Genomic DNA, 57,671 nt, shown 5'->3' on the forward strand with positions numbered 1-57,671 from the left:
GCAAGACCGGTGCCGGCCCGCTGTACAACGGCGATTGGCTTGCCTCGCAGACGGACACGTCGTCAAACGGGCAGATGCAGATTTACGGTCGCGCCATGGCGCAGATTCCTCTGGCGCCGGCGAAGAAAGCTTTCAGTTCCGCCGACGAATTCGTCAACACCATGCTGCCGATGGCCAAAGAAGCCGCCGCTCGCATCGGTGTCGATCCGCGTTACCTGGTGGCCCAGGCCGCCCTGGAAACCGGTTGGGGCAAATCGGTCATGCGCGCCCAGGATGGCAGCAGCAGTCACAACTTGTTTGGCATCAAGACCGGCAGCAGTTGGACCGGCGATTCGGCGCGGGCAATCACCAGCGAGTTCAAGGATGGCGCAATGGTCAAGGAGACGGCTGAGTTCCGTTCCTATGCCTCTTACAAGGACAGCTTCCACGACCTTGTAACTTTGCTGCAAACCAATAATCGCTATCAAGATGTGGTGAAGTCGGCCGATAACCCAGAACAGTTTGTACGCGAGTTGCAAAAGGCCGGTTATGCAACCGACCCGAACTACGCGAACAAGATTTCGCAAATAGCCAAGCAGATGACGAGTTACCAAAACTACGCTGCGGCGGGCGTTTCCACCACGCCTCTATAGGCACAAGGCATAAGGTCTGAACCATGAGTTTGCTCAATATCGGGATGTCGGGGCTAGCGGCTAGCTCATCCTCTTTGGCTGTGACGGGCAACAACATTGCCAACGTCGACACCGCCGGTTATTCACGTCAGCAAACGGTGCAGACCACCAACTCCTCACAGCAGGTCGGTAACGTGTTTATCGGCACCGGGACGACCCTGGCCGATGTGCGCCGGGTGTACAACTCCTACCTCGATGCACAGTTGCGCACCGCCACTTCGCTTGACAGTGAAGCTTCGTCGTACCTGGCTCAGGCTACGCCGCTTGACGCTACGCTGTCCGACACCAACACCGGTTTGACCGGCGTGTTGCAGAAATTTTTCACCTCGATGCAGGGCGTTTCGACCTCGGCAACTGACGACACTTCGCGTCAAGGAGTGCTGACCGGTGCCCAGGCGCTGACCAGCCGCTTCAACACCATCGCCCAGCAGTTGAACGATCAGAACACCACGCTCAACGGCAGCCTTGGCGACATGGCGTCCCAGGTGAATAAACTGGCCACCACGATTGCCAACCTCAACCAGAAAATTGGTGAGGTCTCCACCAGCGGTGGCCAACCAAACGACATGCTCGACTCCCGTAACGAAGCGGTGCGTCAGTTGTCCCAACTGGTCGGCGCTCAAGTGGTCGAGCGCGGCTCCAGCTATGACATCTACGTCGGCAGCGGCCAGCCGTTGGTGATCGGCAACACCACCAACACCCTGGGCACTGTGCCGAGCAAAGACGATCCGTCGCGCATGGCGCTGCAGTTGGATCGTGGCTCCAGCACTATCGACATTACCTCGGTGGTCAGCGGCGGCTCGATCGGTGGTTTGCTGAACTATCGCAAAGATGTGCTCGACCCTTCGCTCAATGAGCTGGGGCGTGTGGCGCTGGTCATGGCTGACCAAGTGAACAGCCAACAGGCCCAGGGCATCGACAAGAACGGTGATTTCGGCGCGGCGATTTTCAACAACATCAACAGTGCCGCCCTGATCAGTCAGCGCAGCATTGCCAACGCGGGCAACAGCACCGGTTCCGGCAACCTGAACGTCACCATCAAGGACACAGGCCAGCTGACCACCAGTGATTATCAGGTGACGTTCACCAGCCCGACCGACTACAGCGTCAAGCGCTCCGACGGCACCGACATGGGGTCGTTCAGCACCACCACGACGCCACCGCCGGTGATCGATGGTTTCACCATGGCGCTGGATGGCAGCGGCCCGATGAGCGCTGGCGACAGCTTCAAGGTGACGCCGACCCGTGGCGCGGCGGCGAGCATTCAGACCGTGCTCACCGACCCGAAAAAATCGCGGCGGCAGCGCCGTTGACCGGCGTGACCAGTGCCAACAACACCGGCACCTACACCCAGCCAACGCTGACCAGCACCATCGACATCTACAACCCGGCTTCCCAGGCGCAAATGCAGACCGGGCTCAAGTACTCGACGCCGGTCAAGATCATTTTCGGTGACGCAGCCGGTGGCAGCCAGCCCTATACCCTGGTTGATGCCAAGGGTGGTCTGCTGAGTTCGGGCAATATCGTGCCGGGTCAGAGCAATACCCTGAACCTGACAGTGCCGATGGTCGATGCCAGTGGTAACCCGATCACCGACGGCGGCACCCCGCCAGTCCAGCAATCGTTCACGATGCAGACCACGGTCGGTGGCTCTCCGGCCAAGAACGAAAGCTTCAGCATTTCGCTGACGGGTGCCGCGTCTTCGGATAACCGTAACGCACAAGCGCTGACGGCGCTGCAAACCAAGCAGACAGTGGATACCGGCACGGCGAGCAAGGGCATCAGCCTGGTCGACGCTTACGGCACACTGGTGACCAATGTCGGCGCGAAGGCTGCGCAGGGCAAATCGGACAGCGACGCCACCACGGCGATCCTGACCCAGGCCACAGGCGCCCGTGATTCGAACTCCGGGGTCAACCTGGATGAAGAAACCGGCAACCTGGTCAAATACCAGCAGTACTACACCGCGTCTTCGCAGATCATCAAGGCTGCGCAGGAAACTTTCACTACGCTGATCAATGCCCTTTAAGGAGTCGTAATTCATGCGCATTTCTACAAGCCAGTATTACGATACAACCGCTGCCAACTATCAGCGTAACTTCAACCAGGCGATCGCAACCAGCGCTGAAGCCAGCAGCATGACGCGCATCAACACCGCCGCCGATGATCCGATCGGTGCCGGGCGTCTGCTCAAGCTCGGCCAGCAGAGTGCGGCGCTTGATCAGTACAGCACCAACATCGACAGCACCAAGAGCTCGTTGAGCCTGCAGGAAACCACGCTGGATTCCATCAACACGGCTTTGCAGCGCGCCAAGGAAATCGCCTTGAGCGCCTCGAGTGGCAATGCCACCGACGCAGACCGTAAAGCTTATGGGGCGGAATTGACTCAGCTCCAGCAGCAGGTCGTTGGACTTATGAATTCCAAGGATTCGAACGGGAGCTATTTGTTTTCCGGTTCGAAAACCGACACTGCGCCCTACTCGCAGAACTCCGATGGTACCTTCACCTACAACGGTGATCAGACCAGCATCAACCTGGCCGTTGGCGATGGTCAGTCGATGGCTACCAACACCACGGGTTGGGATGCCTTTCAGCAGAGCATCAATACCAGCCGCACCCAGGTCAGCATGACGGCTCCGGCAGTGGATGACGGTCGGGTCACCCTGTCAAATGGCGAAGTCTCAAGCAGTACGACTTACAACGCCAAATTTGCCGCAGGCCAACCGTATACCGTGAGTTTCGTTAGCAGCACTCAGCTGAAAATTACCGATTCTTTGGGTAACGACGTGACAGCTGAAGCGAGTCAGGGCGGGGTTGTCAGCAACAGCAACGGTGCAAACCAGTCGGTCAGCTTCCGTGGCATCGACATGAATCTGAACATCAACCTCCAGTCTGGTGATGTCCCGGATACGGTGATTGCCGGTCATAGCTTCCAGTTGACGGCCAAACCGGACACCTTCAACACCGCGCGCAGTCCAGGCAACCCTTCGACAGCGGTGATCACCGGATCGACCGTCACCGATCCGGTGGCCTATAACAATGCATTTCCGGCCGGCGGGGCCGTTCTCAAGTTCACCAGCGCCACCAACTTTGATCTATACGCCGCCCCGATCACTTCGGACAGCAGGCCGGTGTCTTCAGGCACCATGGCTGGCGGCAACGCGACCGCCGCTGGCGTTACATTTGCGGTGGGCGGGACACCGGCAGCCGGCGACCAGTTCACGGCGCAGTCCAACAACCACCAGACCCAGAATGTCCTCGACACGCTGGGCCAGATGGTTAGTGCCATGAACGTGCCGATCGATGCCGATCCGGTGGCCAAACAGAAGTTTCAGGCTGCGATGGATTCCGGGGTCAACAACCTGACCAGTGCCACCGATCAATTGGGCACGGCAATAACCTCAATCGGTGCGCGGGGCAGTTCGCTTGATGATCAGTCCTCCACCAACCAGAGCCTGAGCCTGGCGAACACCACGACCCAGTCGTCGATTCGCGACTCCGATCCTGCCGAGGTAATGACCCGCCTGACGTTGCAGCAAACCATGTTGCAAGCTGCACAACTGGCGTTCAGCAAGATCACGTCGCTGGGCCTGTTCAACAAGATCTGACAGTAGCCGGGCGCCCAGGCGCCCGGTGACTGCTGACCCTCCAATACCTACTGTCTTTTTCCGCGGTTCAAAGGGCTCGCTTTCCTGGGCGAGCTCTCGCCGCCTGCGAGTCCGCCGTGAATTCACTTCCTCTTGTCAGCCTTGTCATTCCCGCCTTCAACCCACGCTTTTTCGACCGGGCGTTGCGCAGTGCCGTGACTCAGGGTTATGGCAATCTCGAGATCATTGTGTGCGACGACAGTCGTGGCACTGAAATCGAAGAAATGGTGGGTTCGCTGGACGGGCAGACCGATGTTGTCGTGCGTTACGTGCGCAACCCGCGGACCCTTGGGCTGGTCGGTAACCTGCAAGCCTGTCTGGAGGAAGCGCAAGGCGAGTTCATCAAGTTTCTTTGTGATGATGACCAATTGTTCGCCACGTGCGTTGAGCGCCAGGCGCAAGTACTCATCGATCGTAAAGACGTCAACCTGGTATTGGCCCAGCGGTTGTTCTGGGATGCCGACGATCTGCCGCTGCCTTCGCGGCTCGAGAACACACCGCTTTCCCCGGTGTGCGGGCTGTTCAAGGGGAGGACCTGCTGGCGATTTTCGAGAATTTTCCGGTCAATATCCTTGGCGGTTTCAGCAATGCGATGTTCCGTCGTGCCGATGTGTTGGAGTTGTTTCCAGCCTTGACCCAACCCGGTCACTGTTTTGTCGCGACCCTCGATTTCGCCTTGTATGTGTGCCTGCTGCGCCGTGGCAACCTGGTGGTGTCCAACCATGTGCTCAGTGTCGAACGTTTGTATCCGGAGCGTTTGAGCGCCCAGCAATCGATGAAGGATGCGGTCGAGGCCGAACGGCAATGGCTGTTGCAGATGCTCAAGGCCCGCAGCGGCGAATCTGCGCCAGCGCCGGGCTGGGTTCGCTACTTGCCGGTGACCCGTGCCGATGAGCTGCCGCGCGTCTGGGAAGAGTTGCCCTTGAGCCGCACCCTGGGCACCAAACAGACCACTCAGCATTGGCACGTCGGTATCGCCAGTGTCAGCTTTGCCGAGCTTTACGCACAGTGGCTCGCGTGCCGCAGCCTCACTGAGGGGCAGCGCGAACTGTTGCCGGACACACTGGAGAGCTGGCCGCGCAGGCCGAAAATCGTTCCCATTGTTATTGATGAACAGGGCAGCCGGTCAGCGCTGGAACTCACGCTGCAAACCCTCGCCGAACAAGATTACGCGCCTGAACTGACGTTGGTGTTGTCCGCATCGTGTCTGGAGGCCGAGCTGGATGAGCGGGTTTTCCGTTTGCCGCTGCAAGATGACTGGCAGCAGCAGGTCAATGACCTGTTGCCACAACTGGACGGGGCTGACTGGTTCTACTTGCTGCAAGCCGGCGATCGACTGGTAGCGCCGGCCTTGCTGGTGATGGCGGAGCGGATTGCCCTCTCGCGCACGCTCAAGTGCCTTTACAGCGACGAAGGTGGCTTGCGCCAGGGCGAGTCAGCCGAGCCCGCGTTCAAGCCAGACTTCAACCTGGACCTGATGCGCAGCTATCCCTACGTGGGACGGGCCTTGGCGTTTGAGCGCGAAGGTTTTCTGGCGCTGGGCGGTTTCGATTCGGTCTATGGAGAGTTGGGCCCTCACGATGTGCTCTGGCGCCTGGTCGAGAGTGATGGCCCCCAAGTGATCGGGCACATCGCCGAGATTTTGCTGGAGTCTACGTTTGACCTGGCCAAGTGGCTGTCCCAGCCAGAGGTGGTGGAGAACAATCCGCTGGTGGTACAGGCGCACTTGCAACGTATGGGCGTTGCCCATGACATCCGCAACGCCGGTTCGACACTGCTCAACCGTGTTGACTATTACCATGAGGATCGTCCATTAGTGTCGATCGTCATCGTCAGCAAGGACCAGACTAACGCCTTGCAGCGCTGCGTCGAAAGCCTGCTGGAAAAAACCGCTTACGGTGAGTATGAGCTGCTGCTTGTCGACAACGGCAGCGAAAGCGCCGAGGCCCGTGCCTGGCTGGCCGGTATGGCAGCGTTGGGCAGCGAGCGGATTCGCGTGTTGACGTATCCGCAACAAGGCAATAGCGCTGCCGTGCGCAACTTCGCGGTGAAGCAGGCCAGCGGCGACTACGTGCTGATGCTCAATCCTTACACCGTCATCACCCAGAGTGACTGGCTGGATGAGTTGCTCAATCACGCGCAACGACCGGAAGTCGGCGTGGTCGGCGCGAAGCTGTTCAACCCGGATGGTCGGGTGCTGCATGCGGGACTTATTCTTGGTTTGCAAGGGCCGGCAGGCGTGCCGTTTTATGGCGAGTCCCTGAATGCTGCGGGCTATATGTACCGGTTGCAGGTGGCTCACGACTTGAGTGCTGTCGGCGCTGATTGCCTGATGGTGCGCAAAGCGGTGTTTGAGGCGGTCGGCGGTCTTGATGAGCAGAACCTGGCCCAGACGCTGAACGAGGTGGACCTGTGCCTGCGCGTTGGCCAGGACGGCTACCTGGTGGTCTGGACGCCTTATGCCAAATTGGCCCTGGGCGCCCAACCGACGGCCGTGATGCAAGCGGCTGAACAGGCCTTGCGCGCGCAGGAACAGGAAGTGTTCTACAAGCGCTGGCTGCCCATCGTTGCCCGTGACCCGGCCTACAACGTCAACTTGTCGCTGCACGGGTTGGGTGGTTCGAGCTTCAGTCTTGAGCCAGGTCTGCGTGCTGGCTGGAGCCCGTTCTCAAAGGCTCAACTGCCGAAAATCCTCGCACTGCCGGTCAATGCCTCGGCCATCGGTCACTACCGTGTGACGCAGCCGTTGATCGAACTGGAGGCCGCGGGCAGGGCCCACGGACGTATTCACTACAACCTGCCGTCGATCATTGAGGTCGAGCGGCAGTCGCCCGACGTTATCGTCCTGCAAGGGCGTTACTCCGAAGGGCCGATCAATGAGATCCCTGGCCTGAAAACCTATTCCAATGCCCGGCGGATTTACGAGCTGGATGACTACGTCATCAACGTCCCCCATCGCAACGCGCATATCCGCAACATGCCGGGCAAGGATGAGATGGAGAAACTGGTGCGGCGTGCGATCGGTATGTGCGATCGCGTGGTGGTCTCCACCGAGGCACTGGGTAACGCCTTGTCAGATATGCACAACGACATTCGCGTGGTGCCGAACATGCTGGCCAAACACCTGTGGAGCGATATGCGCAGCCAGCGCCGCACCTCGAAAAAGCCACGCGTCGGCTGGGGCGGCGGCACCAGTCACCACGGTGACCTGGCGGTGATTGCCGATGTGGTCCGTGAACTAGCCAATGAAGTCGACTGGGTGTTCTTCGGCATGTGCCCGGATGACTTGCGCCCGTACATGCATGAATTCCACGGTGTGATCGGGCTGGACGTCTACCCGGCAAAACTGGCCAGTCTGAACCTGGACCTGGCATTGGCGCCGCTGGAGTTCCACATCTTCAACGACTGCAAAAGTAACCTGCGCCTCCTCGAATACGGGGCTTGCGGCTATCCGGTGATCTGCACCGACACCGAGGCTTATCAGGGTTATTTGCCTGCCACCCGGATCAAGACGAACACCACCGATGAATGGCTGCAAGCCATCCGTATGCACCTTGCCGACCCGGATGCCAGCTACCGCCTGGGCGATGAATTGCGTCAGGTGGTTCTGCGCGATTACGTGTTGCGTGGCGATAACCTGCGTTACTGGGAAAACGGCTGGCTCGCCGACTGATCTTTTTACGCACCCACAAAAACAGGCGTCCTTGAGTCGCCTTTTTTTGCCTTTTGTTTCATGTGTTCTCGATAGTTTTTCGATGCTGCTAAAGCTTCTGGTTTTGTCGGTCGATAGTTGCCCAAGGATTTTGTTTTTTCACAACAAGGCAAGGAAGAAGACATGGCAGTTATTAACGGAACAAACGGCATGGATACGCTGACGGGTACTCGTGAGGATGACGAAATCAATGGCTTGCGCGGCAATGATGTTTTGATGAGCAGCGCCGGCGCGGACAAGTTCGACGGCGGCGCGGGCTTCGATACGGTGGATTACTCCCTTTCCTCGGCCGCGATAAGCGTTGACCTTCGTAGTGGCGTGAGCAAACCAGGGATTGGTGGCGATGCCGAAGGCGATACGCTGAAAAGCATCGAGAAAGTCATCGGCAGCGAATTCGATGACACCTTTACCACTTCGCTGGCTGGCCGGACCTTTGAAGGCGGATGGGGCAACGACACGTACATCATCAATGCCGTGGGTAGCAAAATCATTGAACAGGACGGTTGGGCGGGCGGCTATGACGACCAGGTTCTTACCAGCCTGAGCCACTACAAGCTGGACGAAAACATCGAACGCCTGAGCTATACCGGGACCGGCAAGTTCACCGGTTACGGCAATGCCAGCGGGAATGTGATCACTGGCGGTGCCGGTAATGATGTGCTGCTGGGCGGCGGCGGTGCCGACCATCTGATCGGCGGCGCAGGTTGGGACACGGCGAGCTACACCGACAGCACTGAGGGCCTGACTTTCGATCTCAAGTACGGTTCCAACACTTCCGGCATCGCGGTCGGCGATACCTATACCGATATCGAAGCGATCCGTGGCTCGAACCACGACGACGTGTTTATGAACGTAGGGGGCTTCAAGTCCCTGGACGGTGCCGATGGTTTTGACACGGTGGATTACTCGATGTCGGAACAGGGCATCACCCTCGATATCCGCAACGGCATGGGCAAGCCTGGCATTGGCGGCGATGCCGAGGCGTTACGCTGAAAAACATCGAGCACGTCGTTGGCACCATCTGGGATGACGTCTACGTTATCAACACTCGCGGTATCACGATCTCCGAGCTCAACATCCCTGTGGGCAACGACGAGATCCGCACCAGCCTGGCTTCCTACACCCTGGACGCCAACATCGAAGCGCTGACTTACACCGGGAAAGCCTCGTTCACCGGTTACGGCAATGCTGGCAATAACACCATCACCGGTGGCGCCGGCAACGATGTGTTGATCGGTGGCGAGGGTGCGGACCATTTGATCGGTGGTGCCGGCCTGGACACTGCGAGCTATGCCGACAGCACTGAAGGTGTAACCGTTGACCTGATGACCGGCCAGCGGAGCACGGGCGTAGCGCTGGGCGATAGCTACTCCGGTATCGAGCTTATCCGTGGCTCGAACTACGATGACCATTTCTGGGCCAATGACCTGCCGATCGGTTTCGACGGCGGGGACGGCTTCGATACCGTGGACTATTCCTGGTCCAATGGTGCGGTGAACATCGACATCCGCGAAGGTGTCGGTAAGCCGGGCAGTGGTGCTGATGCTGAAGGCGACACGTTGACCAATGTGGAAAAAGTCATCGGTACGTATGGCGCCGACACCTTCAGCAGCAGCGTCGGTGGCGTGACTTTCGAAGGCGGCCAGGGCGATGACGTTTTTAACGTCAGTGCCGAGGGTGTGACCATCATCGAGTTGGACAACGGTGGCAACGATGAGGTGCGTACCAGTCTGTCGGTGGTCACCCTGGACCCGTTCGTCGAGAAGCTGACGTACACCGGCACCGGTGATTTCATCGGTTATGGCAATGACACGTACAACACCATTACCGGCGGTGCCGGCAACGACTTGCTGTTCGGCGGCGATGGCGCGGATGTCTTCATTGGTGGTGATGGCATCGATGTTGTGAGTTATGGCGACAGCAGCGTCGGCGTCACCATCAATCCGTTTGCGTGGGACAGTTCCGGGATCGCCATGGGGGACCAATATCAGGGCATTGAAATCGTGCGGGGCAGTCATTTCAACGACACGCTCACAGGCAATATCGGCGACGACTACTTTGAGGGTGGTCTGGGGGATGACGTGCTTTACGGTAGTTGGGGCGCCGATCACCTCTACGGCGGGTTGGGACCATCGAACGGGCGCACCACTGAGGTCGATACCGGCAGTGTTCCTCAAGCTGACCTGTTGTATGGCGGCGAGGGGGACGACGTTATTGTCACCGCCGTCGATGATCGGGGCAGCTTCGCCTATGGCGAAGGTGGCAATGACACCATCACGGTGGCCAGCGGTACGGCCGATGGCGGTGGAGGCGAAGATGTCTTGACGGGCACGGGCAGTAATTACGTGTTACTGGGCGGTGAGAGCAATGATCAGTTGTTCTTGAACGCCGGTGGTTTCGCCAACGGCGGAGAGGGCGACGACACCTATACCGTCAACACCAGCAATCTGGTAACGATCCGTGATGACGGCCAGGGTATTTTCACCAATGACACACTGATACTGAACAACGTCGCTTCCGCCGCCGACTTGAATCTCATGCGGGTTGGCGATGATCTTTATCTCTACAGTCGCTTTGATAAGCAGGCCGTGGTGCCCGACCACGGGGTGAAACTGCAGGATTGGTACGCAGGCGCCAACACCATCGAAAGTTTCAAGGCTGCCAATGGAGACATCCTGCCGGTTAGCGCGGATGCGTTCAGTATGTTTGGCTAACATCCTCGGCCATTCACCTTCAATGCTTCGTGCTGTTGTAGGTATTTGAGCCGTTACAAGGGGGAATCCGGTCGTGACTGATCCGGGTTCCCCTTTTTCGTTTTGGCCTGAGTGCCAGGCTGTTTCTTGTCATGGGTTTGCCTTGTACCTGCGCAGTCCTTGGACTCGTGGAGCTGGCGCGTTTCCTGCAAGTCCCCCTTCATATCGCCATAAAACGAGCACTTGCAGCGTAGCGGGCAGTGCACACAGCGGCGTAGAGCGTTTTATCCAGAAGGCCTGCAAAAGCTTGATACAGCTTGGCTGAGCCCTGTGACGAACAAGAGGGGAAGAGGATGAAGGCAGTTATTTTGGCGGGTGGCCTGGGCACGCGCATCAGTGAAGAGTCGCACCTCAAGCCCAAGCCGATGATCGAGATCGGCGGCAAGCCAATTCTCTGGCACATCATGAAGCAGTACTCCGCGCACGGAATTCATGATTTCGTGATCTGCCTGGGCTACAAGGGCTATGCGATCAAGGACTTCTTCGCCAACTACTTCCTGCACACCTCCGACGTCACCTTCGACATGTGCAACAACCGCATGGACGTTCACCAGAACTACAGCGAGCCGTGGCGCGTCACGTTGATCGACACCGGCGAAGACACCATGACCGGTGGCCGCTTGCGCCGCGCCGCGCGTTATCTGGAGGGCGAACAGGCTTTCTGCTTCACCTACGGTGATGGCGTTTCAGACCTCAACATCGGCGCGCTGGTGGACTTTCACCTGGCCCACGGCAAGCTCGCTACCGTGACTGCGGTGCAACCACCGGGACGCTACGGCGCCCTGGAGCGCGACGGTGACAGCGTCAAAGGCTTCGTTGAGAAACCGCGCGGTGATGGCGGCTGGATCAATGGCGGCTTCTTCGTGCTGTCGCCCAAAGTGCTGCCCTACATTGCCGACGATCAAACTTCCTGGGAGTCCGAGCCCTTGGCGGCGCTGGCCAGCGAAGAGCAATTGCAGGCCTATCAGCACGACGGCTTCTGGCATCCGATGGACACCCTGCGTGACAAGAATCACCTCGAAGCACTGTGGCTGAGCGGGGAGGCCCCATGGAAACAATGGGACTGAGTCCGGAATTCTGGCGCGGCAAGCGGGTTCTGGTCACCGGGCACACCGGTTTCAAGGGCAGTTGGCTGACGTTGTGGCTGCAAAGCCTGGGCGCTGAAGTCAGCGGGTTCGCGCTTGATCCGTCCACCGAGCCGAGCCTGTTTGAACTGGCGCGGGTGCACGAAGGCATCAACGATCAGCGCGGCGACCTGCGTGACCTGGGCGCCTTGCTTGAAGTCATCGCCGACACCGAGCCGGAGATCGTCCTCCACCTGGCGGCGCAACCGCTGGTGCGTGAAGGTTATCGCGATCCGCTGGGCACCTACTCCAGCAACGTCATGGGCACCCTGAATCTGCTGGAAGCGATCCGTCAGGTTGGCTGCGTCCGTGCCTGTGTGCTGGTGACCACCGACAAGGTCTACGCCAACAAGGAATGGCTGTGGCCGTACCGCGAAGACGAAGCCTTAGGTGGCCACGACCCTTACAGCAGCAGCAAGGCCTGCTGCGAATTGCTGGCGCAGTCTTACGCCGCCTCATTCTTCCCGGCCGCCAAGCATGACGAACATGGCCTGGCCTTGGCCACGGCCCGCGCCGGCAACGTGCTGGGCGGTGGCGACTTTGCTCCGGAACGTCTGATCCCGGACGTGCTCAAGGCCTGGTCGGCAGACGAACCGGTGACCCTGCGTTACCCGCAAGCCGTGCGACCGTGGCAGCACGCGCTGGAGCCGTTGGCCGGCTATCTGCAACTGGCTGCAGGCCTCTACGAACAAGGCCCGGAATACGCCGGGGCATGGAACTTCGGCCCAAGCGAAGCCGACATGTGCAGCGTCGGTGAAGTGGTCGAACTGCTCGCCAGCCGCTGGCCGCAAGCCCGTGGTTTGCGCATCGAGCCGAGCGATTTGCATGAGGCCGGTCTGTTGCGTCTGGACAGCAGTCGCGCCCGTCAACTGCTCGGCTGGAAAGCGCGCTGGTCGTTGCAGCAATGCCTGACCCAGACCCTCGACTGGCACTTGGCGTGGCAAAACGGCGCCGATATGCGCGCCGTCACCCTCGGTCAATTGAACCTGTACCGAGGCGCGCTGTGAGCGAGTTTTTAGTAGCAGCGTTGCCGCTGAACGGCTTGTTCAGCGTGCAGCACAAACGCTTCGAAGACGATCGCGGGCACTTCGCCCGGCTGTTCTGCGAAGGCAGCCTGAGCGCGTTCGGCCAGGCGTTTCATATTCGCCAGATCAACCATTCCTGCACCCGTGCACGCGGCAGTGTGCGCGGTTTGCATTATCAAAACGCCGATGCGCCGGAAGCCAAGTTGATCACTTGCCTGCGCGGTGAAGTCTGGGATGTAGCGGTGGATTTGCGCCCCGACTCCGAGACGTTCCTGCACTGGCACGCCGAACACCTGCGGGCCGGCGACGGGCGCAGCTTGCTGATCCCGGCCGGGTTCGCCCACGGTTTCCAGACCCTCACCGATGACGCCGAGTTGCTCTACCTGCACAGCGCCGATTACGCGCCTGCGCATGAAGGTGGTTTGTCGGTGAACGATCCACGGCTGGCGATTGCCTGGCCGTTGCCTGTCAATAATCTGTCAGCCCGGGACGCCAGCCATCCCTTGCTCGACGAACACTTCGCTGGAGTGCGTCTATGAACTGCCGTGGTTGCGCTACGCCGCTGGCCTTGCCGCTGATCGACCTTGGCACCTCGCCACCGTCCAACGCTTACGTGCGCGCTGATCAGCTGGAACAAGCCGAGCAGTGGGTGCCGTTGAAAGTGGCGGTGTGTCAGCAGTGCTGGCTGGTGCAGACCGAGGACTACACCAGCGCCGACAGCCTGTTCGACGCCGAGTACGCCTACTTCAGTTCGTTCTCCAGCACCTGGCTGGCCCATGCCGAGCGCTATGTGGCCGAGATGGTCGAGCGCTTCGGCCTGACAGCCGACAGCCGTGTGGTGGAAATCGCCGCCAATGACGGTTACCTGTTGCAGTACGTCGCCGGGCGCGGCATTCCTTGCCTGGGCGTCGAGCCAACCCGCAGCACCGCGCAAGCGGCCCGGGAAAAAGGCCTGGATATTCGTGAACTGTTCTTCGGTCGTGAGACTGCGTTGCAACTGGTCAGTGAAGGCTGGTCCGCCGACCTGATGGCCGCCAACAATGTGCTGGCCCACGTCCCGGACATCAATGATTTCCTCGGCGGTTTTGCGACGCTGCTCAAACCGACCGGCGTGGCGACCTTCGAGTTTCCGCAACTGCTGACGCTGATGGCTGGCCAGCAGTTCGACACGCTGTATCACGAGCACTATTCCTACCTGTCCCTGACCGCCGTGCAAACCTTGTGCGAGCGCAATGGCCTGGAAGTGTTCGATGTCAGTCAGCTGTCGACCCACGGAGGTTCGCTGCGGGTGTTCGTTCAGCGTGCCGATGGCGAGCGTCGCGACATACAGCCAGCCGTTCAGCAACAGTTGCAAGCCGAACTGACCGCAGGCGTGAAAACCCCCGAGTACTACGCGACCCTGGCGTCGGCCGCCGAACGCATCAAGCACGAACTGCTGCGCTTCCTGTTGCAGGCCAAGGCCGACGGCAAACGCGTGGTCGGTTACGGCGCCGCCGCCAAGGGCAACACCTTGCTCAACTACGCCGGGGTCAAGCCAGACCTGTTGGCCTGGGTCGCCGATGCCAACCCACACAAGCAGGGCAAGTATTTGCCGGGCAGCCGCATTCCGATTGTCTCGCCGGCGCAGATCGACCTCGAAAAGCCGGATTACGTGCTGGTCCTGCCGTGGAACCTGTTGCACGAAGTCAGTCAGCAACTGGCTCAGGTTCGCGAGTGGGATGGCCGCTTCGTGATCGCCGTGCCCGAGTTGACCGTCCTGTGAAGGTGCTGGTCACCGGCGCTACCGGGTTCGTCGGCCGGCATCTGGTCGCCGCGTTGCTCGCCCGTGGCTGCGAAGTCCGCGCCGTGGCGCGCAATGCCGAGACCGCTGCGACGTTGCCGTGGATCAATGACGTGGAGTTCATCGCGGCGGATATTCACGCCGCTGACCTGGACGTCGCAGTGCTGATCGAGGGCGTCGATGCCCTGGCGCATCTGGCGTGGCCCGGTTTGCCGAACTATCAGGCGCTGTTCCATTTCGAGCACAACCTGATGGCCGACTACCGGTTCATCAAGGGTGCGGTCGAGGCTGGCGTGTCGCAGGTGCTGGTCACCGGCACATGCTTCGAATATGGCATGCAAAGCGGTCCGCTCACTGAGCAGACGTCGCCGCAGCCGAGCAATCCATACGGGTTGGCGAAAAATACCCTGCGACTGTTCCTGGAAAATTTGCAGCGGCTTCAGCCGTTCACTCTGCAATGGGCGCGGCTGTTTTACTTGCATGGCGAGGGCCAGAACCCCAACAGTTTGCTGGCGGCGCTGGACCGGGCGATCGATGCCGGGGCCGACACGTTCAACATGTCGGCCGGCGAGCAGCTGCGCGATTACCTGGCCATCGACACCGCCGCCGGGTACTTGGCGGCGATCCTGCAACAGCGGGATTTCGATGGGCTGGTCAATTGTTCCAGCGGCCAGCCGATATCGGTCAGGACGCTGGTGGAACAGCGATTGCGCGAACGCGGCGCTTCCATCGGTTTGAACCTTGGCCACTACCCATATCCGACCCACGAACCGATGGCGTTCTGGGGCGTGGCGGACCGTTTGCAACAGCTGCTGGGAGGCAATCATGAAGCATGAGTTGTATCGGGTCGCTGACCTGCCGGTGCTGCAAAACCGCACCTTCGCCGACCCGGAATCGGCGCGGGCCTCCGCCAGTGCCGACATGGTGCTGGTGCAGGATGAGCAGAGCGGGTTGATCTTCAACCAGGCCTTCGATGCCGACAAGCTCAGCTACACCGCCGATTACCAGAACGAGCAGGCCCATTCCGGTCAGTTCCAGCAGCACCTGAGCGATGTGGAAGGGATCATTGCCCGCCACTTCAAGGGCCAGGAGCTGATCGAAGTCGGCTGTGGCAAAGGTTACTTCCTGGAACTTCTGAAAGGTCTGGGCTATGCCATCACCGGCATCGACCCGGCCTACGAAGGCAGCAATGCCGATGTGATCAAGGCCCCGTTCACTCGCGGCCTGGGCCTGGCGGCGGACGCCATCGTGCTGCGCCATGTGCTGGAGCATATTCAGGACCCGGTGAGCTTTCTCACCGAAATGGCCAACGCCAATCAGGGCGGGCAGATCTACATCGAAGTGCCGTGCTTCGACTGGATTCTGGAACACCGCGCCTGGTTCGACCTGTTCTACGAGCACGTCAATTATTTCCGCCTCGATGACCTGCGCCGGATGTTCGGCACCGTGCATGAGGCCGGTCACCTGTTCGGTGGCCAATACCTGTACATCGTCGCCGACCTGTCGACCTTGCGCCTGAGCCCGGAACAACCGGTACCACGCCTGGAACTGCCACAGAACTTCACCAGCAGCCTTGAACGTGCGGTGCAGATTATTCAGGCGAATCCAGAGCAGGGCTCGGCGATCTGGGGCGCGTCGTCCAAAGGCGTGATCTATTCGCTGTTCCTGCAACGCGCCGGGGTAGCGGTGGATCGCGTGGTAGACATCAACCCGGCCAAGCAGGGGCGTTATCTGCCTCTGAGTGGCGTGCGGGTGTCCTCGCCGCAAGAGGCCATGGATGCGTTGCCCGAAGGCGCCAACCTGTTTGTGATGAACTCCAATTACCTCGAAGAAATCAAGCGGATGACCGGTGGACGCTACGTCTATCACGCCGTCGACAGCGCTTCGTTCCAGTGACTATTGAGACTTTTAACATGACCGACAACACCATCAATAAAGCCTTCGAAGCCGAGTGCCAGACAGAAATCGCGCGTCAGGGCGATGACCAGAAACTGACCGGTCTGGCCCGGGATTTCTTCAACGAATCGGCCAAGCACAAGTACAGCTACCACTTCTCGTGGATGGGCCGCCCGATCATCCAGTTGCCGCAAGACATGATGGCGATGCAAGAGATCATCTGGCAGGTCAAGCCAGACCTGGTGATCGAATGCGGCATCGCCCACGGCGGCTCGATCATCTACTACGCGTCCCTGCTGGAACTGCAAGGCCACGGCGAAGTACTGGGCATCGACCTGGACATCCGCCCGCACAACCGCGAAGCCATCGAAAGCCACCCGATGAGCAAGCGCATCAAGATGATCGAAGGTTCGAGCATCGATCCGGCGATCGCCTCTCAGGTTCGTGCTGCGGCCGAAGGCAAGAAAGTCATTCTGGTGCTCGATTCCAACCACACCCACGATCACGTACTGGAAGAACTGCGCCTCTACGCACCACTGGTGTCGGTCGACAGCTACTGCGTGGTGATGGACACCGTGGTTGAAGACATGCCGGCCGACTTCTTCCCGGACCGTCCATGGGGCCCAGGCGACAACCCGAAAACCGCCGTGTGGAAGTACCTGGAAGAGAACCAGAACTTCGAAATCGACCAGCAGATGCAAAACAAACTGCTGCTCACCGTTGCACCGGACGGCTACCTGCGTCGCGTTCGTTAATTCGGCACCATCATTAAGCGTTAATCAGGCGTTTCGCCGGTTGTGGGGAGAAGTTATGCAAGGCAAGTCCGTTTCTGAGCACACGTTGCCACTCAATGAGCTGCTGACGGTGGTGTTGATTTCTCACAACCGTCCGGCTTTTTTGCGCAGGGCGATGAAGTTTTACGGTGCCTTGCCTTGCAAAGTCCTGGTGCTCGACTCCGCTACCGAGCACTTCAAGGGCGAAATCCCTGAAGTCGATTACCGGCACGTGCCGCAATTTGCCTACAGTGGCTTCCAGGCGAAGCTGGCCTATGGCGTGGAGCAAGTCACCACGCCTTACATGGTGTTGGCCGCCGACGATGACTTCATCGTGCATGAAGCGCTGTTCGAGTCGGTGGACTTCCTCGAAGAAAACCGCGACTACGGCATGTGCCACGGCTATTGCCTGATGTACCTGACCCTCGGCGGCAGCGTCAGCTACTACCGTCGCGACAAGAAGGTCTGCGAGGACTATTCGTCCGAGCGGCCACAGGATCGCGTGGTCGACTACATGCGTCAGTACCTGCCGCCGTTCTATGCGGTGACCCGTACCGCGCTGATGAAATCCTGGTATGCGCTGTTGCCGCCGGGCACCAGTTTCCAGTGGCAGGAAATCGGCCACGTGTATTACATGCTGGCGTGCGCCAAGGCGCGAATCCTGCCGACTGCGTATGTGGTGCGTGAGATCAACTATGGCAACTCCGAACACAACACCGAGGTGTATCACTCGCTGACTTACACCGATGCCAAATCGGTGACCGAGCGTAATGACTTCGCCGAGTTCCTGGCCTCGTTGCCAACCGGTATCCAGGGTCTCGATCCGGCGCAGGGCAAAGCGTTCGTCATGGAAAGTTTCGATGCCATGATCGACAGCTTGCAAACCGGCCGTGCGCTGACGGCAGAGCTCATTTTTCAGTCCATCTGGAACAATGCCCTGAAGGCGCCTGATCGTCGTTTCGGACCACAGCAGTACGTTGAAATGCCATTCTACAATCAGGCATTTTTCGATCAGTTGACGCAATTCGAATTTATGCTTCACGGCATGCCGGCCGGTCGTCTTCAGCTCGAAGTGCTTGAAGGCGTGTGGACTCGCCAGGAACACTTGCTGAGCCCGCGCAACAACGATACGCCGGAAAGTGTGGTCGACCGTTTGTGGCAGGCCTACGACGCCAACGCGTTCAACCGCACGGTGGTCAAGCGTCTGGCGGCGCAACTGGAGGTGCTGGGCGAGGACGAAGAAGCTCAGTCGATGCAGGAGTGGAGCGCACGCCTTGATGCATTGTCGGTCGAGGATCATCACTCGACGTTCGACCGCATGCGCTCGGGTCGCCTGCTCAAATGGCTGGAAAACCGTCAGCCGGACATTGAACAGGCCGAGTCGATTGCCCGGCACCTGGCAGCCAATGACGGTGGCCCGCAGTTCGGCATTCTCTTGCTGGACCTGGATAACAACGTCGACAAATTGCAGGTCACCCTCGACAGCTTGCTCGAAGGTCACAGCAAGGCGTTCAAAGTCGTGGTCTTCACCACCGGCGAAGCACCGGCGGCGACCACGGCGCAAAACACCTTGCACTTTGTCCGGGTCACGCCGAGCAATTTTGTCGACAAACTGAACCAGAGTGCCCGTCAGTCGCCGTGCGACTGGCTGTTGCTGGCCGAGGCCGGTGACGAGTTCACCGCCGGCGGCTTGTTGCGTGCCAGTCTGGAACTGTTGTCTGCCGCCGACTGCCGCGCCGTGGCCACCGATGAAATCCAGCGCAACGACCACGGCGCGCTGGTGGATGTATTCCATCCCGGCTTCAACCTTGACCTGCTGCAAAGCCTCCCGGCCTTGATGGCGCGGCACTGGCTGATCCGTCGAGACGTGTTGATCGAGGCCGGTGGTTATCAGCCCGATTTCAGCAAGGCCCTGGAGTTCGACCTGCTGCTGCGCATCATCGAGGAGGGTGGCCTGAATGGCCTGGCCCATCTGGACGAGCCACTGCTGATCACCCAGGCACCGGCGCTGGAAGAAAATGCCCACGAGCGACTGGCGCTGATGCGTCATCTGGGTAACCGTGGCTACAAGGCCAAAATCACCTCGGCAACGCCGGGCACTTATCAGATCGACTACCGCCATACCGAGCGTCCACTGGTCTCGATCATCATCCCGGCCGGTGACGACCTGGCCCTGCTGCAACAGTGTCTGCAAGGCGTATTGCTGCGTACCCGCTACACCCGCTACGAAGTGCTGATCGCGGTTAACCCGAATCAGTCGGCCGAGATCAACGATTGGCTCGGCGTTTACCAGCATGCCAAGGTGCGTGTCCTGCACGCCGACCAGCCGCTGAGCAACGTGGCGTTGTACAACGCCGCCAGTCAGCAAGCGCATGGCGAATACCTGGTGCTGCTGGCCGCGAGCGGCGAAGTGGTCAATCCGAACTGGATCGAGTCGCTGCTCAACCATGCCCAGCGTCCTGAAGTGGGCATCGTTGGCGCCAAGCTGGTTGATCGTGAAGGCAAGGTCACGCAAGCCGGTCTGATTCTGGGGATGAATGGCGGCGTCGGTTCGGCTTTTGTCGGCGATCGCTATGACGCCAGCCACAGCTACCTGCAACGGTTGGTGCTGGAGCAGAACTACTCGGCAGTGTCGAAGGTGTGCCTGATGGTTCGCAAAGAACTGTTCGACGCCCTGGGTGGCCTGGACGACGTGGCATTTGCCGAAGGCTTGAGCGATGTCGATCTTTGCCTCAAGGCAGGGCAAGCCGGTTACCTCACCGTGTGGACGCCGCTGGTCCAGGTCATTCATCCGGGCGTAGTGTCGCAGGCACCACAAGCCCTCGATGCGCTGCGCGAAAAATGGGCCGCTGCCTTCGCTCAGGACCGGGCCTACAACGCTAACCTTGCCTTGACCGGCAAAGGGTTCGCCTTGGGTGAAAGTACCCCGATCAACTGGGCGCAGCTGCTCGCATAAACCTGGCTGACAGGCAAAAGGATTCACGGCATGTTCAACGGTAAATCGATTTTCATCTCCGGCGGCACCGGTTCGTTCGGGCGCAATTTCATCCGTCGTTTGCTGGAGCAGTACCAGCCCAAGCGGGTGGTAGTGTTCTCCCGCGATGAGCTCAAACAGTACGAGATGCAGCAGACGTTCAACGCACCGTGCATGCGCTACTTCTTGGGTGATGTGCGCGATGCCGAGCGTTTGCGCCAGGCCATGCGCGGCATCGATTACGTGGTGCATGCCGCGGCCCTCAAACAAGTGCCGGCCGCCGAATACAACCCGACCGAATGCATTCGGACCAACGTCAACGGCGCGGAAAACATCATCGCTGCCGCCATCGACAATGGCGTCAAGCAAGTCGTCGCGCTGTCCACCGATAAGGCGGCCAGCCCGATTAACTTGTACGGCGCGACCAAGTTGCTGTCGGACAAACTGTTCGTGGCCGCCAACAACATTGCCGGTGAACAACAAACCCGCTTTGCCGTGGTGCGCTACGGCAACGTCGCCGGTTCGCGAGGCTCGGTGGTGCCGTTCTTCAGCAAGTTGATCAACGAAGGCGCGACCGAACTGCCGATCACCGATGAACGCATGACGCGCTTCTGGATCACCCTCGATCACGGTGTGCAGTTCGTGCTCGACAGTTTTGCCCGGATGCACGGCGGTGAAGTGTTCGTACCGAAGATCCCGTCGATTCGCATCGTCGATCTGGCGCTGGGCATGGCCGAGCACTTGCCGCATAAAACGGTCGGGATTCGTCCGGGGGAAAAGCTCCATGAACTGATGGTGCCGCTGGACGATGCGCGCATGACCCTGGAATTCGCCGATCACTACACCATCCAGCCGTCGATCCGCTTTACCAGCGTCGACGTGGATTTTGCCGTGGACAAGTTGGGCGAGCAGGGCAGGCCGGTCAGCGAAGACTTCGAGTACCGCTCCGACACCAACCCGCATTTCCTCTCGGTCGGTCAGATCGCGGATCTGCACGCGGAGCTGTCGGCATGATTCCTTATGGTCGGCAGAGCGTCGATCAGGCCGACATCGATGCGGTGGTTGCCGTGTTGCAGTCTGACTGGCTGACTCAGGGGCCGACCATCGAGCGTTTCGAACAGGCCATGGTCGAACGTTGCCAGGCTGATTTCGCAGTGGCGGTGTGTAACGCCACGGCGGCGCTGCACATCGCTTGCCTGGCCGCAGGGCTCGGGCCGGGCGATCGGTTGTGGACCACGCCGAACACCTTTTTGGCCTCGGCCAATTGCGGTCGTTACTGCGGCGCCGAGGTGGACTTCGTCGACATCGATCCGCTGACCTGGAACCTCGATGCCTACGCGCTGAAGGCCAAGCTGGAAGCGGCGGAAGACAACGGCACGCTGCCCAAAGTGTTGGTGGCGGTGGCTTTCGCCGGGCAGAGTTGCGACATGCGCATGCTCGCCGAACTGGCCGAGCGCTACGGTTTCACGATCATTGAAGATGCCTCTCACGCGGTCGGCGCGTCCTATGCCGGCCGGCCGGTGGGCTGCGGTGATTTCGCGGCGATGACGGTGTTTAGCTTTCATCCGGTGAAAATCATCACCAGCGCCGAAGGTGGCATGGTGCTGACCAATCGCCGGGACTTGGCCGAGCGCCTGCAACGCTTGCGCAGCCATGGGATGACCCGCGATCCCGCGCAGATGACCGAACCCAGCCACGGCCCGTGGTATTACCAGCAAGTGGAACTGGGCTTCAATTACCGCATCACCGATTTGCAAGCTGCCCTCGGGCTGTCGCAACTGAACAAGCTCGATGACTTTATCGCACGCCGACGTGAACTGGTGGCCCGCTACGACCGCTTGCTGGCGTACTTGCCGCTGACTTTGCCGAGCGCTCAGCCCGAGGCCGAGTCGGCGTGGCACCTGTATGTGGTGCGCTTGCAGCTTGATCGCATCAGCATCAGCCATCGGCAGGTGTTCGAAGGCTTGCGAGCGGCCGGGATCGGGGTGAATCTGCACTACATTCCGGTGCATTTGCAGCCGTACTATCGTGACCTGGGTTTCGCTGAAGGCGATTTCCCGGAAGCTGAACGTTATTACGCCGAGGCGATCAGCCTGCCGCTGTTTCCGTTGCTCAGCGACGAGCAACTGGACTACGTGGTCGAGCAACTGCGACGGCTGACCGAGTAGCCGCTGTAATCCCTGTGGGCGCGAGCTAATGTGGCGAGGGGGCTTTGCCCCCGTTCGGCTGCGAAGCAGTCGTAAAACCATTACACGCGGTGCTCCTGATACATCGCGTTGGTAGGCTTTGGTGCCGCTACGCGACCCAATGGGGGCAAGCCCCTCGCCACAGAGCCCGCTCCCACAGGTTCAGTGCTTTAAATGAGAGAGTGCAATGCGTGAACTGAGTGAACAGGAAAAATTCTGGCAGGGCGACTTCGGTAACCAGTACGTCGACCGCAACGTCGGGCAACCGCTGGTAGCGGCCAACCTGGCGTTGTTTGCCAAGGCCTTGACCCGCGCCGGGCGAATCGAAAGCCTGGTGGAGCTGGGCACCAATGCCGGCAACAATTTGCAGGCGCTGCGTCAGCTGTTGCCGCAATGTGAACTGTTCGGCGTGGAGATCAACGAAAGCGCTTGCGCCCAGGCCCAGGGACTGGAGATTGCCCAGATCTGGCACGGCTCGCTGTTCGATTTTCCCCGCGAGCGCACCTTCGACCTGACCCTGAGCAAAGGCGTGCTGATTCATCTGGCGCCGGAGTTGCTGGCGGCCGCGTATGAACAGTTGTATGCGTTGAGCCAGCGTTACATCCTGATCGCCGAGTACTACAACCCGGCGCCGGTCGAGGTGTCGTATCGCGGCAACAGCGGCAAGTTGTTCAAGCGTGATTTTGCCGGTGAAATGCTCGATCGTTATGCTGACCTGCAACTGCTGGATTACGGTTTCGGTTACCACCGTGACCCGCAATTCCCGGTGGACGACATCACCTGGTTCCTGTTGGAAAAACGCCCTTGAACAACGTCGCAATCATCCCGGCCCGCGGTGGCAGCAAACGTATACCGCGCAAGAACCTCAAGCCGTTCGACGGCGTGCCGATGATTGCCCGTTCAATTAAAACCGCCCTTGATTCGGGACTGTTCGCTCAGGTGGTGGTCAGCACCGATGACGAGGAAATCGCCGAGTTGGCTCGGGCTTGCGGTGCGCAAGTGCCATTCATGCGCCCAGCAGCGTTGGCGGATGATTTCACCGGCACGGCGGCGGTGATTGCACATGCCCTGGAAGAACTGCAACGACAGGGCCGCGACTTTGATTTCGCCTGTTGTATCTATGCCACGGCGCCGCTGCTGCAAGCGCGATTTTTGCAAGAGGGTTTGAGCCTGTTGCAGCAGCATCCGGACAGGTCGTTTGCATTCTCGGTGTGTGATTTCGGTTTCCCGGTGCAGCGTGCGTTGATCCTTGATGATCAGGGTGCATTGACCGCTTTGTATCCAGAGTTTCGTCAGACGCGTTCCCAGGATCTGCCGCCGGCTTATCAGGACGCCGGGCAGTTTTACTGGGGCCGTAGCAGTGCCTGGTTGCGTGGCGAGGTGTTGTATTCAAGCCAAAGCCTGCCGGTGATCCTGCCACGTTACCTGGTGCAGGACATCGATACGCTCGAAGACTGGAAACGCGCCGAATATCTTTACGCCGCGTTGAAGGCTGGTGGTGAGTTGCAATGAGAGTGCTGATCCGTGCTGACGCCTCGCCGATCATCGGCAGTGGTCACATCGCTCGCTGCCTGACCCTGGCCAGGGTGTTGCGCCTGCAGGGCGTGCACGTGGCGTTTGCCTGTCGCCGTTTGCCGGGCCATCGGCTCGACAGTCTCGTCGCCGAGGGTTTTGAAACCTTCGCGCTGCCGGAGCGTTACCCCGATGAAGACCCGCAACAGGCCATCGAAGCCATGCTGCCATGGCAGGCAGATATTGCTGCGTTAGGCCAGGCGCTGGAACAGCATCCGGCCTTCGACTGGATCATCGTCGACCACTACGGCCTCGATCATCACTGGCAGACGGCGGCTCGCCGCTGGGCGCCACGGATCGCGGCGGTGGATGATCTGGCGACGCGCACTTACAGCGTCGACTTGCTACTCAATCAGAATCTGTCGGGCACGTCAGCGGCTTACGCTTCGTTGCTTACACCGGATTGCCAGACCTTGCTCGGACCACGCTTCGCCATGTTGCGCGATGAATTCTGCTGCCCAGCGATTGAAATCAAGCCTCAGGCCAAACGTGTGCTGGTGAATTTCGGCGGCTTTGATGCGGCGATGCAAACCCATCACGCGATGTTGGCGCTGGCGGATTTTGATGCGCTGGAAGTCGACTTCGTCGCCGGCACCGACAATCCTGCCTGGGACAAGATGCAGGCGCTGGCGGTCAATCGTCCGAATTGGCGTTTGCACAGTTTTGTCAGCGACTTTTACCGATTGATGACCGAGGCCGACCTGTTTATCGGCGCAGGTGGCGGTACGAGTTGGGAGCGGGCTGCCATGGGCCTGCCGACAATCTGCATTGCGGTGTCGAATAATCAGCAGGCCAACGGCGAGGTCATGGCGACTTCGGGCGCTCATGTGTTCCTCGGGGCGCGTGAGCAGGTCAGCGTCGAGCAGTTGCGCCTGGCCATCGGTTTTGTCGCGGCCAATCAGGGTTTGCGTCAAAGCTTGGCCGAGCGTTCCCGGCAATTGGTCGATGGTCGTGGCGCGCAGCGCGTGGCAGCCGCGTTGGTCGGTGCGGTGTTGCCGTTGCGCGAGGCGACGCTGGACGATGCGCGATTGTTGTTTGATGGCCGCAATGCCGAGGCGGTGCGGCGTTGGTCACTGGATAGTTGCCTGATTGATTGGCCCGCGCATCAGGCCTGGCTGGCCGCCAGCCTGGGCAATCCGCTGCGGTTGCTGCTGATTGCCGACGCGGGCGATGGTCCGGTCGGTGCGCTGCGTTATGACCTTCACGGGTTGAGCGCCGAGGTCTCGATTTATCTGTTCGAAGGCCGTTTCGGCCTGGGCTGGGGCAGGGCGCTGCTGGCTCGTGGCGAAGCCTTTGTGAGCGCCCACTGGCCGCAACTGCAAAGCATCACCGCTCAGGTACTGCCGGCCAACCAGCCGTCGCTGAGTCTTTTTCGCGACGCCGGTTTCACCCAGAGTGCTTGCGCGTTCACCCGCGTTTTAAAGGATCACAGCAATGACTAGCTTCAAGATAGGCGAGCGTTTGATCGGTGCTGATGCGCCACCGTTCATCATTGCCGAAATGAGCGGCAACCATAACCAGTCGCTGGAAGTGGCCCTGCAAATCGTCGAAGCCGCCGCCAAGGCCGGCGCCCACGCCTTGAAGCTGCAAACCTATACCGCCGAGACCATGACCCTGGACCTCGATGAAGGCGCGTTTTTCATCAAGGACCCCAACAGTCTCTGGGCCGGATCTTCGTTGTACGCGTTGTACGAGAAGGCCCACACACCGTGGGAATGGCATGCGCCGATTTTCGCTCGGGCCAAAGAGTTGGGCATGTTGGCGTTCTCCACGCCGTTCGACGACACCGCCGTGGACTTTCTCGAAAGCCTCGACGTACCGGCCTACAAGATCGCCAGTTTTGAAAACACCGACCTGCCGCTGATTCGCCGGGTCGCCGCCACCGGCAAGCCGCTGATCATCTCCACTGGCATGGCCAGCATCGCCGAACTCGACGAAACCGTGCGCGCCGCCCGCGAGGCTGGTTGCAAGGATCTGGTGCTGCTCAAGTGCACCAGCACTTACCCGGCGACGCCGACCAACAGCAATGTGCGGACCATCCCGCATTTGCGCGAATTGTTTGGCTGTGAAGTCGGGCTGTCTGATCACTCCATGGGCGTTGGCGTTTCTGTCGCTGCAGTGGCACTCGGCGCAACGGTAGTGGAAAAACATTTCACCCTCGACCGTGCCGCTGGTGGCGTCGACGCCAGTTTCTCCCTGGAACCGGCAGAACTGGCCAGCCTGGTGATCGAAACCGAGCGCGCCTGGCAGGCGATGGGGCAGGTGCATTACGGCGTGACCGAGGCCGAGCGCAAGTCGCTGGTGTACCGGCGATCGCTTTACGTCACCCAGGACATGGCCGCCGGTGAACCCTTCACCGCTGCCAATCTGCGGGCCATCCGCCCGGGTCTGGGCTTGGCCCCCAAGCACGCTGAAACCCTGCTGGGCCGCCGCGCTCGCCAGGCCATCAAGCGCGGAACAGCGCTGGACTGGTCGTTGGTCGAATAACCCTTGTAGGGCTGATTCGGCAAAATAGCGTGACCTGTGAGTCATAACGCGCATCTTCACTGTATTGTATTGACCGGGAAGATGGCGCCTGACCCTTTATCGGGTCCAGTGATAGCCCTTTACGCTTCCCGCTGTCGCCCGTTGCGGGCGGCTGAAAATCTCTGTTTGTCGGCGCCCCTCGAATCCTTGCGAGCGGTGGTATTGGGCTGTTTATTATTGGGAAGCCGTAATGATTGGCATAAAAAGCATTGCGAGCTACGTTCCTGTAGCCGGCGTGGACAATTACGCACAAGGTGCAAAATTCGAAAAGGATGAAGAATTCATCCTGGGCAAGATCGGTTCGGCTTTCCTGCCGCGCAAAGACGCCGGGCAAGAAACTTCGGACCTGTGTGTCGAAGCAGTCAACGCGCTGTTCGCCAACAACCCGGCTTTGAAACGTGAATCTATCGATGTGCTGATCGTCGTCACCCAGAACGGTGACGAAGAAGGCCTGCCGCACACCGCTGCGATCGTTCAGGACAAACTGGGCCTGCCGACCACCGTGGCAGCGTTCGATATCTCCCTGGGCTGCTCGGGCTACGTCTACGGCATCTACGCGATCAAGGGCTTCATGGAAGCCACAGGCCTGAAGAACGGCTTGTTGGTGACTGCCGACCCATACTCCAAGATCGTCGATCCGGAAGACCGCAACACCACCATGCTGTTCGGCGACGCCGCCACCGCGACGTGGATGGGCGAAGACGCGCCATGGCAATTGGGCAAAGCCAAGTTCGGCACCGACGGTTCCGGCGCGCCGCACTTGAAGGTCACCGATGGCGTGTTCTACATGAACGGTCGTCAGGTCTTCAACTTCGCGCTGCTCAAAGTCCCGGCGCATTTGCATGAGTTGCTCGATGAGTCTGGCCTGAAGGCCGACGATATCGATGCCTTCTGCATCCACCAGGGCAGTGCGGCGATTGTCGATGCGGTGGCCCGTCGGTTCGAAGGCGAGCCGGAGAAGTTCATCAAGGACATGGTCGAAACCGGTAATACCGTGTCGTCTAGTATTCCGTTACTGCTGGAAAAACACGTCCTGGACTCCAACTGGAAGCGCGTAGCACTGAGCGGTTTTGGTGTGGGACTGTCGTGGGGCTCGGCGATTATCTATCGTCCTTGAACCAGGCTCTTTGATCAGAAGAAGCCCATACAAAAAAAGCGTTCAAGGGTTTACCTTGAACGCTATTTTTTTGCCTGTATGAAAGCGAGGCAGCATGAGCGAATGCTTTGAAGACAATGCTCAGGTGATAGAGCGCCGCTGGCCGGCGCTGCACACTCGGTTGATGCTGGAGGACAGCGCATCGGTCCAGGCCGAGTTGTCCGAGGGGCTGGGTTCGACGCTGAGCATTGGCGGCATTCAACTCACCAGCCGCCATGATCGTGTCCTTGAGGCCCGTGTGCAGGCGGCCAGCCTGCCGGTCGATAAGGCGCAGTTGCATGTCTACGGCACCGGTCTTGGGGATCTGCCAACGGTCTTGCTGGAGCGTGCCGGGCTTGAGCGGCTGTACGTGCATATCCTCAACGGCGCGCTGTTTGCGCTAGTGCTGCAATTGCTCGATCAGCGGCATTGGCTCGACGACCCGCGCGTGGAACTGTTGTATGCCGGTGATCAAACGGATATTTACACGCCATTTTTTGCGCTGCCCTCCGAAATGGTGCTGGCGGACGACTTCAACGCAAAGATTCGCGATCGGCTGGTCAGCGAAGTGCACTTGAATTTCAACAACCGCGATTTCGATCCGCAGTCGCCGACCATTCTGCAGCGTTTACAGGACAGCCTTGAACGTGCTGCTCGCCGATGACGATGTCGCGAAGCTCTTCGGAACTCACGCAGGCCGGGAAATCTATGTCATCGGCACCGGGCCTAGCCTCGAAAGCCATTTCGAACAGTTGGCGGCGGTGCGCAAGCAGGCGCAGCGGCCTCTGTTCATTTGTGTCGACACCGCTTATCGACCGCTGCGTGAGCACGGGATCAAGCCGGATCTGGTGGTGAGCATCGATCAGCGCATCAGCTTCCGGCATTTGCCCTTCGAGGAATCCGACGGCATCCCGCTGGTGTACCTGCCCATGAGCGATCCACAGGTGCTGAAGGCCTGGAAGGGCAAGCGCTACGGCGGTTACTCGGCAAGCCCGATCTACGCCTCGTTACGTCGTCAGCACGCCAGGGCGGAGCTGTACGTGGGCGGCAGCGTGATTCATCCCGCGGTGGACCTGGCCGTGAAGATGGGGGCTGAGCGCATTACCTTGTTCGGCGCCGATTTTGCCTTCCCGATGAACAAGACCCATGCCGGCTGGGGTGATGGTGATCTGGGGCCTGGTGTAAATCTGGCGCGGCACTGGGTGCGTGACGGGCATGGCGAGCGGGTCCGGACGCAGCTGAATTTTCGCAGCTACTTGTGTGAGCTGGAGCGTTATATCGCCGGGCATCCCGAGGTGCGTTTCTTTAACAGCAGTCGGGCGGGCGCGATGATCGTTGGTACGCAGTTCAATCAGGAGTTTGTGCAGTGAGTGCGCTTTTGCAATGCGTCAACGAATGCCGGCAGTGTGCCGGGTTGTTCCGTCTGGGCCGGGACGTAGAAGCCGCGTTGACCATGGTGGATGTGTTCGATGAAGCGCAGCGGCTGTTATTGACGGCGCCTCAAGACGTGCAGCTCAAATGGACACAGGTGCTCACGCACATGCTGGCCTGTCAGGAGCGTCAGGATTGGCTGGGGCTTGCCGACTTTATGGAATACGAGTTGATTGATTTGCTGGAAAACGTTCAGACCGAGGGCGAATAACCGCTCTGGTTGGGGTGTTTGAATGTCGGTCGGTTTTATGGCGTCATTTTTCGGTTAGGGCGGGGCGCTAAGCCCTTGTTTTCTGGGGGATGGCAGGGTGATGGCAATTTTTTTAAAAAAGCCCTCAAGCAACCTGCTAACCCGACGATAACTATTACGAAGGTTCTCTAGGCCATACCCGGCGGTTGCCAGGGCCGGAAGCCGCAGTACCCAACCAACGAGGAATTCGTCATGGCTTTAACAGTAAACACCAACGTAACGTCTCTGGCTGTTCAGAAAAACCTGAACAATGCTGCTGATGCGCTCTCCACCTCGATGAGCCGTCTGTCTTCCGGCCTGAAAATCAACAGCGCTAAAGACGACGCTGCCGGCCTGCAGATCGCTACTCGTATGAGCAGCCAGATCCGTGGTCAGAACGTTGCGGTTAAAAACGCCAACGACGGTATCTCGATGGCTCAGACCGCTGAAGGCGCACTGCAAGAATCGACCAACATTCTGCAACGTATGCGTGAACTGGCTGTTCAAGCACGTAACGGCACCAACGGCACTGCTGACCAGACCGCAACCAACGCTGAATTCGCTCAGATGTCTGACGAACTGACTCGTATCTCGGCTTCGACCAACCTGAACGGCAAAAACCTGCTGGACGGTTCGGCTGGCACCATGACCCTGCAAGTTGGCGCCAACACTGGTACTGCCAACCACATCGACCTGACCCTGAGCTCCAAGTTCGACGCCGTCAGCCTGTCGGTAGGTAGCGGTACTGTTGTTCTGACCGGTGCTACCAGCGCTGCTGCCGCATCGAACATCGATAACGCGATTACCGCGATCGACGCTGCAATCGCTGCAATCGGTGCAACCCGTGCAAACCTGGGTGCTTCGCAAAACCGTCTGACCAGCACCATCTCCAACCTGCAAAACATCACTGAAAACGTTACTGCTGCTCAAGGTCGCGTACAAGATACCGACTTCGCCGCAGAAACCGCTAACCTGACCAAACAGCAAACTCTGCAACAAGCTTCCACCGCTGTTCTGGCCCAGGCTAACCAGCTGCCATCCGCTGTACTGAAACTGCTTCAGTAATATCGGCTCGGGTTTTGGCGGGGAGTGCGCTTGCGTGCTCTCTCGCTTTTTACTTTCTAAGAGGTGATGGTCATGGACATGAGCGTTAAGCTGAATTTGTCTTACCCGGCCGCAAAACCGGCGGTCAATGCTACCGATGCGTCGACCGACGTGCCTGGCGTGCAAGATGCCAAGGCGGCCTCTAAGACAAGTGATGCTTCAGATTCGGATAACTCGGATAAGTTGAAGATGGCCGTTCAGGAGATCGAAAAGTTCGTTCAGTCGGTCAAGCGTAATCTGGAGTTTTCCATTGATGAAACGTCTGGCCAGGTCGTCGTCAAAGTCATCGCCAGCGAGTCTGGTGAAGTCGTTCGACAGATTCCGTCGGCAGAAGCCTTGAAGTTGGCTGAAAGCCTTCACAACGCCAGCAACGTTTTGTTCGATGCCAAAGCCTGAGACTGGCATGAAACGTGTTTGTACGATCATTGATCGCTGATAGTGGTCAAAAGACCGGCGACACACAGAAAGGGAGATGCACATGGCAAGTCCAATTTTACCGGGTACGGGTCTGGGTTCCGGCCTCGACATCGGTTCTATCGTCACGGCGCTGGTCAACTCCGATAAGTCGGCCAAGCAGAGCCAGATCACCGATCAGACGACTGTCACAACCGCCAAGATCTCTGCGACGGGTGCAGTGAAGTCGGCTTTGGTGGCTTTCCAGGCGGCCCTGACCACGCTTGGCAGCACGACCACACCGGCTTTTTCGGGCTTTGCAGCGACCTCGGGCACGCCGACATCCCTGACTGTGACTTCAGACAACACTGCGGTTAACGGCAGTTACAATGTCAAGATTGATCATCTTGCCTCTAGCTCGAAAGTAGCTACTGCTGCCTTTTCCGGCGGCACCAGCAGTGCCATTCCGACTGGTACCTTGACCATCAGTCAAAATGGTATTGCCTACCCGGTCACCATTGCATCCGGCGCGACCTTGCAGTCGACCCGTGATGCGATTAACAGCACGCTGCAAGCCAAGGGTATTACCGCCAACATCGTGACCGACGCGAACGGTTCACGGTTAGTCGTGGGTTCGACCACCACAGGTGCAGGCTCTGACATTTCCATGAGCGGTATCGCCGGGCTTGAAGTCAATGGCGCCACCCAGATGGACGGTACGGCGACCGGTGCCGGCTATATCAATGGCTTGGCCCAGGATGCAGCGTATAGCGTTGATGGTCTGAGTATGACCAGCAAAAGCAATACGATCAGCGGCGCAGTCGGTGGTATTAGCATGACCCTGCTGGCTGCAAGTCCAACGGTTCCAATCGTCGTCACGGTGGGCACTAACAGCAGTGGCCTGCAAACCAGTCTTCAGAGTTTTATTGATGCCTACAACAAGGTAATCAGCACGCTGAGCTCCTATACGACGCCAAGCCTGGACAGTGATGGCAATCCCACTGTTTCCAACGCGATGACCGGCGACTCGTTGCCGCGTAACCTGATTCAAGCCATGCGCGATCAACTGACCACCGTTCCCTCCGATGCTGGCGGTAGCCCATTGGCGGTACTGGCACAGTTGGGTATCACGACGGATCAGAAAGCCGGTACCTTGAGTCTCGACACCACCAAATTCAACACCGCGATGACGACTCAGGGGATGAGTGGTCAGGTGCAGGCGCTGTTCAGCGGCACCACAAGCACCAATGGTTTGCTCGCACGCATGAATAGTGCTGTCGATCCTTACGCTCAGACCGGCGGTATTCTGGATCAGCGTACTACCAGTCTGAACGTGAACCAGAAGGACCTGACCAATCAGCAAGCGGATCTGGACCTGCGTGTCACCAACCTGACCGCCTCCCTGACCGCCAAGTACAACGCGATGGACCTGCTGGTCGGCCAGATGAAGGCCACTGCTGCCAACATCACCGGCTTCTTTGCGTCGTTGAATGCTCAGAAGTCCAGCTAGTCATGAGTCGGTGACAAAAACCCGGCTACGCTTTTCGGCGTGCGCCGGGTTTTTGTCTTCTGATCTAAAGTTTTCGGGCTCGCGGGCGATACACTGGTCATACGAGTCATTGTGGTAATGAGGTAAAACATGAATCCAATGTTAGCCCTTCGGCAATATCAGAAGGTGGGGGCGCAAGCCCAGACATCCGAAGCCAGCCCGCATCGTCTGGTGCAGATGCTGATGGAAGGCGGCCTGGATCGCATCGCCCAGGCCAAAGGCGCCATGGAGCGCAAGGACATTCCCGGCAAGGGAGCGTCGATCAGCAAGGCTATCGGCATCGTCGGTGGCTTGCGTGAAGGTCTGGATCTGGAAAAGTCCGCCGAAACCGTTGGCGAACTCGACCGTCTGTACTCGTACATGATGAAGCGCCTCGCCGAGGCGAACATCAAGAGCGACCCGCGGATTCTCGATGAAGTCGCTGGTTTGCTGCGCACGGTAAAAGAAGGCTGGGATGCCATCGCCGCGCCAGGTCCGCAGTTTTAAGGAGATCACCATGAGTCTTGTATTGCAGCGAATCGAACAAACCCGTGAAGCGCTGGTCGGTGCCCTGGCCGAGCGCAACTGGGAGGTGATCGGTCAATTGGATCTGGATTGCCGTTCCTGCATGGAAGACGTCTTGAGTGAGGCTTCGCTGGACGAGGTGGCGTTGCGCGATAATCTTGAGGAGCTGCTGCATGTTTACAAGCAGCTGCTTGAGGTGGCGATGGGGGAGAGGCAGGCGATAGTCGACGAGATGTCTCAGATCCAGCAAGCACGAAGTGCCGCAAAGGTTTACCATCTGTTTGGTTAATCCCCGGTTAATCCAAACATAGTGCGCCATAAATTTGACTGTGCACGGTTTTTTGACTTAACTAGTGGCTGGTTCCAGATTTCAGGCGTCTACAGGCATAACGTGCCTGCAAGCGTCTAGCTTGCCCCTTCATTTCGGGCATTGAGTTGACTAGGGAAGTTGCTATTGCATGTGGCGTGAAACCAAAATTCTGCTGATTGATGACGATAGCGTCCGTCGCCGCGATTTAGCGGTGATTTTAAATTTTCTCGGTGAAGAAAATTTACCCTGCGGTAGCCATGACTGGCAGCAGGCGGTCGGCTCGTTGTCATCAAGTCGTGAAGTCATTTGTGTGCTGATCGGGACGGTTAGTGCTCCTGGTGCACTTCTGGGCTTGTTAAAGACACTCTCGACCTGGGATGAGTTCCTTCCGGTTTTGTTAATGGGCGATAATTCTTCCGTTGACCTGCCGGATGACCAGCGTCGCCGGGTGCTTTCGACCCTCGAAATGCCGCCCAGCTACAGCAAGTTGCTCGACTCCCTGCACCGTGCCCAGGTCTATCGCGAGATGTATGACCAGGCCCGCGAGCGCGGTCGTCATCGTGAACCCAATCTGTTTCGCAGCCTTGTCGGCACCAGCCGGGCGATTCAACACGTCCGTCAGATGATGCAGCAAGTGGCCGACACCGATGCCAGCGTGCTGATCCTCGGCGAGTCCGGCACCGGCAAGGAAGTGGTCGCGCGCAACCTGCACTACCATTCCAAGCGTCGTGATGCGCCGTTCGTTCCAGTCAACTGCGGGGCGATCCCGGCCGAGTTGCTGGAAAGCGAACTGTTCGGCCATGAGAAGGGCGCGTTCACCGGGGCGATCACCAGTCGCGCCGGGCGTTTCGAACTGGCCAACGGCGGCACGCTGTTCCTCGACGAAATCGGCGACATGCCGTTGCCGATGCAGGTCAAGCTGCTGCGCGTCCTGCAGGAGCGCACCTTCGAGCGCGTGGGCAGCAACAAGACCCAGAGCGTCGATGTGCGGATCATCGCAGCGACCCACAAGAATCTCGAAAGCATGATCGAGATCGGCACCTTCCGCGAAGACTTGTACTATCGCCTGAACGTGTTCCCGATCGAGATGGCGCCACTGCGCGAGCGCGTTGAAGACATTCCGTTGTTGATGAACGAGTTGATCTCGCGCATGGAGCACGAGAAGCGCGGTTCGATCCGATTCAATTCGGCGGCGATCATGTCCCTGTGCCGTCACGGCTGGCCGGGCAACGTTCGTGAGCTGGCCAACCTGGTGGAGCGCATGGCGATCATGCATCCGTACGGGGTGATCGGTGTGGTCGAGTTGCCGAAGAAATTCCGCTATGTCGATGACGAAGACGAACAACTGGTCGACAGCCTGCGCAGCGATCTTGAAGAGCGGGTGGCCATCAACGGTCATACCCCGGACTTCAGCGCCAATGCGCTGCTGCCACCGGAAGGCCTGGACCTGAAGGACTACCTTGGTGGTCTCGAGCAAGGGCTGATTCAGCAGGCGCTGGATGATGCCAATGGCATCGTGGCGCGTGCCGCCGAACGTCTGCGCATTCGTCGTACCACCCTGGTGGAGAAGATGCGCAAGTACGGTATGAGTCGTCGTGAGGGTGATGAACAGGCGGATGATTGACGCCTGTTTTTCAAGTCCTTCATTTGTAGGCGGTTTTTTTAGGCACGGGTATTGCTACATCTCTTGCAACGTTCCGTTTCACTGACGGTCAGCCAAGCGAGAGAGCACGATGCCCCAAGCCGCCCAGATGTCTCCTGTCCCTGACGCTTCGGGGCAACCGTCGTCCGTAGAGCAGGCAAGCCGGCTTGGCCTTGAGCAGGCGTTCGCCCTGTTCAACCAGATGTCGAGCCAATTGACTGACTCCTACAGCATGCTCGAAGCCCGGGTCACCGAGCTCAAGGGCGAGTTGGCGGTGGTCAGCGCTCAACGCATGCAGGAACTGGCGGAAAAAGAACGCCTGGCCAACCGCCTGCAAAACCTCCTCGACCTGTTACCCGGTGGCGTCATCGTCATTGATGCCCAGGGCATGGTGCGCGAAGCCAATCCGGCGGCCTGCGAGTTGCTCGGCCTGCCGCTCGAAGGTGAGCTGTGGCGTCACGTCATTGCTCGTTGCTTTGCGCCCCGTGAAGACGACGGTCATGAAATCTCCCTGAAGGACGGCCGGCGCCTGTCGATCGCCACTCGCTCGCTGGATGCCGAGCCCGGTCAGTTGGTGTTGCTCAACGACCTGACTGAAACCCGTCACCTGCAAGGTCAACTGGCTCGCCATGAACGCTTGTCTTCCCTGGGACGAATGGTTGCCTCGCTGGCCCATCAGATTCGTACACCGCTCTCGGCCGCTTTGCTCTACGCCAGTCATTTGACTGAGCAGGAATTGCCGGTCGCCACCCAGCAACGATTCGCCGGTCGCTTGAAAGAGCGCCTGCACGAGTTGGAGCATCAGGTGCGCGACATGCTGGTGTTTGCTCGTGGCGAGTTGCCGCTGACCAATCGCGTGACGCCAAAGGAGCTGATGCAATCGCTGCAAGCCGCAGCCCTGACTCATGTTCAGGAGCTGCCAATCCGCTGGCAGTGCGACAGCCATGCCGGGGAGTTGCTGTGCAATCGCGACACCTTGGTCGGTGCGATTCTGAATTTGATCGAGAATGCGATCCAGGCCAGTAACGGTGCTGTGCGCCTCAAGGTCCACCTGTATACCCGTGGCAACAACCTGCGCCTGTGCATCAGCGACAGCGGCAGCGGGATCGATGAGGCGGTGCTGGCGCGTCTGGGCGAACCTTTTTTCACCACCAAAACCACCGGCACTGGCCTGGGTCTGACCGTGGTCAAGGCAGTGGCCCGTGCTCATCAGGGAGAATTGCACTTGCGCTCGCGGCTCGGTCGCGGCACGTGTGCGCTGGTGACCCTGCCGTTGTTTTCCAGCGCATCGGATGCGGAGTGAAGGACATGGCAATCAAGGTTTTACTGGTCGAGGATGACCGTGCGCTGCGCGAAGCGCTGGCCGATACGCTGTTGCTCGCGGGGCACGATTTCAAGGCTGTCGGTTCCGCGGAAGAAGCGCTGGCGGCGGTCGGTGGCGAGGCGTTCAATCTTGTCGTCAGCGACGTCAATATGCCGGGCATGGACGGCCACCAATTGCTCGGCTTGCTGCGCGCTCGCCAGCCACAATTGCCGGTGCTATTGATGACGGCGCACGGCGCAGTGGAGCGGGCGGTCGATGCCATGCGTCAGGGCGCGGCGGATTATCTGGTCAAGCCGTTCGAGCCCAAGGCTTTGCTCGATCTGGTGGCGCGCCACGCGCTGGGCAGTCTCGGTGCCACTGACGGCGAAGGGCCGATCGCGTTCGAGCCGGCCAGTGCGCAACTGCTGGAGCTGGCCGCGCGAGTGGCGCGCAGTGATTCCACGGTATTGATCTCCGGCGAGTCCGGCACCGGCAAGGAAGTGCTGGCGCGTTACATTCACCAGCATTCCCATCGTGCCAGCCAGCCGTTCATTGCCATCAACTGCGCGGCGATCCCCGACAACATGCTCGAGGCCACGCTGTTCGGCCACGAGAAAGGCTCGTTCACTGGCGCCATCGCAGCTCAGGCCGGTAAGTTCGAACAAGCTGACGGCGGGACCATCCTGCTCGACGAAATTTCTGAAATGCCCATGGGCCTGCAGGCCAAGTTGCTGCGTGTATTGCAAGAGCGCGAAGTCGAACGGGTCGGCGCGCGCAAGCCGATCAACCTGGACATTCGTGTCGTGGCGACCACTAACCGTGATCTGGCCGGTGAAGTGGCGGCGGGGCGTTTTCGTGAGGATCTTTATTATCGGCTGTCGGTTTTTCCGCTGGCCTGGCGTCCGTTGCGCGAGCGCACCGCCGACATCCTGCCGCTGGCCGAGCGCTTGTTGGCCAAACACGTCAATAAAATGAAGCATGCGGCGGCCAGATTGTCGCCCGAGGCTCAGGCGTGTCTGATCGGTTATCCGTGGCCGGGCAATGTTCGCGAGCTGGATAATGCCATCCAGCGCGCGCTGATTTTGCAGCAGGGCGGGTTGATTCAGCCGCAGGATTTCTGCCTGTCAGGGCCGGTCGCTTGTGCGCCGCTGCCCGCGTTGATGCCGGTGCGTGCCGTGGAGGTCGAGACCGAATCGGCTAACGCCTTGGGCGACGACCTGCGCCGTCATGAGTTCCAGATGATCATCGACACCTTGCGTTCCGAGCGTGGCCGCCGCAAAGAGGCCGCCGAGCGCCTGGGCATCAGCCCGCGCACGTTGCGCTACAAACTGGCGCAAATGCGCGACGCCGGAATGGACGTGGAAGCTTATTTGTTTGCCACCTGAAAGTTGACGCACCCGATCCAAATGAGGGAGCGGGCTTGCTCGCGAAAGCGGTGTATCAGTCGACATTTATGTATCTGTCGCTCCGCCTTCGCGAGCAAGCCCGCTCCCACAATGGATTTGTGGCCAGCCATGGCTTTTGTGAACTAAGGCCACGGAGCTGGCACCCTTGTTGCTAACACCTCACTACCCGCCGAGTGAGTGTCAAAAAATTGCGGGTCGCCAGAGAGAGTAGACCATGAGCCAAGGTATTGAATTTAATCGATTGATGTTGGACATGCGCTCCATGCAAATGGATGCCATGTCTGCGTCAAAATCGACTGCCGCAGTCCCTGAATTGGGTGGCAGCAGCTTTGCCGACATGCTCGGTCAGGCCGTCAATAAAGTGAACGACACCCAGCAGGCGTCAAATCAGCTGTCCAGTGCCTTTGAAATTGGCAAAAGCGGCGTTGATCTGACGGATGTAATGATTTCCTCGCAGAAGGCCAGCGTGTCTTTTCAAGCGTTGACCCAAGTGCGTAACAAGCTGGTTCAGGCCTACCAAGACATCATGCAGATGCCGGTTTAAGGACGAGATTGAGTCATGGCAGAAGCAGTCGCCGATAATGTTCCGGCCAAGGCCACTCCGATAGACGGTAAACCGCCGCTGTTCGGGTTGTCCTTCCTGGAAAACCTCTCCGAGATGACCATGTTGCGTCAGGTGGGCCTGTTGGTCGGCCTGGCTGCGAGCGTGGCGATTGGCTTTGCCGTGGTGTTGTGGTCGCAGCAGCCGGACTACCGGCCTTTGTACGGCAGTCTTGCCGGTATGGACGCCAAACAGGTTATGGAAACCCTGGCCGCCGCTGACATTCCTTATACCGTTGAACCTAACTCCGGTGCCTTGCTGGTCAAGGCCGATGATGTGTCCCGTGCGCGGCTCAAGCTCGCGGCGGCTGGTGTCACTCCCAGCGACGGCAACATCGGTTTTGAAATCCTCGACAAGGACCAGGGCTTGGGGACCAGCCAGTTCATGGAAGCGACCCGTTATCGTCGCGGCCTCGAAGGTGAATTGGCTCGCACTATCTCCAGCCTGAACAACGTCAAGGGTGCCCGCGTGCACTTGGCGATTCCGAAAAGCTCGGTCTTCGTGCGCGATGAGCGCAAGCCAAGTGCGTCGATTCTGGTTGAACTGTATTCCGGCCGCTCCCTGGAGCCAGGCCAGGTGTTGGCGATCATTAACCTTGTCGCCACTGCCGTTCCTGAACTGAGCAAGTCGCAGATCACCGTCGTCGACCAGAAGGGCAACCTGCTGTCCGATCAGGCGGAGAACTCCGAACTGACCATGGCCGGCAAGCAATTCGATTACAGCCGCCGCATGGAAAGCATGCTGACCCAGCGCGTGCACAACATCCTGCAACCGGTGCTGGGCAATGACCGCTATAAAGCCGAAGTCTCGGCCGACGTGGATTTCAGCGCCGTTGAATCGACCTCCGAGCAGTTCAACCCGGACCAACCGGCGTTGCGCAGCGAGCAGTCGACTTCTGAACAACGCACCGCCAGCAATGGCCCGCAAGGCGTGCCGGGTGCCCTGAGCAACCAGCCGCCGTCGCCAGCCTCGGCGCCGCAAAAAACCGGTGGCGCTCCCGCGGCGGCGGCCATGGTGCAGCCAGGCCAGCCGTTGCTGGATGCCAATGGTCAGCAAATCATGGACCCGACCACCGGCCAGCCGATGCTTGCACCTTACCCGGCGGACAAGCGTCAACAATCCACCAAAAACTTCGAGCTTGATCGCTCCATCAGCCACACCAAACAGCAACAGGGCCGTTTGAATCGCCTGTCGGTGTCGGTGGTGGTGGATGACCAGATCAAGATCAACGCGGCCAACGGTGAAACCACCCGCGCGCCATGGAGCGCCGATGAATTGGCGCGCTTCACTCGCCTGGTGCAGGACGCCGTCGGTTTCGACGCCAGCCGTGGTGACAGTGTCAGCGTGATCAACATGCCGTTCTCCGCTGAGCGCGGTGAAGTGATTGCCGATATTCCGTTCTACTCCCAGCCCTGGTTCTGGGACGTCGTCAAGCAAGTGCTGGGTGTGTTGTTCATCCTGGTGCTGGTGTTCGGTGTGCTGCGTCCGGTGCTCAACAACATCACCGGTGGCGGCAAAGGCAAGCAACTGGCCGGTCTGGGTAGCGACGTAGAGTTGGGTGGCATGGGCGGCCTGGACGGCGAACTGTCCAACGACCGCGTCAGCCTCGGCGGCCCGCAAAGCATCCTGTTGCCGAGCCCGAGCGAAGGCTATGACGCACAGCTGAACGCAATCAAGAGTTTGGTGGCAGAAGATCCGGGTCGTGTGGCCCAGGTCGTGAAAGAGTGGATTAACGCAGATGAGTGATAACCGAGCCGCTGTCGCCAAACTGTCCCGGGTCGATAAAGCCGCGATTCTGCTGCTGTCCCTGGGTTCGACCGACGCCGCCCAAGTGCTGCGCCACATGGGGCCTAAAGAGGTCCAGCGTGTGGGTGTGGCCATGGCGCAAATGGGTAACGTGCACCGCGAGCAAGTCGAGCAGGTGATGAGCGAGTTCGTCGACATCGTCGGCGACCAGACCAGCCTGGGCGTCGGCTCCGACGACTACGTGCGCAAAATGCTCACCCAAGCCCTGGGCGAAGACAAGGCCAACGGCCTGATCGACCGCATCCTGCTGGGTGGCAACACCAGTGGCCTCGACAGCCTGAAGTGGATGGAACCGCGCGCCGTCGCCGACGTGATCCGTTACGAGCACCCACAGATCCAGGCGATCGTCGTGGCGTACCTCGACCCGGACCAGGCCGGTGAAGTACTCGGCAACTTCGACCACAAAGTACGCTTGGACATCATTCTGCGAGTTTCCTCGCTGAACACCGTGCAGCCAGCAGCCCTGAAAGAACTCAACCAGATTCTCGAGAAGCAGTTCTCCGGCAACTCGAACGCCTCGCGCACCACTTTGGGTGGTATCAAGCGTGCGGCCGACATCATGAACTTCCTCGACAGCTCGATCGAAGGTCAGTTGATGGACTCGATCCGCGAAGTCGACGAAGACCTGTCCGGTCAGATCGAAGACCTCATGTTCGTGTTCAACAACCTGTCCGATGTCGACGACCGCGGGATTCAGGCGTTGCTGCGCGAAGTGTCCTCCGACGTACTGGTGCTGGCCCTCAAGGGCTCGGACGAAGGCGTCAAGGAAAAGATCTTCAAGAACATGTCCAAACGAGCGGCCGAACTGTTGCGCGACGACCTCGAGGCCAAAGGCCCGGTGCGTGTCAGCGACGTGGAAACCGCGCAGAAAGAAATCCTCACCATTGCCCGCCGTATGGCCGAAGCCGGAGAAATCGTTCTCGGCGGGAAGGGTGGCGAAGAGATGATCTAAGGTCACTATGTCGTCCAAACATGATGAGTCCAACACCGACCTGATCCGTGGCAAAGGGGTCCGTGGTTTCGACGTCTGGTCGCTGCCAAGCTTCGATCCGCATGTGCCGGAGCCCGAGCCGGAACCGGAGCCACGAACCGCCGGAAATGGAAGAAGTGCCCCTGGACGAAGTCCAGCCGCTGACCTTGGAAGAACTCGAAAGCATCCGTCAGGAGGCCTACAACGAAGGCTTCGCCACGGGTGAAAAAGAAGGTTTTCACAGCACCACGCTCAGGGTCCGTCAGGAAGCCGAGGTGGCCCTGGCCGCCAAGATTGCTGGCCTTGAGCAGCTGATGAGTCATCTGTTCGAGCCCATCGCCGAGCAGGACACCCAGATCGAAAAGTCGTTGGTTGACCTCGTGCAGCACATTACCAAACAGGTGATTCAGCGCGAGCTGGCGATCGACTCGACGCACATCGAACACGTCATGCGCGAGGCCCTCAAGCTGTTGCCGCTGGGCGTGGGCAATGTGCGGCTGTACATCAATCCGCAGGATTTCGAACAGGTCAAAGCCCTGCGCGAGCGCCATGAAGAAACCTGGCGCATCGTCGAGGACGAGGCATTGTTGCCTGGCGGTTGCCGGGTTGAAACCGAGCACAGCCGGATCGACGCTACTGTCGAAACCCGCGTCGCCCGGGTCATGGACAAGCTGTTCGATCAGTTGCATGAACAAGCGCTGCACCCGGCCGAGCCAGACATGAGCCTTGAACTGCCGGTCGACGCCGCCAAGCCTGCGGTCGAGCCGACCGAGCCAGGTCTGGAGCCAGAGCCGGAAATCCCCGATGCGCCTTGATCGCACCAGTTTCGCCAAGCGCCTTGGTGGTTACACCGAGGCCACGGAACTGGCCGGCGCGCCAATCCTTGAAGGCCGCCTGCTGCGCATGGTCGGCCTGACCCTCGAAGCTGAAGGCTTGCGCGCCGCCATGGGCAGCCGCTGCATGGTCATCAACGACGACAGTTACCACCCGGTGCAGGTTGAAGCCGAAGTCATGGGCTTCTCCGGCAGCAAAGTCTTTCTGATGCCGGTTGGCAGCGTTGCCGGCATCGCGCCGGGTGCGCGCGTGGTGCCAATGGCCGATACCGGTCGTTTGCCGATGGGCATGAGCATGCTCGGTCGGGTGCTTGATGGCGCCGGTCGCGCGCTGGACGGCAAGGGCGGGATGAAAGCCGAAGACTGGGTGCCGATGGACGGCCCGACGATCAACCCACTCAAGCGTGACCCGATCAGCCAGCCGCTGGACGTGGGCATTCGCTGCATCAACGGTTTGTTGACGGTCGGTCGCGGTCAGCGTCTCGGGCTGTTTGCCGGTACCGGCGTGGGTAAGTCTGTGCTGCTGGGCATGATGACCCGCTTCACCGAGGCCGACATTATCGTCGTTGGGCTGATCGGCGAGCGGGGTCGTGAAGTTAAGGAATTCATCGAGCACATCCTCGGTGAAGAAGGCCTCAAGCGTTCGGTGGTCGTTGCCTCGCCGGCGGACGAACGCCGCCATGATGCGCCTGCGCGCCGCCTTCGTCGCGACCCGCATCGCCGAGTCCTTCCGCGACCAGGGCAAGAATGTCCTGTTGCTCATGGATTCGCTGACCCGTTTCGCCCAGGCCCAGCGGGAAATCGCCCTGGCCATCGGCGAACCGCCGGCGACCAAGGGTTATCCGCCGTCGGTGTTCGCCAAATTGCCAAAACTGGTGGAGCGGGCCGGCAACGCCGAGAAGGGCGGCGGTTCGATCACCGCGTTCTACACCGTTCTGTCCGAAGGCGATGACCAGCAGGACCCGATCGCCGACGCCGCGCGAGGTGTGCTCGACGGGCACATCGTGCTGTCTCGGCGCTTGGCTGAAGAAGGTCATTACCCGGCTATCGACATCGAAGCGTCCATCAGCCGGGTCATGCCGTCAGTGGTCACGCCTGAACACATGATGCGCGCCCAGTATTTCAAGCAGTTGTGGTCGCGTTATCAGCAGAGTCGAGACTTAATCAGCGTCGGCGCCTATGTAGCTGGTGGTGATCGGGAAACCGACCTGGCGATTTCCCTGCAACCGCAGTTGGTCAAATACCTGCGCCAGGGCCTGAACGACAGCATCAGCCTGGGTGAAAGCGAAGCCTACCTCGGCACGATCTTCGCCCCTGCGGCCGGCGGTTAACCGGCCATGGCCCAGAGTCGAGCAGGGCGTCTGGCACCGGTGGTCGAAATGGCCGAAAAGGTTGAGAAAACCGCTGTCCAGCGCTTGGGGCACTTTCAGGGACAGGTTCGGCTAGCCGAAAGCAAGCTCGCCGACCTTGAAGCCTTTCGCCTCGATTACCAGGAACAATGGATCATCCGCGGCAGCAGTGGCGTTTCCGGCCAGTGGTTGCTGGGTTATCAGGGCTTTCTGGCGCAACTGGGCACGGCCATCGATCAGCAGCGCCAAAGCCTGGTCTGGCATCAAAACAATCTGAACAAGGCGCGCGAGGCTTGGCAGAAGGCGTTCGCCCGGGTTGAAGGCCTGCGCAAACTGGTTCAACGCTACATGGAAGAGGCGCGCAAGCTCGAAGACCGGCGCGAGCAGAAGTTGCTGGATGAGTTGTCCCAGCGGTTGCCGCGTCAGGATCCGTATTAAGGCTGATAGACCGCGTTATCGTTCATCGCGAGCAAGCTCGCTCCCACAGGGGATCTGTGCCGATCACAACATTGTGATTCAACTCGGTTACCTGTGGGAGCGAGCTTGCTCGCGAAGGGGCGCCAGATTCACAGAGGATTGACGAACCGCTGATACTTCCCGCCTTGCCCCTATCCTCGGCAGGTGCTAAACCTTGTACACACGTTGTTCAATGACAAGGAAGCCGTTAAATGTCAGTCGTTACAGAAGTCTCCCAAAATGGGCAAAAGCTGACGATTTCGATCAAGGGGCGATTCGATTTTGCCAAGCACCAGGAATTTCGCGAGTCCTACGAAAATCGTGAGCCAAAGCCCGAGTCCTTTGAAGTGAACCTGAAGGACGCCACCTACCTCGACAGTTCTGCGCTCGGCATGTTGTTGCTGTTGCGTGATCACGCCGGTGGCGAAAACGCCGAGATCACGTTGACCCACGCCAACGCCGATGTGCGCAAGATTCTGGCCATTTCCAACTTCGAACAAATCTTCGACGTGGCGTGATCGCCATGCAGTCGTTGTTCGAGCCCCTGACGATCCTGATCGCTGAAGACAGCGCGGCTGATCGCATGCTGCTGTCGAGCATCGTCCGGCGCCAGGGTCATCAAGTGTTGACCGCAGCCAACGGGGCCGAGGCGGTCGAAGCGTTCCGTCAGCAGCAGCCACAACTGGTATTGATGGACGCCATGATGCCGGTGATGGACGGTTTCGAGGCGGCGCGGCAGATCAAGGCGCTGGCGGGGGAAACCCTGGTGCCGATCATCTTTCTGACCTCGCTGACTGAAAGCGAAGCCCTGGCCCGCTGCCTGGAGGCTGGCGGTGACGACTTTCTGGCGAAGCCCTACAACCAAGTGATCCTCGGAGCCAAGATCAAGGCGATGGACCGCTTGCGCCGCTTGCAGGCCACCGTGCTTGAACAGCGTGACCAAATCGCCCGGCACCACGACTATTTGCTCAATGAGCAGCGGGTGGCGAAGGCGGTATTCGACAAAATTGCCCACTCCGGCTGCCTGAATGCACCGAATATTCGCTACCTGCAATCGCCCTACGCGCTGTTCAATGGCGATCTGCTGCTGGCCGCGTTTACCCCGGCTGGCGACATGCACGTGCTACTCGGCGATTTCACCGGTCATGGCCTGCCGGCTGCGGTTGGCGCCATGCCTCTGGCGGAAGTGTTTTATGGCATGACCGCCAAGGGCTTCGGCTTGCCGGAAACCCTGCGGGAGATGAATGCCAAGCTCAAGCGCATCCTGCCGGTGGACATGTTCTGTTGCGCGACCCTGATGTGCCTGAGTTTCCAGCGACGTTCGGTTGAGGTCTGGAATGGCGGGATGCCGGACGGTTACCTGCACAGCTCCGCCAGCGGCGAACGTACAGCGCTGACGGCGCGGCACCTGCCACTGGGGGTGCTGAGCCCGCAAACCTTCGATGACCGCACAGAAGTGTTTCCGATGGCAGTTGGCGATCGGGTATTCCTGCTGTCCGATGGGGTGATCGACACCTGTGACGCCAACGAGCAGTTGTTCGGCATCGAGCGATTAGAGCGAGTGTTTGCGGCCAATCGTCAGCCCGAGGTGTTGTTCGAAGAGATCGAACAGGCCCTGCGCGACTTCCGTGGCGAGGCCCGGGATGATGTGAGCATGGTCGAGGTCAGCCTGCTGGAAGCCGCCCAGATCAGTCCGCCGGCACTGGTGTATTCCGACAGTGGTCAGTCCTGTCCGCTGGACTGGTCGGTGAGCTTCGAGTTCCGCGCCGCCACCCTTAAACGTTTCAATCCGCTGCCGTTTCTATTGCAATTGCTGCTGGAGGTCCATGGCCTTAGGGCGCAAAGTGGCGCCTTGTACAGTGTTCTGGCCGAGCTGTATTCCAATGCTCTGGAGCACGGCGTGCTGGGCCTGGATTCGAGTCTCAAGCGCGATGCCTCGGGTTTTGCGCGCTATTATCAGGAGCGCAATGCGCGCCTCGATCAATTGCGCGATGGCTACGTGCGTTTGCATTTGGTCGTAACGCCAGAGGGCGAGGGCGGTCGCCTGACGATTCGAGTCGACGACAGTGGCAAGGGTTTCGATGTGGCGCAGGTGATGGACCGTCCCCTGGATGGCGTCCGCCTGTCGGGACGGGGCGTCAGTCTGGTTCGTCAACTGAGCCGCAAGGCGAGTTGGTCAGACGATGGTCGTAGTGCGCACGTGGAGTTTTACTGGGAGGCTCTGGCATAATCCGCGAATTCTTGATCAAGGAGTGAACAAGTGGCTGACACACATCTGGATCGCGACGTGCTGAGCGCGTTGCAGGAAGTCATGGAGGATGAGTATCCGACCTTGCTGGATACCTTCATCGCCGATTCCGAGGAGCGTTTGCTCGTCCTGCGAAAGGCTGAAGATGCCGCGCAGCTCATGAATGCTGCCCACAGTTTCAAAGGCAGTAGCAGCAACATGGGCGCCATTCGACTGGCCGAGCTCTGCGATGAGCTGGAGCAGCGGGCCAGGCAGGAGAGCCTGGCGGGCATCGAGAAACTGGTCGGAGAAATTGACGGCGAGTTCGCCATCGTCCGCCCGCTTTATGAGGCTGAGCGTCAACGTTCCCTGGCGGAATAACGCACCGGTCGGCGTTTTTTAGCGTCGATCCAGCAAAACTGGCTCGACCCTTGCAGCTATCTCCATTGACTGTACCTACGATCCCAGTGCAGCGGAGACCGCGTTATGCCCGTTACCCCCAACTCGCTTCTTCAGGCCGCCGCAAAGGCCAAGCCTCAAGCCGCCTCCGCCAACACCCCGCTGGTGGCTGCGGTGCCTGTGGATAAGGCGTCCAGCTTCGCCAAGGTCTTCGCCAATCAAGCCCAGAACAAGCCTGCAGTGTGGGCTGAAGCGCCGGTCAAACCCGCTCGGGATAAAACCTCGGACAGCCCTGGCAAAAAGGACGTCGGCCACACCAAGGCTGCCGCCTCGGCCCCGACCGTTGCCGATAGCGGCAAAACCTTGCCCGCCGATCATTCGGTGCCGGCGCCTGCCTCGGCAGACGACAAGACCGCCAGCGATAGCAATACCGACACCGCCAATACCCCGGTAGCCGTCGATACGCCGCCGGTCGATCCGACGCTCGATCCTGCCTTGATGCAAGCGGTTCAGCCGGTAGTGCCCGCACCAGCGCCGGAAACGCCACCCGTGGTTGCCACGGCGCAACCGCAAGTCGAGGCTCCTGTGACTGCTGCCGTTGCTGCAGCGCCGGCCCCGGCAGCCGCCCCGGCGACCGCCAATACCGATTTCGATCCAGCGGCCGACCCGCTCGATGCGATGCCGGCCTTGCGCATGGCCATGGAGCAGAGCGGCCACGTGTCCGCTTCCAGCCAGGCACAACCCAAAGCGGCGCCGACCCAGACGCAAGGCGATGGCGACCTGACCTCGGCGCAAAGCTTCGCCGCCGGCATGGCGACCATGCTTGAGGTGCAAACCGACAAGGACAGCACCAGTCAGGGCGGCGACAAGGCGTTCAGTGGTTTGATCAACGAAGGTCTCAAGGACCTGACGTCTTCCAGCAGCGATACCCGTGTCGATGATTTTGCCAGCCGTCTGGCGGCATTAACCCAGGCCGCCACACCGAAAACCGCCAATGCATTGCCAGTACAGGTCAATCAGCCGATTGCCATGCATCAGAGCGGCTGGACTGACGAAGTGGTAAACCGCGTCATGTATCTGTCCAGCGCCAATCTCAAGGCGGCCGACATCCAGTTGCAGCCGGCTGAACTGGGGCGCCTGGATATTCGGGTGAACATGGCGCCGGACCAGCAGACCCAAGTAACCTTCATGAGCGCTCACCCAGCGGTTCGCGAAGCGCTGGACGGTCAAATGCATCGCCTGCGTGACATGTTTGCGGAGCAGGGCATGGGCCAGGTCGACGTCAACGTGTCCGATCAGTCCCGTGGCTGGCAGGGCCAGGGGCAGGATCAGCAGGCGCAGCAAGGGCAAAGCGGTCGCACCAATGCCAGCGGCGGTCGCGTTGATGGCATGGACGATGAAATCGTGCCGACGGTTGCAGAAGTGGCGGCCAGCACCACCAGCGTCATCGGCTCCAGCGCCGTCGACTACTACGCCTGATCCCTCCCCTGTAGGAGCGAGGCTTGCCCGCGAAGAACGATGATGCGGTTTAACTGATAAACCGCAATGCTTTCTTCGCGGGCAAGTCGGATCGCCGCACCGCTCGCTCCTACATTGATTCCCCAGCACCTCAAATTCCCCCTCCGACACTTCTGGCATAACACTTGCTCTTGCCTTGCCGTGCGACTGTGAAAACCTGAATAGTGACGGATTATTGGCATGGCGAAGAGCGAAGCAGCAGCAGCGGTAAAAGACCCTGCAACCAAAGGCAAACTCAAGCTGATCACTGCGATCGTGGTGGCGGTGCTGCTGGCGATCGGCTTGTCCGTGGGGGCGACCTGGTACTTCATGCACAGCGCCGCCAGTAAACCTGCCGTCGTGGCAGACACCGCCCCGGCTGGCAAACAACCGGCGGTCTTCGAACCCATGGCGCCGGCCTTCGTCGCCAACTACAACCAGAACGGTCGTCAGCGCTACATGCAGGTGAGCATCACCATGCAGGGTCGCAACCAGGCCGATCTGGACGCGCTTAAAGTGCACATGCCGGTCATCCGCAATAACCTCGTCATGCTGTTCTCCGGCCAGGACTTCGCCACACTCGCGACCCCGGTCGGCCAAGAAATGCTGCGTCAGAAGGCCACCGCCAGCGTCCAGGAAGTGGCGCAGAAAGAGCTCGGCAAAGTGGTCATCGAACAGTTGCTTTTCACTAATTTCGTACTGCAGTAGGAACACGACATGGCCGTGCAGGACCTGCTGTCCCAGGATGAGATCGATGCGCTGTTGCATGGCGTCGACGATGGTCTGGTACAGACCGATAACGCTGCTGAACCCGGCAGCGTCAAAAGTTACGACCTGACCAGCCAGGATCGGATCGTCCGCGGACGCATGCCGACCCTGGAAATGATCAACGAGCGTTTCGCCCGCTACACCCGCATCAGCATGTTCAACATGCTGCGTCGCTCGGCAGACGTTGCCGTCGGTGGCGTGCAGGTGATGAAGTTCGGCGAATACGTGCACTCGCTGTACGTGCCGACCAGCCTCAACCTGGTCAAGATCAAACCGTTGCGCGGCACTGCTCTGTTTATCCTCGACGCCAAACTGGTGTTCAAACTGGTGGACAACTTCTTCGGCGGCGATGGCCGTCACGCGAAGATCGAAGGGCGTGAATTCACCCCGACCGAGCTGCGTGTGGTGCGCATGGTGCTGGAGCAGGCGTTCGTCGATTTGAAAGAAGCCTGGCAGGCGATCATGGAAGTGAACTTCGAGTACATCAACTCGGAAGTGAACCCGGCCATGGCCAACATCGTCGGCCCGAGCGAAGCGATTGTGGTCTCGACGTTCCACATCGAACTCGATGGCGGTGGCGGCGACCTGCACGTGACCATGCCGTACTCGATGATCGAGCCGGTGCGTGAAATGCTCGACGCCGGCTTCCAGTCGGACCTCGATGACCAGGACGAGCGCTGGGTCAACGCCTTGCGCCAGGACGTGCTCGATGTCGACGTGCCGATTGGCGCCACCGTGGCCCGTCGTCAGTTGCGTCTGCGCGACATCCTGCACATGCAGCCGGGGGACATTATCCCGGTCGAGATGCCGGAAGAAATGATCATGCGCGCCAACGGCGTGCCTGCGTTCAAGGTCAAGATGGGTTCGCACAAAGGCAACCTCGCGTTGCAAGTGATCGAGCCGATCGAGCGCCGTTGATCGGCGCTTAACTCCCCCATTTAACACTGGCCGCTTCGAGTTGAAGAGCGGTCCGCCGAGGACACATGATGAACGACGATATGAACGCCCAGGACGACCAGGCACTGGCTGATGAATGGGCTGCTGCGCTGGAAGAAACCGGTGACGCCGGCCAGGACGATATCGATGCCTTGCTGGCCGCGGATACCGGTGGCTCGGCGTCCAACCGTCTGCAGATGGAAGAGTTCGGCAGCGTGCCGAAGAACAACGAGCCGGTGACCCTCGACGGTCCGAACCTGGACGTGATCCTCGACATCCCGGTGTCGATTTCCATGGAAGTCGGTAGCACCGACATCAACATCCGTAACCTGCTGCAACTCAACCAGGGTTCGGTCATCGAGCTGGATCGCCTGGCCGGTGAGCCGCTGGACGTGCTGGTCAACGGCACGCTGATCGCTCACGGCGAAGTGGTTGTGGTCAACGAGAAGTTCGGCATCCGCCTGACTGACGTGATCAGCCCAAGCGAACGCATCAAGAAGCTGCGCTAAGTGAAAAAGGTTCTGGGTTCTTTGCCGGGAATGCTGCTGGCGTTGCCGTTCAGCGTGATGGCGGCCGAGCCGATTGCGACGGCCACTGCCGCGGTGAATACCGCGACGGCTGCCGTTGCGCCGGCGGTCAGCAGCGGTGTAGCCGGGCAATTGACGCAATTGGTGTTCGGCCTGTTGTTGGTGCTGGGGTTGATCTTCTTCCTCGCCTGGCTGTTGCGTCGGGTCCAGCAGGCCGGGCCGGCCGGCAAGGGGCAGGTGATCGACATCATCGGTTCCCGTGCCCTGGGCCCGCGTGATCGCTTGATGCTGATCCAGGTCGGCAACGAGCAGATCCTGCTTGGCCTGAGCCCCGGCACCATCACCGCGTTGCATGTGCTCAAGGAACCAGTGCAGGTGCCGAGCGGGACTGAAAAATCGACCCCGGAGTTTGCCCAGCGCCTGATGGAGTTGTTGGGCAAGGATCAGAAGGATAAGAAGTAATGGGTGCGCTACGCATCGTCTTGACGCTGGCCCTGATGCTGGCTGCGCCGCTGGCGCTCGCCGCCGATCCGTTGTCGATTCCGGCAATCACCTTGGGCACCAACGCCAACGGGGCTCAGGAATACTCGGTCAGCCTGCAGATTCTGCTGATCATGACCGCGCTGAGTTTCATTCCGGCGTTCGTCATGCTGATGACCAGCTTCACCCGGATCATCATCGTGTTCTCGATCCTGCGTCAGGCTCTTGGCTTGCAGCAGACGCCGTCGAACCAGATCCTCACCGGCATGGCGCTGTTCCTGACCATGTTCATCATGGCGCCGGTGTTCGACCGGGTGAACAACGATGCCTTGCAGCCGTACCTGGCGGAGAAAATGACCGCCCAGGATGCCGTGCTCAAGGCTCAAGTGCCAATCAAGGACTTCATGCTGGCCCAGACCCGCACCAGCGATCTGGAGCTGTTCATGCGTTTGTCCAAGCGCACTGACATCGCCACGCCGGATCAGGCGCCGTTGACCATTCTGGTGCCGGCGTTCGTGACGTCGGAGCTAAAAACCGCGTTCCAGATCGGCTTCATGATCTTCATTCCGTTCCTGATCATCGACCTGGTTGTGGCCAGTGTGCTGATGGCGATGGGTATGATGATGCTCTCGCCGCTGATCATTTCCCTGCCGTTCAAAATCATGCTGTTCGTGCTGGTGGATGGTTGGGCGTTGATTATCGGTACGTTGGCCAGCAGCTTTGGGGGTGTTTCGCCATGACGCCAGAAGTCGCCGTAGATATCTTTCGGGATGCGTTGTGGCTGACCACCATGATGGTTGCGGTGCTGGTGATTCCGAGCCTGCTCGTCGGCCTTTTGGTCGCGATGTTCCAGGCCGCGACCCAGATCAACGAACAGACCTTGAGCTTCCTGCCGCGCCTGCTGGTGATGCTGGTGACGTTGATCGTGGCCGGCCCGTGGCTGGTACAGACGTTCATGGACTACATCCTGCGGTTGTACGGCAATATTCCAATGGTCATTGGCTAAGTCATGTCTCTGCTGCAACTGACCGATACCCAGATCAGCACCTGGGTGGCGACGTTCATGTTGCCGCTGTTTCGCGTCGGCACTTTGCTGATGGTCATGCCGATTTTCGGCACAACCCTGGTGCCCAGGCGCGTGCGGGCGTATTTCGCGCTGGCGATCACGGTGGTCATCACGCCGGCGTTGCCGCCCATGCCGCCGGTCAATCCGCTGGACTTGAGCGGGCTGCTGCTGATCGGTGAGCAGATCATCATTGGCGCCGTGTTGGGCTTCTCCTTGCAGTTGTTCTTCCAGGCGTTCGTGGTGGCAGGGCAGATCGTTGCGATCCAGATGGGCATGGGCTTCGCGTCCATGGTCGACCCCACCAACGGCGTATCGGTGGCGGTGATCGGGCAGTTCTTCACCATGCTGGTGACGCTGTTGTTTCTGTCGATGAACGGCCACCTGGTGGTCTTCGAAGTCCTCACCGAAAGCTTCACCACGTTGCCGGTCGGCAGCGGGTTTATGGTCGATAACTTCTGGCAACTGGCGGGCAAGCTCGGCTGGGTGCTGGGGGCGGCACTGGTGTTGGTTTTGCCGGCGATCACCGCGTTGCTGGTGGTCAACATCGCGTTTGGCGTGATGACCCGGGCGGCGCCGCAACTGAACATCTTCTCCATTGGTTTTCCGCTGACCCTGGTACTCGGGATGTTCATCCTCTGGATCAGCCTGGGTGACATTCTCAACCAGTACCAGCCGATGGCCGTGGAGGCCTTGCAGTTTCTGCGCGAACTGGCACGGGTGCACTGAGCCATGGCTGAGAGCGAAAGCGGTCAAGACAAAACAGAAGACCCCACGGACAAGCGCAAGAAAGACTCCCGCGACAAAGGCGAGGTGGCGCGCTCCAAGGAACTCAATACCCTGGCGATCATGCTCGTCGGCGCTGGCGCACTGCTGATTTTCGGCGGAGTCCTGGCCCAAGACATGATGGAGTTGATGCGCCTTAACTTCTCGTTGCCGCGGGAGGTGATCCTCGATCAGAAATCCATGGGCAACTACCTGATGCACTCGGGTCAGGTTGCCTTGTGGGCCATTCAGCCGATCATGATCTCCCTGCTTCTGGCAGCGCTCATCGGCCCGATTTCTCTGGGCGGCTGGTTGTTCTCCGCGAGCAGCATGGCGCCGAAATTCAGCCGGATGAACCCGCTCAGCGGCCTCAAACGGATGTTTTCCACCAAGGCCCTGGTCGAGCTGCTCAAAGCGTTTGCCAAGTTCACCATCGTCTTGTTTGTGGCGCTGGCGGTGTTGTCCTCGGACATCGCTGACTTGCAGCGCATCGCCCACGAACCCTTGGAGACGGCGATCATCCACAGCATTCAGGTGGTGGGTTGGAGTACGTTGTGGATGGCTTGCGGGTTGATCATCATCGCGGCGGTCGACGTGCCGGTGCAGTTGTGGGAAAGCCACAAGAAGCTGCTGATGACCAAGCAGGAAGTGCGCGACGAGCACAAGGATTCGGAAGGGCGGCCAGAGGTCAAACAGCGAATTCGTCAGCTGCAGCGCGAGATGTCCCAGCGCCGCATGATGGCGGCGATCCCCAATGCCGACGTGGTCATCACCAACCCGACCCACTACGCCGTCGCGCTCAAGTACGACCCGGAGAAGGGCGGGGCGCCGATGTTGATCGCCAAGGGCAGTGACTTCCTGGCGTTGAAGATGCGTGAAATTGCCGTGGCCAACGAAGTACTGCTGCTCGAATCGCCGGCCCTGGCGCGTTCGATTTACTACTCCACAGAACTCGACCAGGAAATCCCTGGCGGCTTGTACCTGGCGGTTGCTCAGGTACTGGCCTACGTCTACCAGATCCGCCAGCACCGCGCCGGCAAGGGCAAGCGCCCGGACCCGCTCAAGGACGACCTGCCGATCCCACCGGATTTGCGCCGCGATTCCTGATCGATCAAAAGCAAAAGATCGCAGCCTTCGGCAGCTCCTACCGTTGACCGTGTCCCCCTGTGGGAGCGGGCTTGCTCGCGAAGAGGTCGTGTCAGTCAATAGAGATGTCGACTGACACACCGCTTTCGCGAGCAAGCCCGCTCTCACAGGGGATTTGCGTTTTGACTCCGGGCTTGCGTTAGCTTTGCGGGTCGACGTTATCCAGCATGCGGTTCACCGCCAATTCCCCGAGCATGATGATCTGTTGCAGTGCCAGCATTTTGCTGCGCTGCGCCCCCATCATGCCGTCTGCAAAATCGCTGGCCATGACGCTGGCCGAGGCCATTGATTCGCAGGCGTTGGCCAGCAGGGTTTCGTGATCGGCGCCGGGGGTGATGCAGAAGAGGGTGCTGGGTTTGCGTGGGGTTTCTTTCAGAGCTGCGGGGTTGAGGTAGTAGTTGAGCGCGCGGTCGGCGGCTTCCTTGAGCTTTTGGGGATCGAGGGCCGGGTCGTGGGGGATTGAATCGGTTGCTGGTGGGTTGGGTGTAATTTTGAACATAGATGAAACTCCAGGTAAGACATAAGGAGCCATCAGCCTCGCTACCAAACGAAGGGTGGGGGCCATACGCAGGTTGGTAGACCGGTTACCTGGAGCAAAAGCCCGGCGCGTCCGAGGACGCCCTACGCATGACCACCATAAAAACAGAAGACGAAGAATCTCTGCATTACGTTGCGTTATGCGACAGGTAAAACGGGCTACCAAACCCGATCGCTGTTTTTCAGCGACCCGGAAACGATAGAGCCCGACCCCTAGACGCACAAGCCGGCCGATTCTGGCGCAGCTGTAGGCCGCTACGCAAGAATGCGTAGGGCGAGAGAGTGTCTGAAAGTTTCGTTTAAACATCGCTGTTTAAGTCCCTCGCCACAGGTAATCCCCTCTCTGGCCACAGGCTGTTCTATTCCACGCCCCGGCAAAAGTTGGAAGGCTTCTTGCAGTAGCCGCTCTGCGTCTGTTTCAGGCGTCAAAAGTTTGCTTTAAAGGAACGGGGAAAACCGGTGGATCGCTCTCAGTTAATCAACAGTGCTCGCGCTAACGTCGCCGACTTGAGTCGGGGCAATCTGGGTGTGCCGCTGTTGCTGCTGGTCATGCTGGCCATGATGATGTTGCCGGTGCCGCCGTTCCTGCTGGACGTGTTTTTCACGTTCAACATTGCGTTGTCCATCGTCGTATTGCTGGTCTGCGTCTACGCCTTGCGGCCGCTGGATTTCGCGGTGTTCCCGACCATTTTGCTGGTGGCGACGCTGATGCGCCTGGCGCTGAACGTGGCCTCCACGCGAGTGGTGATGCTCCACGGTCAGGAAGGGCATGCCGCCGCGGGTAAGGTGATCCAGGCCTTCGGTGAGGTGGTGATCGGCGGTAACTACGTGGTCGGTATCGTGGTCTTCGCGATTTTGATGATCATCAACTTCGTCGTAGTGACCAAGGGTGCCGGGCGGATTTCCGAGGTGAGCGCGCGCTTCACCCTCGACGCGATGCCCGGCAAACAGATGGCCATCGACGCCGACCTGAACGCCGGCCTGATCGATCAGAACCAGGCCAAACTGCGCCGGATGGAAGTCGCCCAGGAAGCCGAGTTCTACGGGTCCATGGACGGTGCCAGCAAGTTCGTGCGCGGTGACGCCATCGCCGGCCTGCTGATCCTGTTCATTAACCTGATCGGCGGCATGGCAGTCGGTATTTTCCAGCACGGCATGAGCTTCGGCGACGCTGGCAAGGTTTACGCGCTGTTGACCATCGGTGACGGTTTGGTGGCGCAATTGCCATCACTGTTGTTATCGACAGCGGCTGCGATCATGGTGACCCGTGCTTCCGGCTCGGAAGACATGGGCAAGCAGATCGGTCGCCAGATGTTCGCCTCGCCGAAAGCGTTGGCGGTGGCAGCCGGCCTGATGGCAGTGATGGGCCTGGTGCCCGGCATGCCGCACTTCTCCTTCCTCAGCATGGCGGCCCTGGCGGCCGGCGCTGCGTACCTGTTCTGGAAAAAGCAGAACGTGGTCAAGGTTCAGGCCTTGCAAGAGGTCAAGCGTCAGCAAGAGCTGCTGCCATCCCCGGCCCGCGCCCAGGAAACCAAGGAGCTGGGCTGGGATGACGTGACCCCGATCGACATGATCGGCCTGGAAGTCGGCTATCGCCTGATTCCGCTGGTGGATCGCAATCAGGGTGGTCAGTTGCTCGCGCGGATTAAAGGCGTTCGTAAGAAGCTCTCCCAGGATTTGGGCTTCCTGATGCCGACTGTGCATATCCGTGACAACCTCGACCTGGCGCCAAGCGCTTATCGCCTGACCCTCATGGGCGTGATCCTCGCAGAAGCCGAGATTTACCCGGATCGCGAGCTGGCGATCAATCCGGGGCAGGTCTACGGCACGCTGAATGGCATTACCGCCAAAGATCCGGCTTTTGGTCTGGAGGCGGTCTGGATTGAAGTCAGCCAGCGCGCCCAAGCCCAGTCCCTCGGTTACACCGTGGTCGATGCCAGTACGGTAGTGGCGACCCACTTGAACCAGATTCTGTACAAACACTCCAGTGAGCTGATTGGCCACGAGGAAGTGCAGCAACTCATGCAATTGCTGGCCAAAAGCTCGCCAAAACTGGCAGAAGAGTTGGTGCCGGGCGTTGTTTCGCTGTCGCAGTTGCTCAAAGTCTTGCAGGCGTTGCTCGCCGAACAAGTGCCGGTACGGGACATTCGCAGCATTGCCGAGGCCATCGCCAACAATGCCGCCAAGAGTCAAGATACTGCCGCGCTGGTGGCCGCAGTGCGCGTCGGCGTATCCCGCGCTATCGTCCAAAGCATTGTAGGGACTGAGTCGGAGCTACCAGTTATCACTCTGGAGCCAAGGTTGGAACAGATATTGCTCAATAGTCTTCAGAAGGCAGGACAAGGCTCGGAAGAGGGCGTTCTGCTGGAGCCAAGCATGGCAGAGAAGCTGCAGCGTTCGTTGATCGATGCCGCGCAGCGTCAAGAGATGCAAGGTCAACCGGTGATTCTGCTGGTAGCCGGTCCGGTTCGCGCGATGCTTTCGCGATTCGGCCGACTGGCAGTCCCGGGTTTGCATGTGTTGGCTTACCAGGAAATTCCTGACAACAAGCAAGTGACCATCGTTGCGACAGTAGGGCCCAACGGCTGAGGTAGTGGTTTATGCAAGTTAAGCGTTTTTTCGCCGCCGATATGCGTCAGGCCATGAAACTGGTTCGTGATGAGCTGGGCGCTGATGCGGCCATTATTGGCAACCGCCGGATCGCCGGTGGTGTCGAGCTGACGGCAGCCCTGGATTACAAATTGTCGGCGCTGGCCCCGCGCGTTCCGAACATGGAACTCGAGGATGAGCTGCGCAAGACCCAGTCGCGCATCGTGACTGCCCAGGCCGAACTGAGCCTGCGCGGCGATGGCGAGACCGACGGTGACAAGACCACCAATCGCCAGTTGTTCGCCGGCTTGCCGTTGACCGCTGCCGAGCCATTGGTTGAGCCGACTTACGCCGCGCCGCGTCGTCAGGCACCGGCGCCTGCGCAAGCCTCCGGCGGCGTTGACCCACGGGCCTTCGATTCGATGCGTTTCGAGCTCAACAGCCTGCGCGAACTGATGGAAGTGCAACTCGGCTCCCTGGCCTGGAATCAGTTGCAAGGCAGCCGTCCGGCCCAGGCGAACCTGTGGCGTCGCCTGCAACGCATCGGCTTGTCCGGCCCGTTGTCGCGCGATCTGCTAGCGCTGATTACCGATATTGAAGAACCTCGTCAGGCCTGGCGCATGTTGCTGGCGCACCTGGCGCGGATGATCGCCACACCGGAAGTCGAGCCACTGGAAGAGGGCGGTGTGATTGCCATGGTCGGCCCTGCCGGCATGGGCAAGACCACCACGCTGGCCAAGCTCGCCGCCCGTTACGTGCTCAAGTACGGCGCGCAAAACATCGCGCTGGTGAGCATGGACAGCTACCGTATCGGTGCTCAGGAACAACTCAAGACATTGGGCCGGATTCTTAATGTGTCGGTGACCCACGTCGATCCGGGCCAGTCGCTGGTTCAGGCGCTGGACCCGCTGCTGCGTAAACGCGTGGTGCTGATCGATACTGCCGGCCTTCAGGCCAGCGATCCGGCATTGCGCATGCAGCTCGAAAGCCTGGCCGGTCGTGGCATCAAATCAAAAAATTATCTGGTCCTGGCAACCACCAGCCAAAAACAGGTTCTAACCGCCGCTTATCACAGTT

Annotated in this window: 47 protein-coding genes and 5 pseudogenes (2 of these 52 cut by a window edge); 51 read left to right on the forward strand and 1 reads right to left on the reverse strand. The window is 59.7% G+C overall.

The annotated features are described in order from the left end of the window. The 49 genes and pseudogenes from flgJ to flhB all read left to right on the forward strand — a co-directional run. On the forward strand, positions 1 to 632 hold the end of the coding sequence (gene flgJ / locus RHM58_RS17135; protein WP_416195260.1) for a flagellar assembly peptidoglycan hydrolase FlgJ. The gene continues 664 nt to the left of window position 1, outside the view; 632 of the gene's 1,296 nt are visible here — the last part of the coding sequence; its start codon lies beyond the left edge, outside the window; the stop codon is at positions 630 to 632. 23 nt (positions 633 to 655) lie between these two features. Continuing rightward, positions 656 to 2,700, forward strand: a pseudogene (gene flgK, locus RHM58_RS17140) (flagellar hook-associated protein FlgK). 13 nt (positions 2,701 to 2,713) lie between these two features. Continuing rightward, positions 2,714 to 4,279 (forward strand): flagellar hook-associated protein 3, encoded by a 1,566-nt coding sequence (locus RHM58_RS17145; RefSeq protein WP_322267741.1) that lies wholly within the window; start codon positions 2,714 to 2,716, stop codon positions 4,277 to 4,279. A gap of 116 nt (positions 4,280 to 4,395) precedes the next feature. Then, positions 4,396 to 7,991, forward strand: a pseudogene (locus RHM58_RS17150) (glycosyltransferase). 162 nt (positions 7,992 to 8,153) lie between these two features. After that, positions 8,154 to 9,023: a hypothetical protein gene (locus RHM58_RS17155; protein WP_322267742.1), complete on the forward strand. Its 870-nt coding sequence runs from the start codon at positions 8,154 to 8,156 to the stop codon at positions 9,021 to 9,023. An 89-nt stretch (positions 9,024 to 9,112) separates the two neighbouring features. Further along, entirely contained in the window at positions 9,113 to 10,744 is a 1,632-nt protein-coding gene (locus RHM58_RS17160) for a calcium-binding protein (RefSeq protein ID WP_322267743.1), read from the forward strand. A 332-nt stretch (positions 10,745 to 11,076) separates the two neighbouring features. Further along, a complete protein-coding gene (gene rfbF / locus RHM58_RS17165) occupies positions 11,077 to 11,850 on the forward strand; it encodes a glucose-1-phosphate cytidylyltransferase (RefSeq protein WP_322267745.1) in 774 nt (257 codons plus the stop codon). Further along, positions 11,832 to 12,914, forward strand: a complete 1,083-nt coding sequence (gene rfbG, locus RHM58_RS17170) for a CDP-glucose 4,6-dehydratase (RefSeq protein ID WP_322267746.1) — start codon at positions 11,832 to 11,834, stop codon at positions 12,912 to 12,914. The genes rfbF and rfbG overlap by 19 nt, the downstream gene beginning before the upstream one ends. Beyond that, positions 12,911 to 13,471: a dTDP-4-dehydrorhamnose 3,5-epimerase family protein gene (locus RHM58_RS17175; protein WP_322267747.1), complete on the forward strand. Its 561-nt coding sequence runs from the start codon at positions 12,911 to 12,913 to the stop codon at positions 13,469 to 13,471. The genes rfbG and RHM58_RS17175 overlap by 4 nt, the downstream gene beginning before the upstream one ends. Then, complete coding sequence (locus RHM58_RS17180; protein WP_322267748.1) at positions 13,468 to 14,694, forward strand: class I SAM-dependent methyltransferase; 1,227 nt, start codon at positions 13,468 to 13,470, stop codon at positions 14,692 to 14,694. Before RHM58_RS17175 ends, RHM58_RS17180 begins: the two co-directional genes overlap by 4 nt. Further along, positions 14,691 to 15,548, forward strand: coding sequence for an NAD-dependent epimerase/dehydratase family protein (locus tag RHM58_RS17185; RefSeq protein ID WP_322267749.1), 858 nt, complete (start codon positions 14,691 to 14,693; stop codon positions 15,546 to 15,548). The genes RHM58_RS17180 and RHM58_RS17185 overlap by 4 nt, the downstream gene beginning before the upstream one ends. Further along, positions 15,538 to 16,608 (forward strand): class I SAM-dependent methyltransferase, encoded by a 1,071-nt coding sequence (locus RHM58_RS17190; protein WP_322267750.1) that lies wholly within the window; start codon positions 15,538 to 15,540, stop codon positions 16,606 to 16,608. Before RHM58_RS17185 ends, RHM58_RS17190 begins: the two co-directional genes overlap by 11 nt. 17 nt (positions 16,609 to 16,625) lie before the next feature. Continuing rightward, positions 16,626 to 17,363, forward strand: a complete 738-nt coding sequence (locus tag RHM58_RS17195; RefSeq protein ID WP_201201727.1) for a cephalosporin hydroxylase family protein — start codon at positions 16,626 to 16,628, stop codon at positions 17,361 to 17,363. Positions 17,364 to 17,418: 55 nt separating this feature from the next. Then, entirely contained in the window at positions 17,419 to 20,337 is a 2,919-nt protein-coding gene (locus tag RHM58_RS17200; protein ID WP_322267751.1) for a TIGR00180 family glycosyltransferase, read from the forward strand. A 30-nt stretch (positions 20,338 to 20,367) separates the two neighbouring features. After that, entirely contained in the window at positions 20,368 to 21,369 is a 1,002-nt protein-coding gene (gene pseB / locus RHM58_RS17205) for a UDP-N-acetylglucosamine 4,6-dehydratase (inverting) (protein WP_201201737.1), read from the forward strand. Continuing rightward, positions 21,366 to 22,523, forward strand: coding sequence for a UDP-4-amino-4,6-dideoxy-N-acetyl-beta-L-altrosamine transaminase (gene pseC / locus RHM58_RS17210; protein WP_322267752.1), 1,158 nt, complete (start codon positions 21,366 to 21,368; stop codon positions 22,521 to 22,523). Before pseB ends, pseC begins: the two co-directional genes overlap by 4 nt. A 205-nt stretch (positions 22,524 to 22,728) precedes the next feature. Beyond that, positions 22,729 to 23,349 carry a pseudaminic acid biosynthesis-associated methylase gene (locus tag RHM58_RS17215; RefSeq protein ID WP_201201745.1) on the forward strand — a complete coding sequence of 207 codons (621 nt, stop codon included), beginning with the start codon at positions 22,729 to 22,731 and terminating at the stop codon, positions 23,347 to 23,349. After that, entirely contained in the window at positions 23,346 to 24,053 is a 708-nt protein-coding gene (gene pseF / locus RHM58_RS17220; protein ID WP_201201746.1) for a pseudaminic acid cytidylyltransferase, read from the forward strand. Before RHM58_RS17215 ends, pseF begins: the two co-directional genes overlap by 4 nt. After that, positions 24,050 to 25,555 (forward strand): UDP-2,4-diacetamido-2,4,6-trideoxy-beta-L-altropyranose hydrolase, encoded by a 1,506-nt coding sequence (gene pseG, locus RHM58_RS17225; RefSeq protein WP_201257409.1) that lies wholly within the window; start codon positions 24,050 to 24,052, stop codon positions 25,553 to 25,555. The genes pseF and pseG overlap by 4 nt, the downstream gene beginning before the upstream one ends. Continuing rightward, positions 25,548 to 26,600 carry a pseudaminic acid synthase gene (pseI, locus tag RHM58_RS17230; RefSeq protein ID WP_201201751.1) on the forward strand — a complete coding sequence of 351 codons (1,053 nt, stop codon included), beginning with the start codon at positions 25,548 to 25,550 and terminating at the stop codon, positions 26,598 to 26,600. Before pseG ends, pseI begins: the two co-directional genes overlap by 8 nt. 229 nt (positions 26,601 to 26,829) lie before the next feature. Beyond that, the gene (locus tag RHM58_RS17235; protein WP_322267754.1) at positions 26,830 to 27,756 is read left to right on the forward strand and encodes a ketoacyl-ACP synthase III; all 927 of its coding nucleotides are present in this window, start codon (positions 26,830 to 26,832) and stop codon (positions 27,754 to 27,756) included. Positions 27,757 to 27,850: 94 nt separating this feature from the next. Next, a pseudogene (locus RHM58_RS17240) lies at positions 27,851 to 29,144 on the forward strand (motility associated factor glycosyltransferase family protein). Continuing rightward, complete coding sequence (locus RHM58_RS17245; protein WP_322267756.1) at positions 29,141 to 29,416, forward strand: hypothetical protein; 276 nt, start codon at positions 29,141 to 29,143, stop codon at positions 29,414 to 29,416. Before RHM58_RS17240 ends, RHM58_RS17245 begins: the two are co-directional and overlap by 4 nt. Before the next feature lie 231 nt (positions 29,417 to 29,647). Continuing rightward, positions 29,648 to 30,499 (forward strand): flagellin domain-containing protein, encoded by an 852-nt coding sequence (locus tag RHM58_RS17250; RefSeq protein ID WP_322267758.1) that lies wholly within the window; start codon positions 29,648 to 29,650, stop codon positions 30,497 to 30,499. Between the two features lie 72 nt (positions 30,500 to 30,571). Further along, entirely contained in the window at positions 30,572 to 30,934 is a 363-nt protein-coding gene (locus tag RHM58_RS17255; RefSeq protein WP_322267760.1) for a flagellar protein FlaG, read from the forward strand. 82 nt (positions 30,935 to 31,016) lie between these two features. After that, positions 31,017 to 32,441, forward strand: a complete 1,425-nt coding sequence (gene fliD / locus RHM58_RS17260) for a flagellar filament capping protein FliD (RefSeq protein WP_322267762.1) — start codon at positions 31,017 to 31,019, stop codon at positions 32,439 to 32,441. A 129-nt stretch (positions 32,442 to 32,570) separates the two neighbouring features. Then, positions 32,571 to 32,966: a flagellar export chaperone FliS gene (gene fliS / locus RHM58_RS17265; RefSeq protein ID WP_322267763.1), complete on the forward strand. Its 396-nt coding sequence runs from the start codon at positions 32,571 to 32,573 to the stop codon at positions 32,964 to 32,966. Positions 32,967 to 32,976: 10 nt separating this feature from the next. After that, positions 32,977 to 33,273 (forward strand): flagellar protein FliT, encoded by a 297-nt coding sequence (locus RHM58_RS17270; protein WP_201201764.1) that lies wholly within the window; start codon positions 32,977 to 32,979, stop codon positions 33,271 to 33,273. Between the two features lie 169 nt (positions 33,274 to 33,442). After that, a complete protein-coding gene (locus tag RHM58_RS17275; RefSeq protein WP_322267764.1) occupies positions 33,443 to 34,918 on the forward strand; it encodes a sigma-54 dependent transcriptional regulator in 1,476 nt (491 codons plus the stop codon). Positions 34,919 to 35,045: 127 nt separating this feature from the next. After that, a complete protein-coding gene (locus RHM58_RS17280; protein WP_201201767.1) occupies positions 35,046 to 36,239 on the forward strand; it encodes a sensor histidine kinase in 1,194 nt (397 codons plus the stop codon). Between the two features lie 5 nt (positions 36,240 to 36,244). Next, positions 36,245 to 37,624 (forward strand): sigma-54-dependent transcriptional regulator, encoded by a 1,380-nt coding sequence (locus tag RHM58_RS17285; protein WP_322267766.1) that lies wholly within the window; start codon positions 36,245 to 36,247, stop codon positions 37,622 to 37,624. A 235-nt stretch (positions 37,625 to 37,859) separates the two neighbouring features. Further along, positions 37,860 to 38,189: a flagellar hook-basal body complex protein FliE gene (gene fliE / locus RHM58_RS17290; protein ID WP_201201769.1), complete on the forward strand. Its 330-nt coding sequence runs from the start codon at positions 37,860 to 37,862 to the stop codon at positions 38,187 to 38,189. 15 nt (positions 38,190 to 38,204) lie between these two features. Beyond that, the gene (gene fliF / locus RHM58_RS17295) at positions 38,205 to 39,992 is read left to right on the forward strand and encodes a flagellar basal-body MS-ring/collar protein FliF (RefSeq protein ID WP_201201770.1); all 1,788 of its coding nucleotides are present in this window, start codon (positions 38,205 to 38,207) and stop codon (positions 39,990 to 39,992) included. Beyond that, positions 39,985 to 41,004, forward strand: a complete 1,020-nt coding sequence (fliG, locus tag RHM58_RS17300; RefSeq protein WP_003184041.1) for a flagellar motor switch protein FliG — start codon at positions 39,985 to 39,987, stop codon at positions 41,002 to 41,004. The genes fliF and fliG overlap by 8 nt, the downstream gene beginning before the upstream one ends. Before the next feature lie 7 nt (positions 41,005 to 41,011). Next, a pseudogene (gene fliH, locus RHM58_RS17305) lies at positions 41,012 to 41,837 on the forward strand (flagellar assembly protein FliH). After that, positions 41,827 to 43,186, forward strand: a pseudogene (fliI, locus tag RHM58_RS17310) (flagellar protein export ATPase FliI). Before fliH ends, fliI begins: the two co-directional pseudogenes overlap by 11 nt. Positions 43,187 to 43,192: 6 nt before the next feature. After that, positions 43,193 to 43,642, forward strand: coding sequence for a flagellar export protein FliJ (gene fliJ, locus RHM58_RS17315; RefSeq protein WP_201201772.1), 450 nt, complete (start codon positions 43,193 to 43,195; stop codon positions 43,640 to 43,642). Positions 43,643 to 43,872: 230 nt separating this feature from the next. Next, a complete protein-coding gene (locus tag RHM58_RS17320) occupies positions 43,873 to 44,178 on the forward strand; it encodes an STAS domain-containing protein (RefSeq protein WP_201195011.1) in 306 nt (101 codons plus the stop codon). 5 nt (positions 44,179 to 44,183) lie between these two features. Then, entirely contained in the window at positions 44,184 to 45,890 is a 1,707-nt protein-coding gene (locus RHM58_RS17325; protein WP_201255261.1) for a fused response regulator/phosphatase, read from the forward strand. A gap of 30 nt (positions 45,891 to 45,920) precedes the next feature. Beyond that, a complete protein-coding gene (locus RHM58_RS17330; RefSeq protein WP_201255262.1) occupies positions 45,921 to 46,268 on the forward strand; it encodes an Hpt domain-containing protein in 348 nt (115 codons plus the stop codon). Positions 46,269 to 46,373: 105 nt separating this feature from the next. Beyond that, a complete protein-coding gene (locus RHM58_RS17335) occupies positions 46,374 to 47,765 on the forward strand; it encodes a flagellar hook-length control protein FliK (protein ID WP_201255263.1) in 1,392 nt (463 codons plus the stop codon). A 219-nt stretch (positions 47,766 to 47,984) separates the two neighbouring features. After that, on the forward strand, positions 47,985 to 48,491 hold the full coding sequence (gene fliL / locus RHM58_RS17340) for a flagellar basal body-associated protein FliL (protein WP_322267770.1): 507 nt from the start codon (positions 47,985 to 47,987) through the stop codon (positions 48,489 to 48,491). 9 nt (positions 48,492 to 48,500) lie between these two features. Next, positions 48,501 to 49,469 (forward strand): flagellar motor switch protein FliM, encoded by a 969-nt coding sequence (gene fliM / locus RHM58_RS17345; RefSeq protein ID WP_201201780.1) that lies wholly within the window; start codon positions 48,501 to 48,503, stop codon positions 49,467 to 49,469. 68 nt (positions 49,470 to 49,537) lie between these two features. Beyond that, positions 49,538 to 49,996 (forward strand): flagellar motor switch protein FliN, encoded by a 459-nt coding sequence (gene fliN, locus RHM58_RS17350; protein ID WP_416195329.1) that lies wholly within the window; start codon positions 49,538 to 49,540, stop codon positions 49,994 to 49,996. Beyond that, the gene (fliO, locus tag RHM58_RS17355; RefSeq protein ID WP_201201782.1) at positions 49,997 to 50,476 is read left to right on the forward strand and encodes a flagellar biosynthetic protein FliO; all 480 of its coding nucleotides are present in this window, start codon (positions 49,997 to 49,999) and stop codon (positions 50,474 to 50,476) included. Continuing rightward, positions 50,476 to 51,234: a flagellar type III secretion system pore protein FliP gene (fliP, locus tag RHM58_RS17360; RefSeq protein WP_201195000.1), complete on the forward strand. Its 759-nt coding sequence runs from the start codon at positions 50,476 to 50,478 to the stop codon at positions 51,232 to 51,234. The genes fliO and fliP overlap by 1 nt, the downstream gene beginning before the upstream one ends. Continuing rightward, positions 51,231 to 51,500 carry a flagellar biosynthesis protein FliQ gene (fliQ, locus tag RHM58_RS17365; RefSeq protein WP_201201791.1) on the forward strand — a complete coding sequence of 90 codons (270 nt, stop codon included), beginning with the start codon at positions 51,231 to 51,233 and terminating at the stop codon, positions 51,498 to 51,500. Before fliP ends, fliQ begins: the two co-directional genes overlap by 4 nt. 3 nt (positions 51,501 to 51,503) lie before the next feature. Continuing rightward, positions 51,504 to 52,286, forward strand: coding sequence for a flagellar biosynthetic protein FliR (gene fliR, locus RHM58_RS17370; protein WP_201201793.1), 783 nt, complete (start codon positions 51,504 to 51,506; stop codon positions 52,284 to 52,286). 3 nt (positions 52,287 to 52,289) lie between these two features. After that, positions 52,290 to 53,429 carry a flagellar biosynthesis protein FlhB gene (gene flhB / locus RHM58_RS17375; protein ID WP_201201795.1) on the forward strand — a complete coding sequence of 380 codons (1,140 nt, stop codon included), beginning with the start codon at positions 52,290 to 52,292 and terminating at the stop codon, positions 53,427 to 53,429. Between the two features lie 178 nt (positions 53,430 to 53,607). Here flhB and RHM58_RS17380 read toward each other — a convergent pair whose 3' ends face one another. Beyond that, positions 53,608 to 53,967, reverse strand: a complete 360-nt coding sequence (locus tag RHM58_RS17380; RefSeq protein ID WP_322267773.1) for a DUF6124 family protein — start codon at positions 53,965 to 53,967, stop codon at positions 53,608 to 53,610. Positions 53,968 to 54,464: 497 nt separating this feature from the next. On the opposite strand from RHM58_RS17380, the gene flhA reads away from it, so the two are divergent. Then, positions 54,465 to 56,594, forward strand: coding sequence for a flagellar biosynthesis protein FlhA (gene flhA / locus RHM58_RS17385; protein WP_201201798.1), 2,130 nt, complete (start codon positions 54,465 to 54,467; stop codon positions 56,592 to 56,594). 11 nt (positions 56,595 to 56,605) lie between these two features. After that, positions 56,606 to 57,671, forward strand: partial view of a flagellar biosynthesis protein FlhF gene (gene flhF, locus RHM58_RS17390; protein WP_201201799.1) — the 5' portion only. 269 nt of this gene lie beyond the right edge of the window; the window shows 1,066 of its 1,335 coding nt (coding positions 1–1,066); the start codon lies at positions 56,606 to 56,608; its stop codon lies beyond the right edge, outside the window.

The sequence above is a fragment of the Pseudomonas sp. 10S4 genome (assembly GCF_034344865.1).
Classification (GTDB): domain Bacteria; phylum Pseudomonadota; class Gammaproteobacteria; order Pseudomonadales; family Pseudomonadaceae; genus Aquipseudomonas.

Coding starts and splice junctions, on each gene's coding strand:
- RHM58_RS17200 (WP_322267751.1), top strand. CDS start 17,419: ATGCAAGGCAAGTCCGTTTCTGAGCACACGTTGCCACTCAATGAGCTG.
- RHM58_RS17275 (WP_322267764.1), top strand. CDS start 33,443: ATGTGGCGTGAAACCAAAATTCTGCTGATTGATGACGATAGCGTCCGT.
- fliP (WP_201195000.1), top strand. CDS start 50,476: ATGGGTGCGCTACGCATCGTCTTGACGCTGGCCCTGATGCTGGCTGCG.
- RHM58_RS17215 (WP_201201745.1), top strand. CDS start 22,729: ATGCGTGAACTGAGTGAACAGGAAAAATTCTGGCAGGGCGACTTCGGT.
- RHM58_RS17250 (WP_322267758.1), top strand. CDS start 29,648: ATGGCTTTAACAGTAAACACCAACGTAACGTCTCTGGCTGTTCAGAAA.
- RHM58_RS17270 (WP_201201764.1), top strand. CDS start 32,977: ATGAGTCTTGTATTGCAGCGAATCGAACAAACCCGTGAAGCGCTGGTC.
- fliL (WP_322267770.1), top strand. CDS start 47,985: ATGGCGAAGAGCGAAGCAGCAGCAGCGGTAAAAGACCCTGCAACCAAA.
- fliE (WP_201201769.1), top strand. CDS start 37,860: ATGAGCCAAGGTATTGAATTTAATCGATTGATGTTGGACATGCGCTCC.
- RHM58_RS17255 (WP_322267760.1), top strand. CDS start 30,572: ATGGACATGAGCGTTAAGCTGAATTTGTCTTACCCGGCCGCAAAACCG.
- RHM58_RS17325 (WP_201255261.1), top strand. CDS start 44,184: ATGCAGTCGTTGTTCGAGCCCCTGACGATCCTGATCGCTGAAGACAGC.
- RHM58_RS17195 (WP_201201727.1), top strand. CDS start 16,626: ATGACCGACAACACCATCAATAAAGCCTTCGAAGCCGAGTGCCAGACA.
- rfbF (WP_322267745.1), top strand. CDS start 11,077: ATGAAGGCAGTTATTTTGGCGGGTGGCCTGGGCACGCGCATCAGTGAA.
- RHM58_RS17285 (WP_322267766.1), top strand. CDS start 36,245: ATGGCAATCAAGGTTTTACTGGTCGAGGATGACCGTGCGCTGCGCGAA.
- pseG (WP_201257409.1), top strand. CDS start 24,050: ATGAGAGTGCTGATCCGTGCTGACGCCTCGCCGATCATCGGCAGTGGT.
- flhB (WP_201201795.1), top strand. CDS start 52,290: ATGGCTGAGAGCGAAAGCGGTCAAGACAAAACAGAAGACCCCACGGAC.
- fliN (WP_416195329.1), top strand. CDS start 49,538: ATGAACGACGATATGAACGCCCAGGACGACCAGGCACTGGCTGATGAA.
- RHM58_RS17320 (WP_201195011.1), top strand. CDS start 43,873: ATGTCAGTCGTTACAGAAGTCTCCCAAAATGGGCAAAAGCTGACGATT.
- RHM58_RS17145 (WP_322267741.1), top strand. CDS start 2,714: ATGCGCATTTCTACAAGCCAGTATTACGATACAACCGCTGCCAACTAT.
- pseC (WP_322267752.1), top strand. CDS start 21,366: ATGATTCCTTATGGTCGGCAGAGCGTCGATCAGGCCGACATCGATGCG.
- RHM58_RS17235 (WP_322267754.1), top strand. CDS start 26,830: ATGATTGGCATAAAAAGCATTGCGAGCTACGTTCCTGTAGCCGGCGTG.
- fliG (WP_003184041.1), top strand. CDS start 39,985: ATGAGTGATAACCGAGCCGCTGTCGCCAAACTGTCCCGGGTCGATAAA.
- RHM58_RS17190 (WP_322267750.1), top strand. CDS start 15,538: ATGAAGCATGAGTTGTATCGGGTCGCTGACCTGCCGGTGCTGCAAAAC.
- RHM58_RS17155 (WP_322267742.1), top strand. CDS start 8,154: ATGGCAGTTATTAACGGAACAAACGGCATGGATACGCTGACGGGTACT.
- pseI (WP_201201751.1), top strand. CDS start 25,548: ATGACTAGCTTCAAGATAGGCGAGCGTTTGATCGGTGCTGATGCGCCA.
- fliR (WP_201201793.1), top strand. CDS start 51,504: ATGTCTCTGCTGCAACTGACCGATACCCAGATCAGCACCTGGGTGGCG.
- fliD (WP_322267762.1), top strand. CDS start 31,017: ATGGCAAGTCCAATTTTACCGGGTACGGGTCTGGGTTCCGGCCTCGAC.
- RHM58_RS17380 (WP_322267773.1), bottom strand. CDS start 53,967: ATGTTCAAAATTACACCCAACCCACCAGCAACCGATTCAATCCCCCAC.
- RHM58_RS17335 (WP_201255263.1), top strand. CDS start 46,374: ATGCCCGTTACCCCCAACTCGCTTCTTCAGGCCGCCGCAAAGGCCAAG.
- fliF (WP_201201770.1), top strand. CDS start 38,205: ATGGCAGAAGCAGTCGCCGATAATGTTCCGGCCAAGGCCACTCCGATA.
- fliS (WP_322267763.1), top strand. CDS start 32,571: ATGAATCCAATGTTAGCCCTTCGGCAATATCAGAAGGTGGGGGCGCAA.
- RHM58_RS17180 (WP_322267748.1), top strand. CDS start 13,468: ATGAACTGCCGTGGTTGCGCTACGCCGCTGGCCTTGCCGCTGATCGAC.
- fliQ (WP_201201791.1), top strand. CDS start 51,231: ATGACGCCAGAAGTCGCCGTAGATATCTTTCGGGATGCGTTGTGGCTG.
- fliJ (WP_201201772.1), top strand. CDS start 43,193: ATGGCCCAGAGTCGAGCAGGGCGTCTGGCACCGGTGGTCGAAATGGCC.
- fliM (WP_201201780.1), top strand. CDS start 48,501: ATGGCCGTGCAGGACCTGCTGTCCCAGGATGAGATCGATGCGCTGTTG.
- rfbG (WP_322267746.1), top strand. CDS start 11,832: ATGGAAACAATGGGACTGAGTCCGGAATTCTGGCGCGGCAAGCGGGTT.
- RHM58_RS17280 (WP_201201767.1), top strand. CDS start 35,046: ATGTCTCCTGTCCCTGACGCTTCGGGGCAACCGTCGTCCGTAGAGCAG.
- pseB (WP_201201737.1), top strand. CDS start 20,368: ATGTTCAACGGTAAATCGATTTTCATCTCCGGCGGCACCGGTTCGTTC.